This is a genomic window from Comamonas antarctica, assembly GCF_013363755.1.
Taxonomy (GTDB): domain Bacteria; phylum Pseudomonadota; class Gammaproteobacteria; order Burkholderiales; family Burkholderiaceae_C; genus Comamonas; species Comamonas antarctica.
Genome location: NZ_CP054840.1, coordinates 3,111,077 through 3,165,602, shown reverse-complemented (window position 1 = coordinate 3,165,602; position 54,526 = coordinate 3,111,077). Strand labels below are relative to the sequence as shown.

General features: G+C 66.2%; 57 protein-coding genes (2 of these 57 cut by a window edge). 28 read left to right on the top strand and 29 right to left on the bottom strand.

Annotation, left to right across the window (positions count from 1 at the left end; all coding sequences use genetic code 11):
• The 11 genes from HUK68_RS14670 to nagZ form a co-directional block, all read left to right on the top strand.
• A protein-coding gene (locus HUK68_RS14670; RefSeq protein ID WP_175504846.1) for a sigma-E factor negative regulatory protein crosses the window boundary here: on the top strand, positions 1-517 show its 3' portion. Its footprint begins 101 nt before the window's first position; the window shows 517 of its 618 coding nt (coding positions 102-618); its start codon lies off the left edge, out of view; it ends in the stop codon at positions 515-517.
• A 120-nt stretch (positions 518-637) separates the two neighbouring features.
• Positions 638-2,143 carry a DegQ family serine endoprotease gene (locus HUK68_RS14665; RefSeq protein WP_175504845.1) on the top strand — a complete coding sequence of 502 codons (1,506 nt, stop codon included), beginning with the start codon at positions 638-640 and terminating at the stop codon, positions 2,141-2,143.
• A gap of 349 nt (positions 2,144-2,492) precedes the next feature.
• Positions 2,493-4,301: a translation elongation factor 4 gene (gene lepA / locus HUK68_RS14660; protein ID WP_175504844.1), complete on the top strand. Its 1,809-nt coding sequence runs from the start codon at positions 2,493-2,495 to the stop codon at positions 4,299-4,301.
• On the top strand, positions 4,301-5,278 hold the full coding sequence (gene lepB, locus HUK68_RS14655; RefSeq protein WP_175504843.1) for a signal peptidase I: 978 nt from the start codon (positions 4,301-4,303) through the stop codon (positions 5,276-5,278). Before lepA ends, lepB begins: the two co-directional genes overlap by 1 nt.
• A gap of 56 nt (positions 5,279-5,334) precedes the next feature.
• Entirely contained in the window at positions 5,335-5,700 is a 366-nt protein-coding gene (locus HUK68_RS14650; protein WP_175504842.1) for a DUF4845 domain-containing protein, read from the top strand.
• Positions 5,701-6,387, top strand: a complete 687-nt coding sequence (gene rnc, locus HUK68_RS14645; protein WP_175504841.1) for a ribonuclease III — start codon at positions 5,701-5,703, stop codon at positions 6,385-6,387.
• Complete coding sequence (era, locus tag HUK68_RS14640; protein WP_175504840.1) at positions 6,380-7,384, top strand: GTPase Era; 1,005 nt, start codon at positions 6,380-6,382, stop codon at positions 7,382-7,384. Before rnc ends, era begins: the two co-directional genes overlap by 8 nt.
• Before the next feature lie 38 nt (positions 7,385-7,422).
• Positions 7,423-8,193 carry a DNA repair protein RecO gene (gene recO, locus HUK68_RS14635; protein ID WP_175504839.1) on the top strand — a complete coding sequence of 257 codons (771 nt, stop codon included), beginning with the start codon at positions 7,423-7,425 and terminating at the stop codon, positions 8,191-8,193.
• The gene (locus tag HUK68_RS14630; protein WP_175504838.1) at positions 8,190-8,951 is read left to right on the top strand and encodes a pyridoxine 5'-phosphate synthase; all 762 of its coding nucleotides are present in this window, start codon (positions 8,190-8,192) and stop codon (positions 8,949-8,951) included. The genes recO and HUK68_RS14630 overlap by 4 nt, the downstream gene beginning before the upstream one ends.
• Positions 8,948-9,349 (top strand): holo-ACP synthase, encoded by a 402-nt coding sequence (acpS, locus tag HUK68_RS14625; RefSeq protein WP_175504837.1) that lies wholly within the window; start codon positions 8,948-8,950, stop codon positions 9,347-9,349. Before HUK68_RS14630 ends, acpS begins: the two co-directional genes overlap by 4 nt.
• 25 nt (positions 9,350-9,374) lie before the next feature.
• Positions 9,375-10,466 carry a beta-N-acetylhexosaminidase gene (nagZ, locus tag HUK68_RS14620; RefSeq protein WP_175504836.1) on the top strand — a complete coding sequence of 364 codons (1,092 nt, stop codon included), beginning with the start codon at positions 9,375-9,377 and terminating at the stop codon, positions 10,464-10,466.
• Between the two features lie 15 nt (positions 10,467-10,481).
• Here nagZ and HUK68_RS14615 read toward each other — a convergent pair whose 3' ends face one another.
• The 6 genes from HUK68_RS14615 to HUK68_RS14590 form a co-directional block, all read right to left on the bottom strand.
• The gene (locus HUK68_RS14615; protein ID WP_175504835.1) at positions 10,482-11,027 is read right to left on the bottom strand and encodes a hypothetical protein; all 546 of its coding nucleotides are present in this window, start codon (positions 11,025-11,027) and stop codon (positions 10,482-10,484) included.
• A gap of 10 nt (positions 11,028-11,037) precedes the next feature.
• Positions 11,038-11,487, bottom strand: coding sequence for a type III secretion system chaperone (locus HUK68_RS14610; RefSeq protein ID WP_175504834.1), 450 nt, complete (start codon positions 11,485-11,487; stop codon positions 11,038-11,040).
• A gap of 93 nt (positions 11,488-11,580) precedes the next feature.
• Positions 11,581-12,213, bottom strand: coding sequence for a mechanosensitive ion channel family protein (locus tag HUK68_RS14605; protein ID WP_175504833.1), 633 nt, complete (start codon positions 12,211-12,213; stop codon positions 11,581-11,583).
• A gap of 123 nt (positions 12,214-12,336) precedes the next feature.
• Positions 12,337-13,359: a GGDEF domain-containing response regulator gene (locus HUK68_RS14600; RefSeq protein ID WP_244146354.1), complete on the bottom strand. Its 1,023-nt coding sequence runs from the start codon at positions 13,357-13,359 to the stop codon at positions 12,337-12,339.
• Between the two features lie 151 nt (positions 13,360-13,510).
• Entirely contained in the window at positions 13,511-15,070 is a 1,560-nt protein-coding gene (lysS, locus tag HUK68_RS14595; protein WP_175504832.1) for a lysine--tRNA ligase, read from the bottom strand.
• A gap of 273 nt (positions 15,071-15,343) precedes the next feature.
• On the bottom strand, positions 15,344-15,979 hold the full coding sequence (locus tag HUK68_RS14590) for an LON peptidase substrate-binding domain-containing protein (RefSeq protein ID WP_175504831.1): 636 nt from the start codon (positions 15,977-15,979) through the stop codon (positions 15,344-15,346).
• Positions 15,980-16,069: 90 nt separating this feature from the next.
• Between HUK68_RS14590 and HUK68_RS14585 the strand changes: the two genes are divergently transcribed.
• Entirely contained in the window at positions 16,070-16,621 is a 552-nt protein-coding gene (locus HUK68_RS14585) for a YggT family protein (protein ID WP_175504830.1), read from the top strand.
• A 401-nt stretch (positions 16,622-17,022) separates the two neighbouring features.
• Here HUK68_RS14585 and accD read toward each other — a convergent pair whose 3' ends face one another.
• The 16 genes from accD to grpE all read right to left on the bottom strand — a co-directional run bounded on the left by accD (position 17,023) and on the right by grpE (position 36,921).
• On the bottom strand, positions 17,023-17,895 hold the full coding sequence (gene accD, locus HUK68_RS14580) for an acetyl-CoA carboxylase, carboxyltransferase subunit beta (protein ID WP_175504829.1): 873 nt from the start codon (positions 17,893-17,895) through the stop codon (positions 17,023-17,025).
• A 54-nt stretch (positions 17,896-17,949) separates the two neighbouring features.
• A complete protein-coding gene (gene trpA, locus HUK68_RS14575) occupies positions 17,950-18,759 on the bottom strand; it encodes a tryptophan synthase subunit alpha (RefSeq protein ID WP_175504828.1) in 810 nt (269 codons plus the stop codon).
• Positions 18,756-20,009 (bottom strand): tryptophan synthase subunit beta, encoded by a 1,254-nt coding sequence (gene trpB / locus HUK68_RS14570; protein ID WP_175504827.1) that lies wholly within the window; start codon positions 20,007-20,009, stop codon positions 18,756-18,758. Before trpB ends, trpA begins: the two co-directional genes overlap by 4 nt.
• On the bottom strand, positions 20,009-20,725 hold the full coding sequence (locus HUK68_RS14565) for a phosphoribosylanthranilate isomerase (RefSeq protein ID WP_175504826.1): 717 nt from the start codon (positions 20,723-20,725) through the stop codon (positions 20,009-20,011). Before HUK68_RS14565 ends, trpB begins: the two co-directional genes overlap by 1 nt.
• Entirely contained in the window at positions 20,722-21,573 is an 852-nt protein-coding gene (gene truA / locus HUK68_RS14560; RefSeq protein ID WP_175504825.1) for a tRNA pseudouridine(38-40) synthase TruA, read from the bottom strand. The genes HUK68_RS14565 and truA overlap by 4 nt, the downstream gene beginning before the upstream one ends.
• 53 nt (positions 21,574-21,626) lie before the next feature.
• Positions 21,627-24,506, bottom strand: coding sequence for a FimV/HubP family polar landmark protein (locus HUK68_RS14555; RefSeq protein ID WP_175504824.1), 2,880 nt, complete (start codon positions 24,504-24,506; stop codon positions 21,627-21,629).
• Positions 24,507-24,918: 412 nt separating this feature from the next.
• Positions 24,919-26,031, bottom strand: a complete 1,113-nt coding sequence (asd, locus tag HUK68_RS14550) for an aspartate-semialdehyde dehydrogenase (protein ID WP_175504823.1) — start codon at positions 26,029-26,031, stop codon at positions 24,919-24,921.
• A 282-nt stretch (positions 26,032-26,313) separates the two neighbouring features.
• Complete coding sequence (locus HUK68_RS14545) at positions 26,314-27,543, bottom strand: hypothetical protein (protein WP_175504822.1); 1,230 nt, start codon at positions 27,541-27,543, stop codon at positions 26,314-26,316.
• Positions 27,544-27,721: 178 nt separating this feature from the next.
• Entirely contained in the window at positions 27,722-28,393 is a 672-nt protein-coding gene (locus HUK68_RS14540; RefSeq protein WP_175504821.1) for a hypothetical protein, read from the bottom strand.
• 349 nt (positions 28,394-28,742) lie between these two features.
• Positions 28,743-29,813, bottom strand: a complete 1,071-nt coding sequence (gene leuB, locus HUK68_RS14535) for a 3-isopropylmalate dehydrogenase (RefSeq protein ID WP_175504820.1) — start codon at positions 29,811-29,813, stop codon at positions 28,743-28,745.
• A 72-nt stretch (positions 29,814-29,885) separates the two neighbouring features.
• Entirely contained in the window at positions 29,886-30,539 is a 654-nt protein-coding gene (leuD, locus tag HUK68_RS14530; RefSeq protein WP_175504819.1) for a 3-isopropylmalate dehydratase small subunit, read from the bottom strand.
• Between the two features lie 37 nt (positions 30,540-30,576).
• On the bottom strand, positions 30,577-31,998 hold the full coding sequence (gene leuC / locus HUK68_RS14525; RefSeq protein ID WP_175504818.1) for a 3-isopropylmalate dehydratase large subunit: 1,422 nt from the start codon (positions 31,996-31,998) through the stop codon (positions 30,577-30,579).
• Between the two features lie 41 nt (positions 31,999-32,039).
• Entirely contained in the window at positions 32,040-32,954 is a 915-nt protein-coding gene (locus HUK68_RS14520; protein WP_175504817.1) for a LysR family transcriptional regulator, read from the bottom strand.
• A gap of 157 nt (positions 32,955-33,111) precedes the next feature.
• Positions 33,112-34,239: a molecular chaperone DnaJ gene (dnaJ, locus tag HUK68_RS14515; RefSeq protein WP_175504816.1), complete on the bottom strand. Its 1,128-nt coding sequence runs from the start codon at positions 34,237-34,239 to the stop codon at positions 33,112-33,114.
• Between the two features lie 88 nt (positions 34,240-34,327).
• The gene (gene dnaK / locus HUK68_RS14510) at positions 34,328-36,271 is read right to left on the bottom strand and encodes a molecular chaperone DnaK (RefSeq protein WP_175504815.1); all 1,944 of its coding nucleotides are present in this window, start codon (positions 36,269-36,271) and stop codon (positions 34,328-34,330) included.
• Positions 36,272-36,366: 95 nt separating this feature from the next.
• Entirely contained in the window at positions 36,367-36,921 is a 555-nt protein-coding gene (gene grpE, locus HUK68_RS14505) for a nucleotide exchange factor GrpE (RefSeq protein ID WP_175504814.1), read from the bottom strand.
• A gap of 214 nt (positions 36,922-37,135) precedes the next feature.
• Between grpE and rpsF the strand changes: the two genes are divergently transcribed.
• The 5 genes from rpsF (at position 37,136) to dnaB (ending at position 40,168) form a co-directional block, all read left to right on the top strand.
• Positions 37,136-37,498 carry a 30S ribosomal protein S6 gene (gene rpsF, locus HUK68_RS14500; protein WP_175504813.1) on the top strand — a complete coding sequence of 121 codons (363 nt, stop codon included), beginning with the start codon at positions 37,136-37,138 and terminating at the stop codon, positions 37,496-37,498.
• A 26-nt stretch (positions 37,499-37,524) separates the two neighbouring features.
• Complete coding sequence (priB, locus tag HUK68_RS14495) at positions 37,525-37,815, top strand: primosomal replication protein N (protein WP_175504812.1); 291 nt, start codon at positions 37,525-37,527, stop codon at positions 37,813-37,815.
• 18 nt (positions 37,816-37,833) lie between these two features.
• A complete protein-coding gene (rpsR, locus tag HUK68_RS14490; RefSeq protein ID WP_012207026.1) occupies positions 37,834-38,115 on the top strand; it encodes a 30S ribosomal protein S18 in 282 nt (93 codons plus the stop codon).
• Positions 38,116-38,127: 12 nt separating this feature from the next.
• On the top strand, positions 38,128-38,580 hold the full coding sequence (rplI, locus tag HUK68_RS14485; protein ID WP_175504811.1) for a 50S ribosomal protein L9: 453 nt from the start codon (positions 38,128-38,130) through the stop codon (positions 38,578-38,580).
• Positions 38,581-38,752: 172 nt separating this feature from the next.
• On the top strand, positions 38,753-40,168 hold the full coding sequence (gene dnaB, locus HUK68_RS14480) for a replicative DNA helicase (RefSeq protein ID WP_175504810.1): 1,416 nt from the start codon (positions 38,753-38,755) through the stop codon (positions 40,166-40,168).
• Between the two features lie 595 nt (positions 40,169-40,763).
• Here dnaB and HUK68_RS14475 read toward each other — a convergent pair.
• Positions 40,764-41,012: a hypothetical protein gene (locus HUK68_RS14475; protein ID WP_175504809.1), complete on the bottom strand. Its 249-nt coding sequence runs from the start codon at positions 41,010-41,012 to the stop codon at positions 40,764-40,766.
• On the opposite strand from HUK68_RS14475, the gene HUK68_RS14470 reads away from it, so the two are divergent.
• The gene (locus HUK68_RS14470) at positions 41,011-41,226 is read left to right on the top strand and encodes an alpha/beta hydrolase (protein WP_175504808.1); all 216 of its coding nucleotides are present in this window, start codon (positions 41,011-41,013) and stop codon (positions 41,224-41,226) included. The genes HUK68_RS14475 and HUK68_RS14470 overlap by 2 nt on opposite strands.
• A gap of 198 nt (positions 41,227-41,424) precedes the next feature.
• Here the strand turns inward: HUK68_RS14470 and HUK68_RS14465 are convergent, their stop codons facing one another.
• The 4 genes from HUK68_RS14465 to HUK68_RS14450 form a co-directional block, all read right to left on the bottom strand.
• The gene (locus HUK68_RS14465; protein ID WP_175504807.1) at positions 41,425-41,832 is read right to left on the bottom strand and encodes a hypothetical protein; all 408 of its coding nucleotides are present in this window, start codon (positions 41,830-41,832) and stop codon (positions 41,425-41,427) included.
• Positions 41,833-41,835: 3 nt separating this feature from the next.
• On the bottom strand, positions 41,836-43,665 hold the full coding sequence (locus HUK68_RS14460; protein WP_175504806.1) for a PhoH family protein: 1,830 nt from the start codon (positions 43,663-43,665) through the stop codon (positions 41,836-41,838).
• 166 nt (positions 43,666-43,831) lie between these two features.
• Entirely contained in the window at positions 43,832-44,320 is a 489-nt protein-coding gene (locus HUK68_RS14455) for a peroxiredoxin (RefSeq protein WP_175504805.1), read from the bottom strand.
• A gap of 128 nt (positions 44,321-44,448) precedes the next feature.
• Complete coding sequence (locus HUK68_RS14450) at positions 44,449-44,817, bottom strand: Mth938-like domain-containing protein (RefSeq protein ID WP_175504804.1); 369 nt, start codon at positions 44,815-44,817, stop codon at positions 44,449-44,451.
• Positions 44,818-44,980: 163 nt separating this feature from the next.
• Here HUK68_RS14450 and HUK68_RS14445 point away from each other — a divergent pair, with 163 nt between their 5' ends.
• The 7 genes from HUK68_RS14445 to HUK68_RS14415 are packed head-to-tail and all read left to right on the top strand — an operon-like array spanning position 44,981 to position 51,411.
• Positions 44,981-46,210, top strand: coding sequence for a pyridoxal phosphate-dependent aminotransferase (locus HUK68_RS14445; RefSeq protein ID WP_175504803.1), 1,230 nt, complete (start codon positions 44,981-44,983; stop codon positions 46,208-46,210).
• A gap of 55 nt (positions 46,211-46,265) precedes the next feature.
• Positions 46,266-47,600, top strand: a complete 1,335-nt coding sequence (locus HUK68_RS14440; RefSeq protein ID WP_175504802.1) for a homoserine dehydrogenase — start codon at positions 46,266-46,268, stop codon at positions 47,598-47,600.
• A 9-nt stretch (positions 47,601-47,609) separates the two neighbouring features.
• A complete protein-coding gene (gene thrC, locus HUK68_RS14435) occupies positions 47,610-49,040 on the top strand; it encodes a threonine synthase (protein ID WP_175504801.1) in 1,431 nt (476 codons plus the stop codon).
• 25 nt (positions 49,041-49,065) lie between these two features.
• On the top strand, positions 49,066-49,605 hold the full coding sequence (gene mobB, locus HUK68_RS14430; RefSeq protein WP_175504800.1) for a molybdopterin-guanine dinucleotide biosynthesis protein B: 540 nt from the start codon (positions 49,066-49,068) through the stop codon (positions 49,603-49,605).
• An 8-nt stretch (positions 49,606-49,613) separates the two neighbouring features.
• Positions 49,614-50,834, top strand: a complete 1,221-nt coding sequence (locus HUK68_RS14425) for a molybdopterin molybdotransferase MoeA (RefSeq protein ID WP_175504799.1) — start codon at positions 49,614-49,616, stop codon at positions 50,832-50,834.
• Positions 50,831-51,094 carry a molybdopterin converting factor subunit 1 gene (moaD, locus tag HUK68_RS14420; protein ID WP_175504798.1) on the top strand — a complete coding sequence of 88 codons (264 nt, stop codon included), beginning with the start codon at positions 50,831-50,833 and terminating at the stop codon, positions 51,092-51,094. The genes HUK68_RS14425 and moaD overlap by 4 nt, the downstream gene beginning before the upstream one ends.
• A 2-nt stretch (positions 51,095-51,096) precedes the next feature.
• Complete coding sequence (locus HUK68_RS14415) at positions 51,097-51,411, top strand: recombinase family protein (RefSeq protein WP_175504797.1); 315 nt, start codon at positions 51,097-51,099, stop codon at positions 51,409-51,411.
• A gap of 15 nt (positions 51,412-51,426) precedes the next feature.
• On the opposite strand, the gene HUK68_RS14410 is transcribed toward HUK68_RS14415, so the two are convergent.
• Positions 51,427-51,762, bottom strand: coding sequence for a hypothetical protein (locus HUK68_RS14410; RefSeq protein WP_175504796.1), 336 nt, complete (start codon positions 51,760-51,762; stop codon positions 51,427-51,429).
• 4 nt (positions 51,763-51,766) lie between these two features.
• Positions 51,767-52,021 (bottom strand): hypothetical protein, encoded by a 255-nt coding sequence (locus HUK68_RS14405; RefSeq protein ID WP_175504795.1) that lies wholly within the window; start codon positions 52,019-52,021, stop codon positions 51,767-51,769.
• Between the two features lie 69 nt (positions 52,022-52,090).
• Here HUK68_RS14405 and HUK68_RS14400 point away from each other — a divergent pair, with 69 nt between their 5' ends.
• The 3 genes from HUK68_RS14400 to clpB all read left to right on the top strand — a co-directional run.
• Positions 52,091-52,321 carry a hypothetical protein gene (locus HUK68_RS14400; protein WP_175504794.1) on the top strand — a complete coding sequence of 77 codons (231 nt, stop codon included), beginning with the start codon at positions 52,091-52,093 and terminating at the stop codon, positions 52,319-52,321.
• Positions 52,318-52,788, top strand: a complete 471-nt coding sequence (locus tag HUK68_RS14395) for a molybdenum cofactor biosynthesis protein MoaE (RefSeq protein WP_434082441.1) — start codon at positions 52,318-52,320, stop codon at positions 52,786-52,788. The genes HUK68_RS14400 and HUK68_RS14395 overlap by 4 nt, the downstream gene beginning before the upstream one ends.
• A 102-nt stretch (positions 52,789-52,890) precedes the next feature.
• On the top strand, positions 52,891-54,526 hold the 5' portion of the coding sequence (gene clpB, locus HUK68_RS14390; RefSeq protein WP_175504793.1) for an ATP-dependent chaperone ClpB. 971 nt of this gene lie beyond the right edge of the window; 1,636 of the gene's 2,607 nt are visible here — the first part of the coding sequence; its start codon is at positions 52,891-52,893; its stop codon lies beyond the right edge, outside the window.

The window sequence follows — 54,526 nt, the reverse complement described above, 5'->3', positions numbered from 1 at the left end:
CAGCGATGAGGGCCGCCAGACCTGGCAGCTGTACCAGTTGGTCGGCGACGTATTGCGCTCGCCCGAACTGGCGCACCACGCCCAGCACGATGTGCTGTCCGGCGTGCGCGCGCAGCTGGCGCGCGAGCCCAGGCCGCAGCTGCAGCCGATGGCACTGCAAGCGATTACTGCTGCGCAGGGCGTGGACCGGGCCGCCAATGGCTCGGTGTTCCGCTGGAAGGTGGCGGCCGGCGTGGCGTCGGTCGCGGCCGTGGCGGCGCTGGGCTGGAGTTCGATGCTCGGCAGCGGCAGCGCGCCCGCAGGCATCGAGCTGGTGCAAAACGGCGCGCCCCAGCAGTCGGTGCCCACCGAGATTGTCGCCATGCAGTCGGGCCCCGGCGCGCCGGTCATGCTGCGCGATCCGCGCCTGGACGAACTGCTGGCCGCGCACCGCCAGTACAGCAGCGTCGCGGCGCTGCAGATGCCGGCCAACTTCCTGCGCAACGCGGGTTTCTCGGACACTTCCGTTCGCCGCTGAGCGCGCCCGCCGCGGCGCGTGCATCATGGCCGGGTGCGCGCCGCGCCCGGCGGCCGGGGAACCATTTCCCCAAAGTGCCTTCCAAACCGTGTTTGCTTCGAGTATTGTGAAAGGATGAGAATGTCCAATACCCCCTGGAGATCGGCGCGTTCCTGCGTGCTGGCATCGGTCATGGCTGCCGTGTCGACGGGCGCGCTGCTGCCCGCTTCGGCGTTCGCCCAGGCGCCCGCGCCGGCGGCGCTGCCGTCGGCTGCCGCGGCCGCGGTGCGCGGCCTGCCCGACTTCACCGACCTGGTGGAGCAGGTCGGGCCTTCGGTGGTCAACATCCGCACCTCGGAAAAGGTCGCGAGCCGCGGCAATGCCAGCGGCATGGACGAAGACATGCTGGAGTTCTTCCGGCGCTTCGGCGTGCCCATTCCCAACCTGCCGCAGCGCCCGCAGCGTCCGCAGCAGCCGCAGGCCGAGGAAGATCAGCCGCGCGGCGTGGGCTCGGGCTTCATCCTGACGCAGGACGGTTACGTGATGACCAACGCCCATGTGGTCGAAGGCGCGTCCGAAGTCATCGTGACGCTCACCGACAAGCGTGAATTCAAGGCCAAGATCATCGGCTCGGACAAGCGCACCGACGTCGCCGTGGTGAAGATTGACGCCAAGGGCCTGCCCGCCGTGAAGGTGGGCGACGTGAACCGCCTCAAGGTCGGCGAGTGGGTCATGGCCATCGGCTCGCCGTTCGGCCTCGAAAACAGCGTCACGGCGGGCATCGTCAGCGCCAAGCAGCGCGATACCGGCGAATACATTCCCTTCATCCAGACCGACGTCGCCATCAATCCCGGCAACTCGGGCGGCCCGCTGATCAACCTGCGCGGCGAGGTGGTCGGCATCAACAGCCAGATCTACTCGCGCTCGGGCGGCTTCATGGGCATCTCGTTCGCGATCCCCATGGATGAAGCCATCCGCGTCAGCGACCAGCTGCGCACCACGGGCAAGGTCACGCGTGGGCGCATCGGCGTGCAGATCGGCGCCGTGACCAAGGACGTGGCCGAATCCATCGGCCTGGGCAAGCCCCAGGGCGCGCTGGTCAGCGCCGTCGAGGCCGGCTCGCCCGCCGAGAAGGCCGGCATCGAGGCCGGCGACGTGATCACGCGCTATGAAGGCAAGCCGATCGAGAAGTTCGGCGACCTGCCGCGCATGGTCGGCAACACCAAGCCCGGCACCAAGAGCGCGATCACCGTGTTCCGCCGCGGCAGCCAGCGCGACCTGAGCATCACCATTGCCGAGGTCGAACCCGACGAGAAGGCAGCGGCAGCCGCACCCGCGAGCGAGGAAAAGGCGCCCAAGGCATCGGCCGCGGCGCAGCAACTGGGCCTGGCGGTGGCGGAGTTGACCGAAGCGCAGAAAAAAGAGCTCAAGATCAAGGGCGGCGTGCGCGTGGCGTCGGCCGACGGCGCGGCCGCGCGTGCCGGGCTGCGCGAAGGCGATGTGCTGCTGGCCGTGGCCAACACCGAGATCACCAACATGAAGAGCTTCGAGGCAGCGCTGGCCAAGGCCGACAAGAGCAAGCCGATCAACCTGCTGGTGCGCCGCGGCGAGTGGGCGCAGTACGTGCTGATCCGTCCTGCACGCTGAGCGCAGCGCCGGCTTCGGCGCATTGGGTAGAATTGCCGGTTGCGGCCAGGACCGGCGGCAAACATGGGCTTGCAGGGACGCCGCGCCGGCCAGCCGGCCATGCAGGCCGGGGGAGCGCGACGCGGGGCATTGCCCCGCAGGCATGACCCTGTCGCCAACTGGCAAATCCCCTCGGGGGGCGGTGGTGCGCGGCTTTTGTTGGCGGGCTTTTTGCCTACAATGAAGCCCCAACCATCGCAGTTGCCCTAGATTGTTGGTTCAGGGCGCGTCTTCAGTCGACGCGCCCTTTTTTCTTGCACGCGTCCGCGGCACGCCTTTTTCGTTTTTTCTTACCAGACGCCTTTCGTTGATGAAGCACATCAGAAATTTCTCCATCATTGCGCATATCGACCATGGCAAGTCGACTCTTGCGGACCGCCTGATCCAACGCTGCGGCGGTCTCTCCGAGCGCCAAATGGAAGCGCAGGTGCTGGACTCGATGGACATCGAGAAAGAGCGCGGCATCACCATCAAGGCCCAGACCGCAGCGCTGCAGTACAAGGCCAAGGACGGCCAGGTCTACAACCTGAACCTGATCGACACGCCCGGCCACGTCGACTTCTCGTATGAAGTCAGCCGCTCGCTGTCGGCCTGCGAGGGCGCGCTGCTGGTGGTCGATGCCTCGCAGGGCGTCGAGGCCCAGACCGTGGCCAACTGCTACACCGCGCTGGACCTGGGCGTGGAAGTGGTCTCGGTGCTCAACAAGATGGATCTGCCCAATGCCGATCCCGACAATGCCAAGGCCGAGATCGAGGATGTGATCGGCATCGACGCCACCGACGCGATTCCCTGCTCGGCCAAGAGCGGCATGGGCATCGACGAGATCCTCGAAGCCATCGTGGCGAAGATTCCCCATCCCAAGGGCGAGCCCGAGGCGCCGCTGCGCGCGATGATCATCGACAGCTGGTTCGACCCCTATGTCGGCGTCGTGATGCTGGTGCGCGTGGTCGACGGCCAGCTGCGCAAGAACGAGCGCATCAAGCTGATGGCCACGGGCGCGGTCTATGAAGCCGGCTCGCTGGGCGTGTTCACGCCGGCCAACGAGGCGCGCGAGGCGCTGCGCGCGGGCGAGGTCGGCTATGTGATCTGCGGCATCAAGGAATTGAAGGCCGCCAAGGTCGGCGACACCATCACGCTTGAAAAGAAGCTGCCCAACAACATGGGTCCGGCCGAGCAGGCGCTGCCCGGCTTCAAGGAAATCCAGCCGCAGGTGTTTGCCGGCCTGTACCCTACCGAAGCCAGCGAGTACGACTCGCTGCGCGACGCGCTCGAGAAGCTGCAACTCAACGATGCCTCGCTGCAATACGAGCCTGAAGTCTCGCAGGCGCTGGGCTTCGGCTTCCGCTGCGGCTTCCTGGGCCTGCTGCACATGGAAATCGTGCAGGAGCGCCTGGAGCGCGAGTTCGACCAGGATCTGATCACCACCGCGCCCAGCGTGGTCTACGAAGTGGTCAAGGCCGATGGCGAAGTGATCATGGTCGAGAACCCGTCCAAGATGCCCGACCAGGGCCGGATGGAAGAGATCCGCGAGCCCATCGTCACCGTCCACCTCTACATGCCGCAGGAATATGTCGGCCCGGTCATGACGCTGGCCAACCAGAAGCGCGGCGTGCAGATGAACATGGCCTACCACGGCCGCCAGGTCATGCTGACCTACGAAATGCCGCTGGGCGAGATCGTGCTGGACTTCTTCGACAAGCTCAAGAGCGTCTCGCGCGGCTATGCCTCGATGGACTACGAGTTCAAGGAGTACCGTGCCTCCGACGTGGTCAAGGTCGACATCCTGCTCAACGGCGAGAAGGTCGACGCGCTGTCCATCATCGTGCACCGCTCGCAGTCGACCTACCGCGGCCGCGCCGTGGTGGCGAAGATGCGCGAGATCATCAGCCGCCAGATGTTCGACGTCGCCATCCAGGCAGCCATCGGCGCCAACATCATCGCGCGCGAAACCGTCAAGGCGCTGCGCAAGAACGTGCTGGCCAAGTGCTACGGCGGCGACATCAGCCGCAAGCGCAAGCTGCTCGAAAAGCAGAAGGCCGGCAAGAAGCGCATGAAGCAAATCGGCGCGGTGGAAGTGCCGCAGGAAGCCTTTCTGGCGATTTTGCAAGTGGAGGATTGATGCGAGCAATGCAATGGATCACGGCGGCCATCCTGGCTGCTTTCGTGGGTTACATCGGTGCCTGGTACCTGGGCATCCTGCAGGGCAACTTTTCGCTGCTGCTGTTCCTGGCCAGCGTGGTGACCGGCATCTACTGGGTTGCCGAGCGCCTGTATTTCTGGCCGCGCCGGCGCAAGGCCGCGGCGGCGCTGGAAGAGGCCGCGGTGGCGCGGCGCGCCGAGCTGGACCGCAAGGGCATTGCCAAGGTCGACATCGAGGTCAGCCCCGAAGCGCGCGGCCGCGTGCTGATGCAGCCGTGGTGGCTGGACTGGACCGCCGGCCTGTTCCCGGTGATCGCCATCGTGTTCGTGCTGCGCTCCTTCCTGTTCGAGCCGTTCAAGATCCCTTCGGGCTCGATGATCCCGACGCTGTTGGTCGGCGACCTGATCCTGGTCAACAAGTTCACCTATGGCGTGCGCCTGCCGGTGCTCAACAAGAAGATCATCGAGACCTCGAATCCCGAGCGCGGCGATGTGATGGTGTTCCGCTATCCGCCCCAGCCGAACCTCGACTACATCAAGCGCGTGGTCGGCGTGCCCGGCGACGAGGTGGCCTACCTGAACAAGCGCCTGACGATCAACGGCCAGCCCGTGGAAACCAGCAACCTTCCCGATTTCTTCGAGAAGGACACCATGCGCTACTTCAAGCAGTTCGAGGAAAAGCTCGGCGGCAAGCCGCATCGCCTGCTCAACGACCCCAGCACGCCGGCCTTCATCCAGGGCGCGAGCAATTTTGCCTACCGCGAGAACTGCCGCTACAGTGTCGAAGGCGTGAGCTGCAAGGTGCCTGAAGGACACTACTTCGTGATGGGCGACAATCGCGACAATTCGCTGGATTCGCGCTACTGGGGGTTCGTGCCTGACGAGAACATCGTCGGCAAGGCCTTCTTTGTCTGGATGAACTTCGGCGACATCAAGCGCATCGGCAGCTTCCACTGAACGCTGGCGCACATACAGGCCTGGGCCGAGGGGGCCCGCGACGAGGAGACGGGAACATGAGAATGCACAGCAGCGGCCGCCGCGCGCGCCAGCACGGGCTGTCCTTCCTGGGTTTGGTGTTTATCGCAGTGGTGGCCGTCTCGGCTGTCGCAATTGGCGGAAAATCCGTTCCGATCTTCATCGAATACCAGGCGGTCACCAAGGCCGCCAACAAGGCGGCCCGCGAGGGCACCACGGTGGCCGAAGTGCGCGCCATCTTCGACCGCGCGGCCACCATCGACAGCATCACTTCCATCCAGGGCTCCGACCTGGAGGTCACCAAGCACAACGAACGGGTGCAGGTGGCCTTCAGCTATTCCCGCGAGATTGCGCTCGTCGGGCCGGCCTATCTCGTTTACCGTTTCAACAAGCAGACCCCCTAGGTGCAAACCGGACTCAACGCATTGCAGCAGCGCCTGCAGTACACATTCAAGGATCCTGCCCTGCTGCAGCGTGCGCTGACGCACCGCAGCTTCTCGGCAGACCACAACGAACGCCTGGAATTCCTCGGCGACTCGGTGCTCAGCCTGGCGATTTCCAGCCTGCTGTTCCAGCGCCTGCGCTCGTTGCCCGAAGGCGACCTCTCGCGCGTGCGCGCCAACCTCGTCAAGCAAGACACGCTGCACCGCATTGCCGTGCGCCTGCAACTGCCTGACGTGCTGCGCCTGGGCGAGGGCGAATTCAAGTCGGGCGGCAAGCAGCGCCCATCCATCCTTGCCGATGCGGTCGAGGCGATCATCGGCGCGGTCTATCTCGACGCCGGCTATGCGCCCGCCGAGGTGTTGGTGCACCACCTGTTCGAGAAGGTCGAGATCAATCCGCAGATGGATGCTGCGGCCAAGGATGCAAAGACCGCACTCCAGGAATGGCTGCAGGGCCGCAAGAGGAAGCTGCCGCAGTACCGTGTGGTCGCAACCACCGGCGCGGCGCACCGCCAGCAGTTTGAAATCGAATGCGCCATCGCCGAGATGGGCCTGGTCGAGCGCGGCACGGGCGGCTCCCGCCGTGCCGGCGAACAGTCCGCGGCCGAGGCCATGTTGACCACATTGAAAGCAAAGAACCATGAATGACGCTACCCACGACGTAGCCGGCGACGCAGGCGACGAGAACCCTGCGCAGCATGACCCGATCGGCGCGATGCTGGCGGCGGCCGGCGCGCCGCTGCATGTCGAAGGCCAGCGCTGCGGCCTGATTGCGATTGTCGGCAAGCCCAACGTCGGCAAGTCGACGCTGATGAACGCGCTGGTCGGCCAGAAGATCAGCATCACCTCGCGCAAGGCCCAGACCACGCGCCACCGCATCACCGGCATCGCCACGCGCGAAGCCACGCAGTTCGTGTTTGTCGACACCCCGGGCTTCCAGACGCACCATTCGACCGCGCTCAACAAGTCGCTGAACAAGACCGTCATGGGCGCGATCAGCGATGTCGACCTGATCCTGTTCGTCGTCGAGGCCGGCAACTTCACGCTGGCCGATGCCAAGGTGCTGAGCCTGTTCAAGCCTGGCATTCCGACACTGCTCATCGCCAACAAGCTCGACCAGGTGCACCGCCGCGGCGATATCGCGCCCTGGCTCAAGAGCATGCAGGAACGCCACCCGTTCGCTGAATTCGTGCCGATGTCGGCCAAGAAGCGCGACGACATCCAGCGCCTGTTCGGCATCTGCGAGAAGTACCTGCCCGAGCAGCCCTGGTTCTACGGCCCGGACGAGCTCACCGACCGCAGCGAGAAGTTCCTGGTCACCGAGACCGTGCGCGAGAAGCTGTTTCGCTTCACCGGCGACGAGCTGCCCTATACCTCGACGGTCGTGCTCGACAAGTTCACCGAGGAAAAGAGCAAGCTGCACAAGCGCTTCGTGCGCACCGCGGTGACCATCGTCGTCGAGCGCGAAGGCCACAAGGCCATGGTCATCGGCGACAAGGGCGAGCGCCTCAAGCGCATCAGCACCGAGGCGCGCCAGGAGCTCGAGCGCCTGCTCGACGGCAAGGTGTTCCTCGAAGTCTGGGTCAAGGTGCGCTCGGGCTGGGCCGACGACGAAGCGCGCGTGCGCTCCTTCGGTTACGAATAAGCTCGGGAACATGTCCATGGACATGTTCTGAGGCCCGCATGGCCGCCAAGCGCGTCTCCGACGAACCCGCCTTTGTGCTCCACCGCTATGACTGGAGCGAATCCAGCCTGATCCTGGAGGTCTTCACACGCCACCGCGGCCGGGTCGCGCTGGCGGCGCGCGGCGCGAAGAAGCCGACCTCCAACTTCCGCCCGGTGCTGCTGCCGCTGCAGCCGCTGCGCGTGACCTACACCTTGGGCGCCGAGGGCAACGCCGAGATCCACACCCTCAAGGGCGCGGAGTGGGCCGGCGGCCATGTGATGCCGATGGCCGATGCACTGCTCTCGGGGCTGTACCTCAACGAACTGCTGCTGCGCCTGCTGGCGCGCGACGACCCGTATGCGGCGCTGTTTGACGTCTATGCGGGCGTCGTGCGGGTGCTGGCCGGCACCCAGGGCGAGACGCTGGAGCCGGTGCTGCGCGCCTTCGAGCTGATACTGCTGCGCGAGCTGGGTCTGCTGCCCAGCCTGGCCGAGGAAACCATGACGCTTTCGGCGCTGTCGGCGCGCAGCCGCTACATGCTGGTGCCCGAAGGCGGCCTGCGCCAGGCCGCGGCCGGCGAGCGCGCGGCGTTGACCGGCGCGCAGTGGCAGGCGCTGGAGCAGGCCCTGGGCGCGGGCCACGCGCCACAGGCGTATACCGCGGCGCTGCGCGCGGCCGCGCCGGTGGCGCTGGCCCTCAAATCCCAACTGCGCACGCTGCTGCAATACCATTGCGGCAACCCGCTGCTGCGCACCCGCCAGCTGATGATGGACCTGCAAAACCTATGACCACTTCCGCCTCTTCCCGAACTGCGCTGTCCGTTAATGTCAACAAGGTCGCGCTGGTGCGCAACACGCGCCACCTGGGCATTCCCAGCGTCACGCGCGCCGCGCAGCTGTGCCTCGAGGCCGGCGCGCAGGGCATCACCGTGCATCCGCGGCCCGACGAGCGCCACATCCGCGCCAGCGATGTGGCCGAGCTGCACGAACTGCTGAAACAGTGGCCCGAAGCGGAATACAACATCGAGGGCAATCCGTTCCACAACCTGATGGACTTCGTCCGCGCATACCGGCCGCAGCAGGCCACCTTCGTGCCTGACGGCCAGGACCAGTTCACCAGCGACCATGGCTGGAGCTTCCCACAGGACGCCGAGCGCCTCGCGCCGCTGATTGCCGAATGCCGGGCGCTGGGCGTGCGCGTGAGCCTGTTCATGGACCCGGTCCCCGAGCAGATGGCCGCCGCCAAGGCCGTGGGCGCCGACCGCGTCGAGCTCTACACCGAGCCCTATGCCGCGGCCTGGGGCACGCCCGCGCAGGCGCAGCAGCTCGAAGCCTACCGCGCCGCGGCCCAGGCCGCGCTCGATGCCGGCCTGGGCGTCAATGCGGGCCATGACCTGAGCCTCGACAACCTCGGCGCATTTGCCGCCGGCGTGCCCGGCCTGCTCGAGGTCTCCATCGGCCATGCGCTGATCGGCGGCGCGCTCGAGCGCGGCTATGCGGGCGCGGTACAGGCCTATCTGCAATGCATTGCCTCGGCCCAGCCATGATCTACGGCATAGGCACCGATATCTGCGACGTGCGGCGCATCCGCTCCAGCCTGGAGCGCCTGGGCGACCGCTTTGCCGAAAAGGTCCTGGCCGAAGGCGAGCTGGCGACCTGGCGTGCGCGCAGCGCGCGCTGGCCCGACCGCGGCGTGCGCTACGTGGCCACGCGCTTTTCGGCGAAGGAATCGTTCAGCAAGGCCATCGGCCTGGGCATGCGCATGCCCATGACCTGGCGCCACTGCGAGATCGTCAACCTGCCCAGCGGCCAGCCCAGCATCGTGCTGCACGGCGCGCTCAAGCAATGGTTCGAGGAACGCGGCCTGCAGGTGCATCTGAGCGTGACCGATGAAAGCGACTACGCCGCGAGCTTCTGCGTGGTCGAGAAAAAGCCTGCGAATTGATTTTTCCCTCCAAGGATTGCCCTGAATGACCGAGCACGCACCCCTGATCATCGACATCGCCGGCACCGAACTCACGCCTGCCGACCGCGCGCGCCTGGCGCACCCGCTGGTCGGCGGCATGATCCTGTTTGCGCGCAACTGGCAGGACCGCGCGCAGTTGCTGGCGCTCACGGCCGAGATCAAGGCGGTGCGCGACGACCTGCTGATCTGCGTCGACCACGAAGGCGGGCGCGTGCAGCGCTTTCGCACCGACGGCTTCACGCATCTGCCACCGATGCGTGCTTTTGGCGCCATGTGGATGGATGACGGCCAGGGCGCGAAGCGCCGCGAAGGCAGCGGCGCGCTGCGCGCCATGGATGCAGCCACGGCGGTCGGCTATGTGCTGGGCAGCGAGCTGCGCGCCTGCGGCGTCGATTTCTCCTTCACGCCGGTGCTGGACCTCGACTGGGGCGAGAGCGGCGTCATTGGCGACCGCGCCTTCCACTCGGATGCGCGCGTGGTGGCAGCGCTCGCCAAGAGCCTGATGCACGGCCTGCTGCAGGCCGGCATGGCCAACTGCGGCAAGCATTTTCCCGGCCATGGCTTCGTCAAGGCAGATTCGCACACCGACATTCCCGTGGACCGGCGCAGCCTCTCGGCCATCCTGGCTGACGATGCCGCGCCCTATCCCTGGCTGTCGTCGGTGTTGACCAGCGTCATGCCGGCGCATGTGATCTACAGCAAGGTCGACAAGCGTCCCGCGGGTTTCTCGGCCAGGTGGCTGCAGGAGATCCTGCGCCACCGCCTGCGCTTCGATGGCGCGGTCTTCAGCGACGACCTGAGCATGGAGGCCGCGCGCCGGCTGGACAGCCAGACGCTGGATTTCACCCAGGCCGCGACGCAAGCGCTGAATGCGGGCTGCGACCTCGCACTGCTGTGCAACCAGAGCCTGGGCGATGGCGCTGCGGTCGACGATTGGCTGCACGGCATGCAGGCGGCGCGCGACGCGGGCCGCTGGACGCCCAGCGCCGACAGCGAGGCGCGCCGGCTTGCGCTGCTGCCCGAGACGCTGCCGCAGAGCTGGGATGAACTCATGCTGCAGCCGGCCTACCGCAACGCGCTGGACCTGTTGCCGTGAGGGTTGCGGGCCGGATCAGCGGTCCTTGAAGAAGTCCTTCACGTCTTTGAACAAGGCCTTGCCTTCGCTCTTGAGGTCCGTGATCGCATCGCCCGCCGCGCGGTCCAGCGCGTGCAGCGAGGAGCTGGGAGGGCTCACGGAATCCCGGAGATCGCGAAAGACGCCCTTGGTCGCCGCATTGGAGTTGAGGAATTGCTGCACGCTGGCCGCGCCACCGTCCACGCCGCGCGCGACCTTGTCCATGGCTTTCCTGGGCTGGAGACCGGACTGGGGATTGCTCGGACCGAAAACATAGGACGAAATCGATTTCGCCAGGCGCTTGGCGCCATGCAGCAGGCCCATGAAGCCGTTGGACAGGGAGGCAAGCATGCCTTTGATGGCGGAGCCCGCGGACTGCGCCTTCTCCCGGTTGTCTCCTGCCCCCACGCGGACGCTTGAGTGGGTCAGCGCCGCGCGCGCCCCTGTGGCCGCGGCCTTGTTGCCGGCATTGAGTGACTGTGCCTTTTCCAGGAAGGCCTGGCTGCTTGGCATCAGCGACCGTGGCTGTATCTTGTTTGGCATCGAATTCCTCTTAGACGCGCACGCCTACGTCGGCACTGGAAAATGCGGGAAGGTCGGCGGCGCCTATGCCCAGCGTGATGAAATCCTGCCATGCGAGGCCGATATCGGCCGTCTTCGCCAGCAAAATGGCCAGTTTCTCGCTGTCGAGGTCGCGCAGCAGCCGGCGCACATTCAGGCTCACGGTGTTGTCTGAGGGAATCATCCCCAGTGTTGCGCCGCCGGTAGCGGTCCAGAGGTGGTTGGCATGCAGCAGCGTGCGCGCCACATCCTCCCAGCGGTCGGGGCTGGGCGCCGCAAGCAGGCTGCAAAGCCAGACCTCCGCTTCGTCGCCTTCGCCTTCGAGCTGCAGCCCGATGGGCAGCTCGTCAATGACGATTTCTTCGGTGGCGGCAAGGGCTTCGGGGTCGAGGCCGATCTCCTCGGCAAGCTGTTTCAAGAGGGTCTGGTACGCCTGGGACATGGATTCTTCCTGTTGAGAAGGATGGAGTCCGTTGAGTAACCAGGCCGACCATTGTGTTCCGCCGCGATGCCGCGATGCGGTGGTGTCCTACGCTCAGCTGCGGCTGGTCAATGCCTGCGCGGCGGCTTCTTCTGCGACCGACGAGGGCGCGTCGTCGGGAATGCTGGCATGGATGCCGCCTTTCCAGCGCCGCACGACGCGCTGGAAGATCAGCGCATTCGGAATCTGCAGCAGCGCGCCTTCGCGGTGCGTCACATCCTCGAGCGTCGTGTAGAGCAGGTTGATGTCGACCACCCGGCCCTTGGCTCCCGGCTTTTCCGCAGTGTCCAGCAGCTCGATGTAGTCCCCCAGGCGGAACGGGCCGACCGTGACGATCAGCAGTGCGCAGAACAGGTTCGACAGCACGCTCCAGGCCGCAAAGAAGGCCACGGCGCCCACGGTCGCGAACCCGGTGAACGCGGTCCACAGCACGGTGGCCGATACGCCCATGCGCTCGAGGATCAGCAGCACCGTGGCGGCAATGATCAGCCAGCGGATCACGCCGCGCACCGGCACCAGCAGTTCGCGCGGCAGCGCGTAGTGCGCGCCGGCACGGTAGATCACGCGTTTGAAGAACAGGTTGATCAGCCAGGCGGCAACCAGGATCAGCAGGATTTGCGCGGCCGGAATCAGCACTTCCAGCCAATCCTGCAGCCACGGGGGCAGGTGAATTGAAAGACGACGCATAGCTCCAATGGGTCAACAAGAAGAAAAAGCCGGACCTGCCGATGGCAGCGACCGGCCCGCCTGCAAGCCTATCAGCTATCGTCGTCCGGACTGTCCTGGATGTGCCTCATGGCACGCAGCGCGCTAGTTTCCGCGCTGCTCGATGGTATCCATCTGCATCTCGAAGCTGAAAAAGCGGTCCCGGCCCTGGGCCTTGGCCGCGTACAGCGCCTGGTCCGCGCGCATCACCATGCTTTCGGCACTGGTGCTTTCATCCGGGATGCAGGTGGTGATGCCGCCCGAGAGCGTGAGCACCTCGCCCAGCGGGGAGTCGGGGTGGGGCAGGGCGCGCACGCGCAGCATCTTGCCCAGCGCGCGCGCAAAGGTCATCGCGCCCGAACGCGGCGTCTTGGGCAGGATCATGGCGAACTCCTCGCCGCCATAGCGCGAGGCCACGTCGCGCGGGCGCATGCAGACCTCGCGCAACAGCTTGCCGATGGCGCGCAGGCATTCGTCGCCCTTCACGTGGCCGCAGCTGTCGTTGTAGCGCTTGAAGTGGTCGAGGTCGCAAAGCATCAGCGTCAGCGGCGTGCCGTCGCGGCGCGCGGCAATGATCTCGGCATGCAGGATGCGGTCGAAGCCGCGGCGGTTGACCAGGCCCGTGAGCGCATCCATCTCCACCATCTCGTTGAGCCGCTGGTTGGCCAGGTGCAGTTCGGCGGACATCGAGATCAGCCGGCGGCGCATGTCCAGCAGGCGGCGCATGGCGCGCAGCTTGGCCACCAGCACGATGGGTTTGACCGGCTTGACCAGGTAGTCGTCGCCGCCGGACTCGATGCCGCGCCAGACGTCCAGGTCGGTATCGAGGCCGGAGAGGAAAATGATCGGGGTCCAGTCGCCGGGTTCGGATTCGCGCATCTGGTGCGCGACGCCGTAGCCATCGAGGCCGGGCAGGCGGATGTCGAGCAGCACCAGGTCAGGGCGGCGCAGCTTGAACAGTTGCAGCGCCACCTGGCCGTCCGCGGCCTCCATGACTTCGGTCACGCCCGCGTGCTGCAGCTCCTTGACCAGCGAGGCGCGCATCGACGCCTGGTCTTCCACGACCAGCACCGAAAACGGCGCGTTTTCCGCATGGGACGAGGTGAAACGGGCCGCGGTGGGTTCGATGGCGGAGGGCGGTGGCGTCGGGATCACTGCGGTTTCCTTCAGGAGTACCAGCGACTCCGGAGCAAAGTACGCCTGCGCGCAAGGGGGCGGCAGGAGATACAAGTGTAAACGCCGACCGCGGTATCCTGGCTATCCCGACCGCCGCCAGGGCTCAATGCTCGCGGCGCAGTGCCGGGAACAGGATCACGTCGCGGATGCTGGTGCTGTCGGTGAGCAGCATCATCAGCCGGTCGAGGCCGACGCCGCAGCCGCCCGTGGGCGGCATGCCGTATTCGAGCGCGCGCACGAAGTCGTGGTCGAAGAACATGGCTTCGTCATCGCCGCTGTCCTTGGCTTCGACCTGGGCGTTGAAGCGCGCGGCCTGGTCTTCGGCATCGTTCAATTCGCTGAAGCCGTTGCCGAATTCACGGCCGGTGATGTAGAGCTCGAAGCGCTCGGTGACCTCGGGACGCTCGTCGTTGGCGCGCGCCAGCGGCGAGATCTCGGTCGGGTGCTCCATGATGAAGGTCGGGTTCCAGAGCTTTTCCTCGACCAGTTCCTCGAAGTACAGCACCTGCAGGCTGGCCAGCGTGCGGCCCGACAGCTTGTCCTTTTCCTCGCTCAAGCCGAGCTTGCGCAGCGCGGGAATCAGCCAGTCGCGCTGGTCGACGTTGTCGCCGGCTTCGGTGTACTTGACGATGGCTTCGCGGATGGTCAGGCGCTCGAACGGCTGTGCCAGGTCGACGGGCTTGCCGCCATAGCTCAGCTGCAGGCTGCCGACGGCCTTCTGCGCGGTGTCGCGGATCAGCTTCTCGGTGAAATCCATCAGGTCGCGGTAGTTCCAGAACGCGGCATAGAACTCCATCATGGTGAATTCGGGGTTGTGCCGGACCGAGATGCCTTCGTTGCGGAAGCTGCGGTTGATCTCGAACACGCGCTCGAAGCCGCCGACGATCAGGCGCTTGAGGTAGAGCTCGGGGGCGATGCGCAGGTACATTTCCTGGTCCAGCGCATTGTGGTGCGTGACGAAGGGCTTGGCGTTCGCGCCCCCCGGGATCGGGTGCAGCATCGGCGTCTCGACTTCAAGGAAGTTGTGCGCGACCATGAACTCGCGCACGCCGCTGATCGCGCGCGAGCGCGCGGTGAAGCGCTGGCGCGCGCCTTCGTCCATCATCAGGTCGACGTAGCGCTGGCGGTACTTCTGCTCCTGATCGGCCATGCCGTGGAACTTGTCGGGCATGGGGCGCAGGCTCTTGGTGAGCAGGCGCAGCGAGCTGACCTTGATCGACAGCTCGCCGGTCTTGGTCTTCATCAGCGTGCCGCCGGCACCGATGATGTCGCCCAGGTCCCAGCGCTTGAACTGCGCATACAGCTCCTCGCCCACGGCATCGCGCGTGATGTAGAGCTGGATGCGGCCGCCGGTCGCGCCCAGCGAGCCGTCCTGCACGGTCGCAAAGCTGGCCTTGCCCATGACGCGCTTGAGCATCATGCGGCCGCCGACGCTCACCTGCACTGCCGCGGCTTCGAGCGCCTCGGCATCCTGCTCGGCATATTCCGCCTGGATCGCGGCCGCATGGTGCGTGGGCTGGAAGTCGTTGGGGAATGCCACACCACCGCCCTGGGCCTGGACTTCGCGCAGCGCTTTGAGTTTTTCGCGGCGCTCGGCGATCAGTTGGTTTTCGTCCTGCGGGGCGGCGGTATCGGCTGCGGAAGTGGTGTTGGTGTCAGACATGAAAGGAGCGCCAGCGCGCAAACGCCGGTGGAACTGGGCCAAAACGCTAATGCCAGTCAGGAAGGAAAAACGCCCGTTCGTCCTGAGCCTGTCGAAGGATGAACAGGCATTTTTCCGTTTCCGGAATGCCGTCCATGGTTCGACAGGCGCAGCACGAATGGCTTGCCTGACTGGTAATAGGCCAAAACCCTTGATTTTAGGTTTTTTGCGCGGCTTCGGGCGAGCGCGCATGCAATGGCCGTGGGGCCATCTGGATTCCGTGGGCGGCGTGCCTCAAAAACCGATGCCCGTGCGTTCCAGCACATCGGCCACCAGCTCCAGCCGCAGCAGCGGATTTTCCAGCTCCATCAGCTGCTGGCGCAGCGTGGTCGGCAGCGGCAGCAGTTCGCACCAGCGGTTGGCCACCCAGCCGCAGTCCTGCAGGTGCAGGCTGTCGGGCAGGGCCAGGCCCGGGTCGTCGGCGTGCTGGGTGCGCAGCGTCTGCAGCAGCTTGGCCAGCGCCCGGGCCGCGGCTTGCAGGTCTTCGGGCACCTCGACGGGCATGTCCTGGTCGATGAGCTCGACATCGGCCACCCACAGCCCGTGCGGCAGGCAGCGGCGCTCGCGCACGCGAAAACGCTGCGTGCCCTGGCACAGCAAGTGCATCAACCCGGTCTGCGGGTACTGCAGCTGCGCGATCGTCGCCAGCGTGCCGACGGCATGGAACTGCTCCGGCGGCGCGCCGGCCTGGCGCACCTCCTGTCCTTCGCTCAACGCCACCACGCCAAACGGCGCGCCCGCACGCGCGCACTTGCGCACCATGTCCAGGTAGCGCACCTCGAACACGCGCAGCGGCAGGCGGCCACCGGGAAACAGCACGCTGCCCAATGGAAACAGCGGCAGGGAAGTGAGGGTCAGGGGTAATGTCATGGTGGTCCGGGCGTGCCCACTATCATCCCATGCTGTACCCGCCGCTGTCTTGCAGTCCCAGGCGACTGTCTTCGTTGCTTCAATTCCTACATGCTGTTCCAGATCATCTCCTTCCTGCTCGATGTCGCCGTGGGCTTGCTCACCGGCCTGTGCCTGTTGCGCCTCTACATGCAGGCCCAGCGCATTCCCTTTTCCAACCCCGTGGGCCGGCTGGTGTTCGCGCTGACCGACTGGATCGTGCTGCCGCTGCGGCGCATCGTGCCGGCCTCGGGCCGCTGGGATGCGTCCAGCCTGATTGCCGCCTACCTGCTGCAGATGCTGCAATACCTGCTGCTGTGGCTGATGCTGGGCGCGGGCGGTTCGCAAGCCCTGTGGCTGCCCTGGCTGGCGCTGTGCGGCGTGGCGCGCATAGCCATCACGGGCTGCATCGGCATCGTGCTGGTCTACGCCATCATGTCCTGGATCCAGGCCCGCTCGCCCGTGGCCGCGGTCATCGAACGCCTTGCCGAACCGCTGCTGCGCCCGGTGCGCCGCGTGATCCCGCTGGTCGGCGGCATCGACCTGTCGCCGCTGGTGCTGCTGGTGCTGCTGCAGATCGCGCTGATGGTGCTGGCTTATGTGCAGGCAGGGGTGTTGAGGTAGGTCGGCAAGGCTTGCGTATCTCCAATACCCAAAGAAGCTATCCCGTTCCCGCTCCCCGCCCTTGTGGCTGCGCCTGCCGCGCGCAGGGCCCGGGCTGGCAGGTGTGCCGAAGGACACACCTGCTTCGTAAACTGACTCACCGCAGTTGTTTGAGCGGAGCGGCGAGGCCGCGAAGCGAGTTCTGCGGTGCAGCCCGGGACCGAGCACGGCAGGTTGCCCGGAGCGTAGCGCAGGGTCGCAGACAGCAGGGCCGCATTCTTTTGCTTACTTTTCTTGTGCGAGCAAGAAAAGTGAGTCGGCTGCCGGGCCGAAACCCGGCTCCTGTCCCTGGCAAAGGCATGCCGAAAAAAAAGCGGTCAACGCATTTCTGCATTGACCGCTTAGACTGAGCTGGAACGCTGTTAAGAGACCGCGTCCGCAGGCAGGCGTTGCAGCATTGCCAGGCTGTTGGCAACCGTGTCGCGCAGCTGGCGGCGGTCGACGATCATGTCGACGGCGCCTTTTTCCTGCAGGAACTCGGCGCGCTGGAAGCCTGGCGGCAGCTTGACGCGCACCGTGGTCTCGATCACGCGCGGGCCGGCGAAGCCGATCAGCGCCTTGGGTTCGGCAATGACGATGTCGCCGACGAACGCAAAGCCCGCCGACACGCCGCCCATGGTCGGGTCGGTCAGCACGCTGATGTAGGGAAGGCCTTTCTTCGCCAGGCGCGTGAGCGCGGCATTGGTCTTGGCCATCTGCATCAGGCTCAGCAGGCCTTCCTGCATGCGCGCACCACCGGTGGCGGTGAAGCAGATGAACGGCACCTTCTGCTCGATGGCGGTTTCGACGCCGCGCACGAAGCGCTCGCCGACCACGGAACCCATGGAGCCGCCCATGAAGTCGAACTCGAAGCAGGCCACGACGACGTTGACGCTCTTGACGGCGCCGCCCATCACGATCAGCGCATCGGTCTCGCCGGTGTTCTCCAGCGCTTCCTTGAGACGCTCGGGGTACTTGCGGCTGTCCTTGAACTTCAGCGGGTCGACGGGCACGACTTCCTGGCCGATTTCATAACGCCCTTCGGCATCGAGGAAATGGTTCAGGCGCGCGCGCGCGCCGATGCGGTGGTGGTGGCCGCAGGTCGGGCAGACGTTCTGGTTCTTTTCCAGGTCGGCCTGGTACAGCACGGTCTCGCAGGACGGGCACTTGATCCACAGGCCTTCAGGGATCTGGTGGCGCTCCGTCGGGTCGGTGTGCTGGATTTTGGCAGGCAGCAGTTTTTCAAGCCAAGACATAGTATTTCCTCTTTGCGCGCCTGCGCCCCCAAAGGGCGCGGCGCAAGGGCAGCATTATGCGTCGAGTGCCTTGCGCACGCCGCGCAGGAAGTCAATGGTCAGCGGTACGACTTTCTCGTGCGGCTGGTCGTTGAGCATCTCGATGATGCGGCTGCCGATCACGACGGCATCGGAAAATTCGCCGATGGCCTGGGCGGTCTGGGCATCGCGGATGCCAAAACCCACGCCCACGGGAATCTGCACATGCTTGCGGATGCGCGGCAGCATGGCCTCGACGGCCGCCGGGTCCAGCGCGGAAGAACCGGTCACGCCCTTGAGCGAGACATAGTAGACATAGCCGCTGGCCACGCGCGCCACCTGGGCAATGCGCTCGTCGGTGCTGGTCGGCGCGAGCAGGAAGATCAGGTCCATGCCGCGCGCGCGCAGCGCGGCGGCAAATGCCTCGCATTCCTCGGGCGGGTAGTCGACGATCAGCATGCCGTCGACGCCGGCATTGGCGGCATCGTTGACGAACGCGCCTTCGCCATGGATCTGGTCGTAGCGTTCGACCGGGTTCGCGTAGCCCATCAGCACCACCGGCGTGGTGTCGTTCTTCTGGCGGAACTCGCGCACATAGGCCAGCACCTGCACCAGGCCCACGCCCAGCGCCAGCGCCTTGTCGCCGGCCTTCTGGATGGTCGGGCCGTCGGCCATGGGATCGGAAAACGGAATGCCCAGCTCGATCACGTCGGAGCCGGCCTCGACCATGCCGTGCATCAGCGCCGGCGTGATCGCGGCAAACGGGAATCCGGCCGTGACATAGGGAATCAGGGCCGTGCGGCCTTCGGATCGGAGTTTTTCAAATGTGGCGGCAATGCGGCTCATGCGGCAGGCCCTCCCTTGACAGTCAGACCGCGCATCGAGGGGCGGTCATAGAAATCTGCGCCCGACAGGTCGGCCACCGTGCCGATGTCCTTGTCGCCGCGGCCCGAAAGATTCACCAGGATCGACTGGTCGGGGCGCATCTGCTTGGCCAGCTTCATGGCGTAGGCCACGGCGTGGCTCGACTCGAGCGCCGGAATGATGCCTTCGGCGCGGCACAGGTAATGGAACGCCTCGAGCGCTTCGGTGTCGGTGATGCCGACATACTCGGCGCGCTTGATCTCCTGCAGCCAGGCATGCTCGGGGCCCACGCCGGGGTAGTCGAGCCCGGCGCTGATGCTGTGCGTCTCGATGATCTGGCCGTCTTCGTCCTGCAGGATGAAGGTGCGGTTGCCATGCAGCACGCCGGCGCTGCCGCGCTGCAGCGAGGCCGAATGCTTGCCCGAGTCCAGGCCCTGGCCCGCGGCCTCGACGCCGATCAGGCGCGTTTTCTCGTACGGGATATAGGGGTGGAAGATGCCGATGGCATTGCTGCCGCCGCCCACGCAGGCGACGACCGCATCGGGCTGGCCGCCGTTCAGGAATTCGGGCATCTGCGTCAGGCATTCGGTGCCGATCACGCTCTGGAAGTCGCGCACCATCATCGGATAGGGGTGCGGGCCCGCGGCCGTGCCGATGATGTAGAAGGTGCTGTCGACGTTGGCGACCCAGTCGCGCATGGCTTCGTTGAGCGCGTCCTTGAGCGTCTTGCTGCCCGATTCCACGGGCACGACGGTCGCGCCCAGCAGCTTCATGCGGTAGACGTTGGGGCTCTGGCGGCGGATGTCCTCGGCGCCCATGTAGATGATGCACTCGAGGCCGTAGCGCGCGCAGATGGTGGCCGTGGCCACGCCATGCTGGCCGGCGCCGGTCTCGGCAATGATGCGCTTCTTGCCCATGCGCTTGGCCAGCATCGCCTGGCCGATCACGTTGTTGATCTTGTGCGCGCCGGTATGGTTCAGGTCTTCGCGCTTCAGATAGATCTGCGCGCCGCCCATCTCGCGACTCATGCGGTCGGCGTGGTAGACCGGCGAGGGACGGCCCACGTAGTGGTTGAGCTCCGACTCGAATTCGGCGATGAATTCGGGGTCGTGCTGGTAACGCGCATAGGCGTCGCGCAGTTCGGTCAGCGCGTGGGTCAGGGTTTCACTGGCGAAGCTGCCGCCATAGCGGCCGAAATGCCCGGATGCATCGGGGTGCTGATAGTCAAACATTACGAATTCTGCCTGGGGTTGGCATCGGCCGCACGCACGGCGGCAACGAAGCGGTGGATCTTGTCGGCGTCCTTGACGCCCTTGAGGGCCTGGCCGTCGGGGCCGGTGGCCTCGACGCCGGAGCTGATGTCAACGGCCAGCGTCTTGCAGCGCGGCCGCACCAGCCGAATGCCATCGGTCACGTTTGCAGGCGTGAGTCCACCAGACAAAACGAGGTGACAGTCGACGCTTGGAGGAAGGAGTGACCAATTGAATGCCTTGCCGCCGCCGCCATAGCCGTCGACATGGGCGTCGAGCAGGATGGCTTGGGCGAGAGAGTAACGCTGCGCATATTCTACGAGGTCGAAGCCCGCGGCAGCTTCTCCTAGGGGAATCCGCGCCGCGCGCAGGAACGGCCGCAGGCCGCCGCTGGCCGCCAGGCACTGCTCGGGCGACTCGTCGCCGTGGAACTGCAGGCAGGCGCCGGGAATCTCCAGCAGCGCCTGCTGCACGCGCTCCGGCGTTTCGTTGACGAACAGCAGCACCGGCGTGACGAAGGGCGGCAGCCGGCGCGCGAGCTGCGCCGCGCGCGCGATGCTGACCGCGCGCGGGCTGGGCGCGTAGAGCACGAAGCCGACCGCGTCGGCGCCCGCGGCAACGGCCACGTCAACATCTTCTTCGCGCGTCAGGCCGCAGATCTTGATGCGCGTGCGCAGGGGGGCGAGGTTTTGGTTCATGGCAGCCAATCGAATGCCGCGGCGCGCGTCGGCAGGCCCCAGGCCGGGTCGTAGACCGGACCGAGGAAGTACAGCCCGTCGGGCGAGAAGGTGGGAGCGGCGGCATCGCGCGAGCGTGCCGCGAGCACCGCCTGCATCCAGTCCACGGGCTGCTTGCCCTGGCCGATGGCAATCAGGCAGCCCATGATGTTGCGCACCATATGGTGCAGGAAGGCATTGCCTTCGAACTCGAAATGCCAGTAGCAGGTCTGCATCGGCGGCTCGCCGGGCCGGCCCAGGCCGTGCAGCCGGCTCAGTGCATCGCCCGGCGGCGCCGCGCGGCGCGAGATCGCGAGGCGGCTCAGGGTCTTGACGGGGCTCTTGGCCTGGCAGGTCGAGGCGCGGAACGAGGAGAAGTCGTGCTCGCCCAGCAGCTGCGCGGCCGCGGCCTGCATGGCCTGGCCGTCGAGTTCATGGAACACCCAGCCGACGCGGCCGGCCTCGACGCTGGGGCGCACCGGCGACTGCAGCAGCACGTAGGCATAGCGGCGCGCGGTGGCGCTGAAGCGCGCGTGGAAATCATCGGGCACGGGCGACACCCATTGCACCGCGATGTCCGCGGGCAGGAAGGTGTTGGTGCCGCGCACCCAGGAATAGGGCGTGCGCGTGAGTTCGGTATCGAAATGCGCGACCTGCATGATGCCGTGCACGCCGGCGTCGGTGCGGCCCGCGCAGATGGTGGGCACGGGCAGCGTGGCGAATTGCGCCAGCGCCGCTTCGAGCCGGTCCTGCACCGTGTTACCCGAGGGCTGGCTCTGCCAGCCGTTGTAGCGTTGGCCGTTGTAACCCACTCCCAGGGCTATGCGCATGGCAAGTCCTTGCCGCGGCCGTGGTGCGCCGCGCTGTTCAGCAGAAAAGACATTCAATCGATTTCGGAAAGCAGGCGCCTTGCGCGCTCCTTGAGTTCACCCTCGGCTTCGTCGATGACCTCTTCGATCAGCGTGCGCGCGCCTTCGCTGTCGCCGATGGCCGCAAATTCCTGGGCCAGCGCGAGCTTGGTGGCCAGCGGGTCTTCGGCGGCCGCCTGGCTGCTTTGCGACAGCGCCTCGGCCGGAGCGTTGCTGCCCAGGTCCAGCGACAGATTGCCCAGGTCGAACTCGAGGAAGTCGAACACGGGCGCAGCGGCAGGCGCAGCAGCGGGCGCAGCGGCAGGCACAGCAGCGGGCGCAGGCGGGGTCTGCGCGGCCGGCGCAGGCTCGGTTTCAGGTTCTGGATCAAGCTCGGGTTCAGCAGCCGGCGCGGCTTCTTGCGGCGCGGCGATCGCCGGCAGTTCGGCCTCGGACCCTTCGCCCTCTGGCGGTGCCAGCGGCGCAATCTCGAAGCGCGGCGCATCGTCCTCGAAGGCCGGCTCCGGCGCCTCGGCTTCTCGCGCATCGGCCTCGCTGTCCAGCGTGAACTCCAGGTCGGGCAGCGCATCGCTGGCGGCGGCCTCGACGGCCGGTGCGGCATCGGTCGGCACCGTTGGCAGATCGGCAAGCGGATCGTCGGTATTGTCTGCGGCCGAGGGCGCTGTGGCAGGCTGTTTCCAGATCGGCTCTATCGGCTCGAAGTCGATGCTTCCGGGCGGCTGCAGGCGCGGCTCGGCAGGCACTGCGTCCGTGGCGGGCGCGGGTGGCTCGTCAAGAATGGAGTCGAGCTCCAGGTCGAAATCCGGATCCGCGGCCGGGGTGGGCACGGGGTCGCTGTTGGCATCGAAATCGGGTTCGGCATCGCGTTCGGTTTCGGCCGCCGAAGCCGCGGCCAGTCCGCCCAGCGCACCTGCCAGCGAGGCCTTTGCCAGCGCGCCTGCGTCGACGGGCGGCGCGGCGCGGTCGGCCGTGCTGCCCGGCAGTGCATCGCCGTCGGATTGGTACAGCGCATTGGCTGGATCGAGTGCGCGGCCCTGTTCGGCCAGCTGCTGCCATTCGGCGCCCTTGCCCTGGGTCAATGCAAAGACGGTCTGTGCCAAGGCCTCGAACGCCTTGCGGTCCTGGCGCTTGGCGTAGATGTCGGCCAGCTTCAGGTGCAGCGCCAGGCGCTCGGGCTGGGTGCGCAGTGCTTCCTTGAGGATTTCCTCGGCCTGCAGGTCGCGGCCATAGGCCAGGTAGACATCGGCTTCTGCCACCGGGTCGACTTCGCCCCCGGTATCGAGCTGGCTGTGCGAATAGGCGGCCGAGCTGCCGAACTGGGTCTGCGCGGTATCGACCTGCTGGCCCTGGCCCGCGGCAAAGAAGGAATCGTTTTGCAGCAGGCTGTCGGGCGCGGCATTGCGCGCGCGGCGGCGCTGCAGCCGACGGTAGCCGAGCAGGCCCAGCAGCAGCGCCAGCAGGCCTGCTCCAGCGATCGGCAATACCGGGTCTTCGCCCAGGGTGTCGAGCAAGCCCGGGGCGGCCGGTGCTTCGGCCGGCGCAGGGGCTGCAGCCGGCGCCGGCGGCGTGGTCGGCGCCGGGGTTGCGGCGGGAGGAGCCGGCGCGGTCTCGGGCGCCGGAGCCGGCGTGCCATCGCCGGCAGGCGCCGGGGTTTCGGCCGCAGTCGGCGCCGCCGCCGGGGCTTCGGTGGACGGGGTAGCGGGCGCCGCCGCGCCGGGCGTCGTCACGCCGGGCGTCGTCACGCCGGGCGCCGTCGCGCCGGGCGCCGTCACCGCGGGAACGGGTATGCCTGCTGCGGGTGCGGATGCGGTTGCCGCAGTGCCTGCAGTCGCCGTGGTCCCGGCGACGTTCTGCAGTTCATTGAGGTTGCGCGAAAGCTCGGCCAGGCGCTCGGACTGGCTCTGCGCCTGCTTTTCGCGTGCCAGGCGGTCATCGGCCGCCATCGCCCCCTTGGACAGCGTGAGCTTGTCGGGTGCGGCCGTGGTCGGCTTGCGGTCCTCGACCTGGGCCTCGACATTGCCGCTCGCGCTGCGCTGGGCACCGGCCACGGCCGCCTGGGGCGCGGCTGCCGCAAGCTGGCGCCGGTAGCGGTTGAAATCCTGGCTTTGCGCGGCGACGATCTGCCGGGCTTCGGGAATGGAGATGGCCTGGGCGGCGGCGCGGTCGGGCATTTCCAGCACAGCGCCGGCACGCATCCGGTTCACGTTGCCGCTGATGAACGCATGGGGATTGGCGCGCAGCATGGCGACCAGCATCTGGTCCAGCGACACGCCGGACGGACGCTGGGCCTGCGCAATCCGGCCAGCGGTGTCGCCGGCGCGCACCGTCTGCGCGGCAGGCTGGACCGGTGCCGGTGCGGTTGCGGCGGGAGCCGGCGCGCGCGCGGGCGCCGGGGTGCTGCGCACCGGGGCCGTCGCCTGCGCAGCCGGCTGGACCGGCGCAGGTGCGCCGACCTGGGGGGCGGTAGCGGCCGGCGCGGGCTGGCGCGCCACCGGCGGGTCGAGCAGCAGCGTATAGCTGCGCACCACATGCCCGGCGCTCCAGGAAGCATCGATGACCAGATCGACAAACGGCTCGGTCACCGGTTGCGTGCTGCTCAGGCGCAGCACTGCGGAGCCATCGGGGCGGCGTTGCAGCTGGACCCGGAACTGGCCCGCGGCGGCCGTGTACTCCATGCCCTGGGCGCGGAACACCGCGGGCGCGGCAATGCGCGCCTGCAGGCTGTCAGCCTCGGCCGCGGTGACCTGCGGCAGTTCCACTTCCGCGCGCAGCGGTTCGCCCAGGGAGGACTGGATGCTGAGGCGGCCGAGCGCCAGGGCCCAGGCGTTGGTGGCAGTCAGGCTGACGGAGACGAGGGCCGCGGCGGCCAGCGCGGAGAGTTTCCAACGATGCATGGTGGCGTCAACTTTTATGGTTGTGCGGCCCGGGCGAGCGGCATAGTTGTTCTCATGGATGAGCGCGCCATCGGCACAGCGGGCGCGTCAAAGTGAAAAATACCTTAGCAGCAATGCATGGCAGTGACAACCAAGGAGGCAGGGGGCATTGTCCAACACCTGGCGCGGCGCGCAGGCTTGCGCGCCCGGGGATGTTGTCCCGTGGCAACGAGAAACCGCCCGCAAAGCCATTTTCATGGCCCGGCGGGCGGTCATCAAAAAAACTCAAAAGAGGGGCTTTCGTGCAAAGGCACTTGTTCGCAGCCTCTGATACTGGCGTGATCTAGCAAGGGGGCAGCGAGGAAGGGCCGCCCCGCACCGAGGCTGCCGTCCCCCTCCACCGAAGGTTGAGAGGGGGAAGCGCCGAAGGCGCTCAGGGGGTGGTCAACAATATCCGCAGCATGCGGCGCAGCGGTTCGGCCGCGCCCCACAGCAGCTGGTCGCCGATCACGAAGGCCGACAGGTATTCAGGACCCATGTTGAGCTTGCGCACGCGGCCCACGGCCACTTCGAGGCCGCCGGTGACGGCTGCGGGCGTCAGTTCCTTCACGGTGAGCGCACGGTCGTTGGCGACGAACTTGACCCAGGGGTTGCCCGACTGGATCAAGGTCTCGATCTCGGCCAGCGGCAGGTCATGCTTGAGCTTAAGCGTCAGGGCCAGCGAGTGGCAGCGCATCGCGCCGATGCGCACGCACAGGCCGTCGACAGGGATGGTGGCGCTGGTGCCGAGGATCTTGTTGACCTCTGCCTGGCCCTTCCATTCTTCCTTGGACTGGCCATTGGGCAGTTGCACGTCGATCCAGGGGATCAGGCCGCCGGCCAGCGGTGCGCCGAAGTACTCGGTGGGCACGTCGTTGCGGATGGTCTGTGCCACCTGCCGATCGATGTCGAGAATCGCCGAAGCCGGCGTGGCCAGCGCGTCGGACACTGCGGCATGCACCACGCCCATGCCCTTGAGCAGTTCGCGCATATGGTTGGCGCCGCCGCCCGAGGCCGCCTGGTAGGTCATCGAGCTGACCCATTCCACGAGGCCGGCCTTGAACAGTCCGGACAGGCCCATCAGCAGGATGGAGTTGGTGCAGTTGCCGCCAATCCAGTTCTTGCCGCCCGCCGCCAGCTTGGCCTGGATCAGGTCGTCATTGACCGGGTCGAGCACGATGACGGCATCGTCTTCCATGCGCAGCGACGAGGCCGCGTCGATCCAGTGGCCCTGCCAGCCCGAAGCGCGCAGCGGACCGTAGACGGCCTTGGTGTAGTCGCCGCCCTGGGCGGTGATGATGATGTCGCAGCGCGCCAGTGCGGAGATGTCGTTGGCATCCTGCAGCGTGGTGTGGGTGCGCGCCTGCGCGGGCGCCTTGCCGCCGGCGTTCGAGGTGGAGAAGAAAATCGGCTCGATCAGATCGAAGTCGCCTTCGGCCTGCATGCGGTCCATCAACACCGAGCCGACCATGCCGCGCCAGCCCACCAAACCTACCAACTTGCTCATTTTCAACGCCCCTGTGGTTTAAGAAACAATGTTCGACCAGACTGGGGCCCGGCTCGTCTGGCCGGGAGAGGGCGCGCGACGAACCGGGCTGGGTCAGCCTTTAATCGTCGTAATGGTGATTGCGCGCGCAGCCACGGCGGCCGCAGCCACGGCTGCGCAAGCAGGTGTCTGAGGAGCGTTGCGGGTGAAGGCGGCAAACATAGCGGGGCATTGTAATGGATTCTTGCGCAGGTCGCCCAGCGCGTGGTCCTTCGTTGCGTGGGGTCGGAAAGCGGGCGGCTTTCAGCCTGCGGGCGGTCCCGCGGCGTCGGCAACGCCGACCAGCGTGGCGCTGGCCTGCGGCAGCGGATCGGGGTCGCGGGGCACCTGGATCCCGGGGTCGGGCAGCAGCATGGATGCCAGCTGCTGGGCGCCCTCCATGGCCAGCCAGGATTTCTCGCTCAGAAAATCGCCCAGCGGCAGCGCGGATCTGCCGGCCAGATCGATCAGCACGCTGGCTGCGCCTGACTTGAGCATGGCGAACGCCAGGCCTTCGCAGTCGACCAGCCTGGGCAGCCAGTGGATGCCGGCCGCGGCGACGGGAATGGCAACGGCCACCGCCGTCAGCAACTCCTTGAGGAAATCGGCGGCGCCATGCTTCGAGAGAAATCCCTCCGACGGCAATGCCAGCGCCAGTGCGGCCCGCAGCGGCGCGGGCAGCGCCTGCTGGAGGCTTTTGCCGGCCGCCGCCAGCGTACCGTGCAGCTCCTGCAGCGCGGGCGAGTCGTGGAACATGGCTTCGAGCACCTGCTCCCTGGTCTCGATCAGGTACTGCGCGATGGCATGGGAGTGCCGGCCGGCAGCGAGCATCATGCCTTCGTGCGCCACCGTTGCCAGGTAGGACTGGGTGGCAGGGTGTGAGGATGCCGCGCAGGTCCCGAGCAGATGGAACAGCGCAAAGGTCAGGCCGTCCTGCACGCCGTTGGCCCATGCTTGAGCCGCAGTATCGGGCAGTTGCTGCGCAGCGAGAAAGCTGCTGCTGACATGGGGGAGCAAGCCTGAAAGCGCTTGATCGAGCAGTGCCGAGTGGTGGCCGGCAATCCCCATTTCGAGGCTGGATTTCAAACACGACAAATAGGCTCCCGGCAGCGCATGCAACTGCGGGAGTGCAGGGGAGGCGAGGGCACTGGCGACGGCCTGGGCGGCTTGCAGCCCGTGGAAGGCAGCGCCCTGGGCGGCCAGTGCCGCCGCCTGCGCCGGGGCAGCGTCGAAAACCAGGGTCAGCAGCGGCTGCGCGGTGTTGTCCACCAACTGCATCTCCCAGGTCTCGGCGACCACGCTGGCCAGGGCTGCCAAAGGCGTGTTCGATTCGCTGGCTGCTTGCTCATGGGCGGATATCGCCGGTCCGGTGACCAGATGCAGCAGCGAATAGGCGAGCCACTGGCTGGCCAGGCGGGAAGGCCGGTTCCAGTCGGTCGTATCGCGGGTGTCAGGGCAATCGGCTTCGCAGCGAAGTGGCGCAGTCGCATTCATGGGGCAGCAGGTATCGTGTCAGGTGCGGATGGCCATTCTTGCGCAGGAATGAAAATGATTTTCATTCCCCAGATCGTCGGCTGGGTTAGTCTTGTCTTTTGTTTGAATTTGACTATTATGTTTTCTTTTTGATAGCTTGAATTTTGGTTTTAGACGGGGTTGCGTGGCGAAATGGGGTTCATGGAATCCACGCCGGTGCAGTGCTTTCGCCTCCCGCCACGAGGCATACGCCGCAGGGATCGGCGTACCACGCCACCGCCTCGTCCCACACGGCAGGCGGCGGCCATGGCGTCGGACTGTCCGCGGTGCAACCGGGGGCTGCTGACGCGGTTTCGCATGCGGGGCCAGTCACGGCCTGCGCCGGCTCCAGCGCGGGCAATGCATCGGCGGCGTCGAGTGCCGCATGCCCTGCGGCCTCGCCATACCAGGCATCGTGCAGGCTCTCCAGCAAGGCTTTTGCCAGGACCTGCAACTGTTGGAGCAAGGACTCGCAGAACGTCCGGCTGGCAGGCATCATTGCCACCGCCGCCAGCTGCAGCGACTTGTCGAGCAGGGACATCGGCTGCTGCGGATCGGCCAGCCTTGCCGACATGCTTTGCAAGGCGCCGTCTGTGAGTGCGATGCAGTAGTGCGTGGCCTGACTCAGCAGGACGGCCTGGGAATGCGCCACGAGATAGGCGGCCAGTGCCGCGGCCGCGTCCGATAGCTGCTGCCATGCCGGCAGCGCAGGTGCATGAACCGGCGCCTGCAGCGCGCCCGGGCCGGGCCCGCCCGTGGGCACCAGCACGCTGGCCACCGCAGCGCCCGAAGGCGGACGGTCGGAGAGGGCAAAGGGCAGGGCGGAGGGCATTGCAGGTGACGGCATGCGAGGACCTCGACAAGTGGGAGTGGTGTCTCGATGCTATTGATTGTTGTCCTGGTTTGATGAGACTTAAGCTATTTCCTCTTGCCGACCTACAGCGAAACGTTGCGCATTGTGGATGCCCGGCAGCCTTGGCGCGATACCTGGGGATGCCGGCGGTGGCCACGTGCTTCCGGGCAGGGACCTGCCCAGCGGGACCGTCTTCGAGCGGCGTGCCAAGGCCCGCATGGCTTGCGGGCGCTTCGGCAAGCTTGCGAGACATCGAAGGCGCAAAAAAAGCAGCCATGAAGGCTGCTTCGAGATCAAGGGCAGCCATGGCTGCCCGAAATGCGCGGATTCAGCGCAGCGCGGCCACCACCGCATCGCCCATCTCGGCGGTGCCGACGCGGGTCGTGCCTTCGCTCCAGATATCGGGCGTGCGCAGGCCCTGGGCCAGCACGGCTTGCACGGCGTCCTCGATGCGCTGGGCCGCGGCTTCCTGGTTCAGGCTGAAGCGCAGCATCATGGCCGCCGACAGGATGGTGGCCAGCGGGTTGGCCACGTTCTTGCCGGCAATGTCGGGCGCGCTGCCGTGGCTGGGCTCGTACAGGCCCTGGCCCTTGGCGTTCAGGCTGGCCGAAGGCAGCATGCCGATCGAGCCGGTGAGCATCGAGGCTTCATCCGAGAGGATGTCGCCGAACATGTTGCCCGTGACCACGACGTCGAAGCGCTTGGGTTCCTTGACCAGCTGCATGGCGGCGTTGTCGACATACATGTGGTCCAGCTGCACGTCCGGGTATTGCTTGCCGACCTCGGTCACGACATCCTTCCAGAACTGGAAGGTTTCCAGCACGTTGGCCTTGTCGACGCTGGTCACGCGCTTGCTGCGCTTTTGCGCGGCCTGGAAGGCGACATGCGCGATGCGCTCGATCTCGGGACGCGAGTAGCGCATGGTGTCGAAGGCTTCCTCGGCGCCGGGGAAGTGGCCGTCGGTGGCCACGCGGCGGCCGCGCGGCTGGCCGAAATAGATATCGCCCGTGAGTTCGCGGATGATCAGGATGTCCAGGCCCGCGACCAACTCGGGCTTGAGGCTCGAAGCGTGGGTCAGTTCCTTGTAGCAGATGGCCGGGCGGAAGTTGGCGAACAGGCCCATGTGCTTGCGCAGACCCAGGATCGCCTGCTCGGGGCGCAGCGGGCGGTCGAGCGTGTCGTACTTCCAGTCGCCGACCGCGCCGAACAGCACCGCGTCGGCCTCCATGGCCAGCTTGAGCGTGGCTTCGGGCAGCGGGTGGCCGGTGAGCGCATAGGCCGCACCGCCGACCGGCGCCGATTCCATCTCGAAGTCCAGTTCGAGGGCGTTCAGCACCTTGACGGCTTCTGCGACGATTTCCGGACCGATGCCGTCACCGGGCAAGACTGCGATTTTCATGGGGATTCCCTGTAAACGTAAAACAACAAAGCTGCAGGCCGCCGCTTGCGGCGCCTGCAGCGCAAAAGGGCTTCAGCCCTGCACCAGCGTGTGCGCCAGCCAGGGCTTGGTGGCCAGGCGCTCGGCTTCGTAGGCCTTGATCTTGTCCGACTGGCGCAGCGTGAGGCCGATGTCATCGAAGCCGTTGAGCAGGCAGTACTTGCGGAACGCGATCACGTCGAACGGGATCTCCGCGCCCTGCGGGCGCACGATGACCTGGCGCTCGAGGTCGATGGTCAACTGGTAGCCGGGAAAAGCCGCGACCTCGTCGAACAGCTCGGCCACCGTGGCCTCGGGCAGCACGATGGGCAGCAGGCCGTTCTTGAAGCAGTTGTTGAAGAAGATGTCGGCAAAGCTCGGCGCGATGACGGCGCGGAAGCCGAACTGGTCGAGTGCCCAGGGCGCATGCTCGCGGCTCGAGCCGCAGCCGAAGTTCTTGCGCGCCAGCAGGATCGACGCGCCCTGGTAGCGCGGCAGGTTCAGCACGAAGTCGGGGTTGGGCTTGCGGCTCGCGGGATCCTGGCCGGGCTCGCCATGGTCCAGGTAGCGCCACTCGTCGAACAGGTTCACGCCGAAGCCGGTCTTCTTGATCGACTTCAGGAACTGCTTGGGAATGATGGCGTCGGTGTCGACGTTCTCGCGGTCCATCGGGGCCACGAGGCCTTGGTGTACGGTGAATTTCTGCATGGAAGGTGTTCCTCGAGGGGGTCTTGGCGGTGGCCGCTCAGGCGAAGCGGCGCACGTCGACGAAATGGCCGTGCACCGCGGCGGCCGCGGCCATGGCCGGGCTCACCAGGTGGGTGCGTCCGCCCGCGCCCTGGCGGCCTTCGAAGTTGCGGTTCGAGGTCGAGGCGCAGCGCTCGCCGGGCTCGAGCCGGTCGGCGTTCATGGCCAGGCACATCGAGCAGCCGGGCTCGCGCCATTCGAAGCCCGCAGCCTTGAAGATCTGGTCCAGGCCTTCGCGCTCGGCCTGTTCCTTGACCAGGCCCGAGCCCGGCACGACCATCGCCAGCTTGACGTTCTTCGCGACCTTGCGGCCCAGGCGCTGGACCATGGCCGCGGCTTCGCGCATGTCCTCGATGCGGCTGTTGGTGCACGAGCCGATGAACACCTTGTCGATGCTGATGTCGTCGATCGCCTTGCCGGGTTCGAGGTCCATGTAGACCAGCGCGCGCTCGATCGCGCCGCGCTTGTTGCTGTCCTTTTCCTTGTCCGGATCGGGCACGCGCGCATCGACGCCCAGCACCATCTCGGGCGAGGTGCCCCAGGTGACCTGCGGCACGATCTGCGCCGCATCCAGCACGACCACCGCATCGAACTGCGCATCGGCGTCCGAGTGCAGCGTCTGCCAGTAGGCCACGGCCTGGTCCCATTCGACGCCCGTGGGCGCGAGCGGCCGGCCCTTGATGTAGCGGATGGTCTTGTCGTCCACAGCGACCAGGCCGGCGCGCGCGCCGGCTTCGATGGCCATGTTGCACACCGTCATGCGGCCTTCCATGGACAGGTCGCGGATCGCCTGGCCCGCGAACTCGATGGTGTAGCCCGTGCCGCCGGCCGTGCCGATCCTGCCGATGATGGCCAGCACGATGTCCTTGGCGGTGACGCCGGGCGCGGCCTTGCCGTCCACGCGCACCAGCAGGTTCTTGGCCTTCTTGGCCAGCAGCGTCTGCGTGGCCATCACATGCTCGACTTCGGATGTGCCGATGCCATGCGCCAGCGCGCCGAACGCACCGTGCGTGGAGGTGTGGCTGTCGCCGCAGACCACGGTCATGCCGGGCAGCGTCGCGCCCTGCTCGGGGCCCATCACATGGACGATGCCCTGGCCCTTGTCCATGAACGGGAAGAAGGCCGCCGCGCCGAACTCGCCGATGTTGTCGTTGAGCGTGGTGATCTGCTCCTTGCTGATCGGATCGGCAATGCCTTCGTAGCCCAGTTCCCAGCCCGTGGTCGGCGTGTTGTGGTCGGCCGTCGCCACGACGGAGCTGATGCGCCACAGCTTGCGGCCTGCGACGCGCAGCCCTTCGAACGCCTGCGGGCTGGTGACCTCGTGCACCAGGTGGCGGTCGATGTAGAGGATGGACGTGCCATCTTCTTCGGTATGGACGACGTGCTCGTCCCAGATCTTGTCGTACAGGGTGCGTCCCATGGCGTTCTCTCGGCTTGTGGTTTCAGGTGGGGGTGGTAATTCTAGGCGGCGGCCAGGTGCTCGACCAGCAGCCGCGAAGTCATTGGCAGGGTCTCGAAGTCGCGCGCCACGAGCAGCACTTCGCGTGCTGCCCAGTCGTCGCTCAGGCTCACCGCGCGCAGGTGGCCGACGCCATGCATCAGCGCGAATGCGCGGTCGGGCAGCAGCCCCAGGCCCAGGCCGTTGTCGATCATGCGGCACATCGCGTCGAGGCTCGTGACCTGAATGCGCTGGCGCAGCGGCTTGCCCGCATGCGCGGCCGCGGCCTGCATCGCCAGGCTGATGCTGGAGTCGGCCTTGAGGCCGACGATGTCCCAGTCCAGCACCTGCGCGAAGGCCACGCTCTGCGCGGACGCGAGCGGATGGGCTTCGGGCACGACCACCACCAGGCGGTCGCTGCGATAGGGCCTGGCCTGCAGCTCGCCCGCGCCGTTCGGCCCCAGCGTGCAGATGCCGATATCGGCCGTGCCTTCCTGCACCGCGTGCAGCACCTCGGCGCTCAGCCGCTCCTGCAGGTCGATCTTGATCTGGCTGTGGGTGCGCGCAAAGCGTCCCAGGTCCTCGGGCAGGAACTGCAGGATGGCCGACATGTTGGCGTGCATGCGCACATGGCCGCGCACGCCTTCGGCGTATTCGCTCAGTTCGCCCTGCATGCGCTCGAGTCCGTAGAGCACGGTGCGCGCATGGTGCAGCAGGCTTTCGCCGGCCGGCGTGAGCGTCACGCCGCGGCTGTGGCGGTAGAGCAGGGCGGTATCGACCGCGGCTTCGAGATCGGACAGGCGCTTGCTCACGGCCGAAGCCGCGATGAACTCGCGCTCGGCCGCGCGCCCGATGCTGCCCAGCTCGCAGACGGCCACGAACAACTGCAGGGAAGTGAGATCGATGCGGCGCGCAAAACTGCGCTCGGAATTCTTCATGGGTCTTATATGCTTCTCGAAATGAGAAGTTGGAGGTATTTTCTCCGATTATTTTGCTTCAGTCATCGTAAAAAGAGATGGCTAAGGTATTTTTGGGCGAACCTGGCCTACACCGCAGGCGAAAAAAATCCCCGCGCGGGGCGGGGATGGGGGGTGATCAGCTGAAGATCTTTTTCAGCTTGTCGGTCCAGCTTTCGCCGCTGGGGGAATGGCGGCCGCCGCCCTTTTGCAGCGATTCCTCGAGTTCGCGCAGCAGCTTGCGCTGGTACTCGGTGAGCTTGACCGGCGTTTCCACCACGATGTGGCAGTAAAGGTCGCCCGGGTAGCTGGCGCGGATGCCCTTGATGCCCTTGCCGCGCAGGCGGAACTGCTTGCCCGCCTGGGTGCCTTCGGGGATGTCGATGGCCGCCTTGCCGGCCAGCGTCGGCACCTCGATCTCGCCGCCGAGTGCGGCGGTGATGAAGCTCACCGGCACCTGGCAGTGCAGATCGTCGCCTTCGCGCTCGAAGATGTCGTGCTTCTTGATGCGGATCTCGATGTAGAGATCGCCTGGCGGGCCGCCATTGGTGCCGGGCTCGCCGTTGCCGGTCGAGCGGATGCGCATGCCGTCGTCGATGCCCGCGGGAATCTTGACTTCGAGCGTCTTCTGCTGCTTGACCTTGCCCTGGCCGTGGCAGGTGGTGCAGGGCTCGGGAATGATCTTGCCCGTGCCGCGGCAGTTCGGGCAGGTCTGCTGCACGCTGAAGAAGCCCTGGCGCATCTGCACCGAGCCCTGGCCCGCGCAGGTCGTGCAGGTCTTGGCGCTGGTGCCGGGCTTGGCGCCCGAGCCGTGGCAGGTGTCGCAGTTGTCCCAGGACGGGATGCGGATCTGCGCATCCTTGCCCTTGGCCGCTTCCTCGAGCGTGATCTCCATCGCATAGCTCAGGTCGTTGCCGCGATAGACCTGGCGGCCGCCGCCGCGCCCGCCCCGGCCCTGGCTGAACATGTCGCCAAAGATGTCGCCGAAGGCTTCGGCAAAGCCGCCATAGCCTTCGCCGCCCATGCCGCGGTTCGGGTCCACGCCCGCATGGCCGTACTGGTCATAGGCGGCGCGCTTCTGGCTGTCGGAGAGCATTTCGTAGGCTTCCTTGGCCTCCTTGAAATTCTCCTCGGCCTTCGCCGCCGCCTCGCCCTGGTTGCGGTCGGGGTGGTGCTTCATCGCCAGCTTGCGATAAGCCTTCTTGATTTCATCGTCCGAAGCGTTCTTGGCAACGCCAAGGACTTCGTAATAGTCGCGTTTGGACATGTTGTTTTCTGGAGCCTATGGGAACAGGAACGCCGCGTCCCCCTTGCGGGGCGACGCGGCGGCGGTTGGTCACGCAGGACCTGCCGCGTCAGTCCTTCTTGACTTCCTTGACTTCGGCGTCGACGACATTGTCATCCTGGGCTGCCGAGGCGCCCGGGGCGGCGCCGGCGGCACCTGCAGCAGCCGCGGCGTCGGCACCGCCTGCGGCTTGCGCGTCGGCGTACATCTTCTCGCCGAGCTTCTGGCTGACGGTCATCAGTGCCGTGGTCTTGGCATCGATGGCGTCCTTGTCGTCGGCCTTCAGGGCTTCCTCGACTTCCTTCACGGCAGCTTCAATGGCCGACTTCTCGGCGGCGTCGAGCTTGTCGCCGTGCTCGGCGAGGCTCTTGTTGACGCTGTGCACCGCGGCTTCGCCCTGGTTCTTCGACTGCACGAGTTCCAGCTTCTTCTTGTCGTCGGCCGCGTTCAGTTCCGCGTCCTTGACCATCTTCTGGATCTCGTCTTCCGACAGGCCCGAGTTCGCCTTGATGGTGATCTTGTTTTCCTTGCCCGAAGCCTTGTCCTTGGCGGAAACGTTCAGGATGCCGTTGGCGTCGATGTCGAAGGTCACCTCGATCTGCGGCACGCCGCGGCCTGCCGGCGGAATGCCTTCGAGGTTGAACTCGCCGAGCATCTTGTTGCCCGAAGCAATCTCGCGCTCGCCCTGGAACACCTTGATGGTCACCGCGGGCTGGTTGTCGTCGGCCGTCGAGAAGGTCTGCGCGAACTTCGTGGGGATGGTCGTGTTCTTGCTGATCATCTTGGTCATGACACCGCCCAGGGTCTCGATGCCCAGCGACAGCGGCGTCACGTCCAGCAGCAGCACGTCCTTGCGGTCGCCGGACAGCACCTGGCCCTGCACGGCAGCGCCGACCGCCACGGCTTCGTCAGGGTTCACGTCCTTGCGCGGTTCCTTGCCGAAGAATTCCTTGACCTTTTCCTGCACCTTGGGCATGCGGGTCATGCCGCCGACCAGGATCACGTCATCGATGTCGGACACGGAGATGCCGGCGTCCTTGATGGCCGTGCGGCACGGAGCGATGGTGCGCTCGATCAGGTCGTCGACCAGGCTTTCGAGCTTGGCGCGCGTCAGCTTGATGTTCAGGTGCTTGGGACCCGAGGCGTCGGCCGTCACGTAGGGCAGGTTGATGTCGGTCTGCGCGGAGTTCGACAGCTCGATCTTGGCCTTCTCGGCGGCTTCCTTCAGGCGCTGCAGTGCGAGCACGTCCTTGGACAGGTCCACGCCCTGTTCCTTCTTGAACTCGCTGATGATGTAGTCGATGATGCGCTGGTCGAAATCCTCGCCGCCCAGGAAGGTGTCGCCATTGGTCGACAGCACTTCGAACTGCTTTTCGCCGTCCACGTCGGCGATCTCGATGATCGAGACGTCGAACGTACCGCCGCCCAGGTCATACACGGCGATCTTGCGGTCGCCCTTGTCTTGCTTGTCCAGGCCGAACGCCAGGGCCGCGGCCGTGGGTTCGTTGATGATGCGCTTGACATCGAGGCCGGCAATGCGGCCGGCATCCTTGGTGGCCTGGCGCTGGGCGTCGTTGAAGTACGCGGGAACCGTGATCACGGCTTCGGTCACGGGCTCGCCCAGGAAGTCCTCGGCGGTCTTCTTCATCTTGCGCAGCACTTCCGCGCTGATCTGCGGCGGTGCCAGCTTCTGGCCGCGCACTTCGATCCAGGCGTCGCCGTTGTCGGCCTTGGTGATGGTGTAGGGCATCAGGTCGATGTCCTTTTGCACTTCCTTCTCGTCGAACTTGCGGCCGATCAGGCGCTTGGAAGCGTAGATCGTGTTGCGCGGGTTGGTCACCGCCTGGCGCTTGGCCGAGGCGCCGACGAGGATCTCGCCGTCTTCCTGGTAGGCGATGATCGACGGCGTGGTGCGCGCACCTTCGCTGTTTTCAATCACGCGCGTGGTGTTGCCTTCCATCACAGCGACGCAGCTGTTGGTGGTGCCCAGATCGATACCGATGATTTTTCCCATGTTCTTCTCCGTAATACTGAATTGTTGAATGGCAGGTAGCTTGTGGCGGCTGTCGCCGCTTCAAGCCGTACCGGCGAAATTTTTCATCGTGGACTTCAGCTGGCGGCAGTGACCGTCACCAGCGCCGGACGCAGGATGCGGTCGGCGATCACATAGCCCTTTTGCAGCACGGCCACCACGGTATTGGGCGCCTGATCGGCGGGAACCACACTGATGGCCTGGTGCAGGTTTGGGTCGAACTTCTCGCCGGCCGCGGGGTCGATGGGCTTGACCTTGTTGCGCTCGAGCGCCGAAACCAGCTGGCGGCGCGTCGCGTCGGCGCCTTCGCGCAGCTGCTCGGGCGTGGCCGACTGGATGGACAGCGCCGCATCGAGGCTGTCGCAGATCGGCAGCAGGCTCTCGGCAAAGCTTTCGATGCCGAACTTGCGCGCCTTGGCGACTTCGTCCTCGGCGCGGCGGCGGGCGTTCTCGGCTTCGGCCTTGGCGCGCAGGAACTGGTCGGCCAGCTCGGCGCTCTTGGTCTTGATCTCCGCGAGTTCGGCCTGCAGGCGGGCGATTTCGTCCGCGCTGTGGACGGCCATGGCGGCTTCCACTTCTTCAGGCGAGGCATCTGCCGGGGCGGCGTGGGCTGGAGGATTCTGTTCAGACATGGGTTGAGACCTCAAGGTTGGAGGAAAAAACGACTGCGTCGTAGATGGGGCCCGGACCAAAGTACTTCAAGTCCCGGGTAAGCCACCATAGGTACAAGGGGCACTTTTGCGCAGCGGAGTGTACAAGCGGAATGCAGCAGAGCTATAATTGCCTGCTTTGCCTTGCCACACCGCTTGCGACGCAGCGGGGGGCCTAACCCAAAAGGGAGTTTACATGCGTCATTACGAAATCATTTTGTTGATCCACCCGGATCAAAGCGAGCAAGTTCCAGCCATGCTGGAGCGCTACAAGGGCATGATTACCGCCGGCGGCGGTAAGGTGCACCGCGAAGAAGACTGGGGCCGTCGTCAACTGGCGTACCTGATCAACAAGCTTGCCAAGGCCCACTACCTGTGCCTGAACATCGAAGCTGACCAGGCCGTGATGGCTGAACTGGAACACGCGTTCAAGTTCAACGACGCCGTGCTGCGCCACCTGACCGTGCAAAAGAAGAAGGCTGACACTGCACCTTCCTCGATGATGAAGACCGTCGAGCGCGAAGAGGCCCGCAAGGCCAACCAAGCCGAACAGGCCTGAGCCCCGCGTCACATCAAGCCCACGGAGTGGAAAACCACGTTGTCCTGACTGCCTGTATCGCTGAGGTTCAACCCCTGCGCTACACGCCCGCCGGACTGCCAGCGCTGGATCTGCGCCTCGAACACGAGTCGCAACAGCAGGAGGCAGGCAAACCGCGGAATGTCACGGCAGCTGTCAAGGCGGTGGCCTTCGGGGCACTGGCAGAGCGTCTGGCTCGTCAGGCCCCCGGCAGCAGCTGGAAGTTTCAAGGCTTCCTCGCTACCCCGCGCAACAGCAAGACAGTGGTGATGCACATCCAGGATATTCAACAAAATTAATTTTCAAGAGGTCCAGCAATGGCCACGTTCAAGAAATTCAACAAAGACAAGCGCCCCAAGCGCAACACCCAGTCGCTGCTGTTCAAGCGCAAGCGCTTCTGCCGCTTCACCGTGGCTGGCGTTGAAGAAATCGACTACAAGGATGTCGACACGCTGCGCGATTTCATCGGCGAAAACGGCAAGATCGTGCCCGCACGTCTGACCGGCACCCGCGCCATCTATCAGCGCCAGCTGAACACCGCCATCAAGCGCGCGCGCTTCCTGGCCCTGGTCCCTTACAGCGACCAGCACAAGATCTAAGGAGCACGAAACATGCAAATCATTCTGCTCGAAAAGGTTGTCAACCTGGGTAACCTCGGCGAAATCGTCAAGGTCAAGGACGGCTACGCCCGCAACTTCCTGATCCCCTCCGGCGCCGCCCGCCGCGCGACCGAAGCCAACAAGGCCGAGTTCGAAGCCAAGCGCGTCGAGCTGGAAAAGGCTGCCGCTGAAAAGCTGGCTGCTGCCCAAGCCGAAGGCGAAAAGCTCTCCGGCGGCAACGTCAAGCTGTCGCAGAAGGCCGGCGTCGACGGCCGTCTGTTCGGCTCGGTGACCAACCACGACATCGCAGCCGAGCTGAACAAGCAAGGCTACAAGGTCGTGAAGTCGCAAGTGCGCCTGCCCAACGGTCCCATCAAGACCATTGGCGACACCACCGTGAGCGTGTCCCTGCACACCGACGTGGTGGTCGACGTGACCGTTTCGGTCTACGGCGAAGCTGCCTAAATCAGCGCTCCGGCCCTGAACGAAAGCCGCCTCCGGGCGGCTTTTGTGTTTTCAACTCCGTTTCTTGCCGCCAGCGCAAGCCATGGCCCATCCGGCATGCGTACAACACGCGCGGTGGGTGACGGCAAGCCCCGCTGCGGCTAGGATGGAGAGCTTGCCCCCAAGGAAATCCATGTCCTCTGTTATGCCTGCGCTCGAACTCGATGATGCCTTTTCTCCGCCGGACCGCCAGGTCGCGCAGCTGCGCGTGCCGCCGCATTCGATGGAGTCCGAATCAAGCGTGCTGGGCGGCCTGCTGCTGGACAACAACGCCTGGGACCGCGTCGGCGACCTGCTGTCGGACAGCGATTTCTACCGCCATGAGCACCAGCTGATCTACGAGGCGATCGGCAAGCTGATCAACGCCAGCAAGCCCGCCGACGTGATCACCGTCTACGAGCACCTGCAGACCATGGGCAAGGCCGAGGAGATCGGCGGCCTGCTGTACCTGAACCAGCTGGCGCAGTACGTGCCCAGCGCGACCAACATCCGCCGCTACGCGGAGATCGTGCGCGACCGCTCGATCCTGCGCAAGCTGATCACGGCCAGCGACGACATCGCCACCAATGCCTTCAACCCCCAGGGCAAGACCGTCGAGCGCGTGCTGGACGAGGCCGAGTCGAAGATCTTCGCCATCGGCGAGGAGGGCGCGCGCAACAAGCAGGGTTTCCAGTCCATGGACACGCTGGTCGTCGACCTGCTGGACCGGGTCCAGGAAATGGCCGACAACCCGATGGACGTCACGGGCGTGCCCACGGGCTTTGCCGACCTCGACCGCATGACCTCGGGCCTGCAGGCCGGCGACCTGGTGGTGCTGGCCGCGCGTCCCTCGATGGGCAAGACCTCGTTCGCGGTGAACATTGCCGAGCATGTGGCGCTCAACGAAGGCCTGCCGGTCGCGATCTTCTCGATGGAAATGGGCGCGGCCCAGCTGGCGGTGCGTATCGTCGGCTCGATCGGCCGCGTGAACCAGGGCAATCTGCGCACCGGCAAGCTCAACGACGACGAATGGCCGCGCCTCACCGAAGCCATCGAGCGGCTGCGCACGGTGTCGCTGCACATCGATGAAAGCCCGGGTCTGTCGCCGGGCGAGTTGCGCGCCAACTCGCGGCGCCTGGCGCGCCAGTGCGGCAAGCTGGGCCTGATCGTGGTCGACTACCTGCAGCTGATGAGCGGCTCGGGCTCGGCGGCGAGCTCCGACAACCGCGCCACCGAACTCGGCGAGATCTCGCGCGGCCTGAAGATGCTGGCCAAGGAGCTGCAATGCCCGGTCATCGCGCTGTCGCAGCTCAACCGATCGGTCGAGCAGCGCACCGACAAGCGGCCGATGATGTCCGACCTGCGCGAATCGGGCGCCATCGAGCAGGATGCCGACATCATCATGTTCATCTACCGCGACGACTACTACAACAAGGACTCCAAGGAGCCCAACATCGCCGAAGTCATCATCGGCAAGCAGCGTAACGGGCCGACGGGCACGGTGAAGCTGTTCTTCCAGAAGAACCAGACGCGGTTCGAGAACCTGGCGATGGGTGCCGACGACTTCTGAGGCATGGGCGCGCGGGCGCCCTCCGGCCGCCAGCGCCGGCCAAGGCCCGTGGCGGACATCCCTTCCTGGCCGGCTCCCTTCCCCCTCGTCATAGGACACCGGCAGTCCTTGGCGTGCATGGTTCCCGCAGGTCTGCCGGTTTCCATATTGTTTTAATGACTATTGATATATCAATAGAATAAAACTATCATGCGTGTGATGGTTCCGATTTCCCATCAGCGTGGCGGGAGGCGGGGCTTTCATTGCCGCACCGCGTCAGGTCGATGCACCTGTCCGAGCCTGTCCCACGCGTTCAATAGGCGTTCCCGGGAGGGAATGCCGCCATCCGGTCCCGTGCCGGGGGCTGCCGGCGTTCGCGCAGTGCATTTTCCACATTGCTTGCCGCAGTAAACCGAGCGACGGTCTGCCGCCTGAGGATCTCCATGATCTCCAACGCGGCAGGCGGGTCCTCCTCGCGGTATTTCCGTGACAGTTTCGTGTTCCCTGATCCGGTGTCTTGTTTCTCCCATCGGTCTCGCGCTGTGCGCTGTCATGCTCACCGCATGCGGCGGGGGCGATGCGCCGCAACCGCCGTCCAATGATCGATTGGCAGCGTTCACGCAGCAGACGCTGCAATGGCAGTCCTGTGATCCCGAGGCGTTGAAAATCGCGCCTGCGCACCCGCGAGATGCTTGCCGGCGCACAATGTGCGCTTCTGCGCGTGCTCCAGGATCACGACCATGCCGCCGACGGCGAACTGCAGATCGAGTTGATGCGCGTGGAGGCGCGGCATCCGCGGCGGCGCCTGGGTGCGATCGTGTTCAACCCTGGCAGCACCCGCGGGCGAGGGCGCGCCTTTGCTCATGCTGCAAAGCCGCTACGACGGACAGACGCCGGTCGTGGGCGCGATGCAATCCTGGCTGGCGCTGTCGCAGGCGCGCATGATCGTGGTCGAGGATGAGTACCGGCATGCGCTGTTTCCCTATGGCACGGACTGTGTCGACAACCAGGTGGCTGACTATTTCCTGCAGGGCACGCTGCCGCATCGCCTGGGCAGCTGCGCGGCCCGTCAGCAGTAATAGCTAGCGGGCAGTGCGCCTGGCGCGAGATTGGCGTCTCATGGGCGCAGGCCGTTCGTGCTTCGACCGGGCCGCGCAGGCGGGGTCGCCTAGACCGGGCCGCGCAGCCGGGCTCACCACCAACGGTTTGGCCGTCTGTACATGAACGGAGCGAAAAAAAACGGCCCGAGGGCCGTTTTCCATCGAAGATGGCGCGCGTCAGTGCATGCGCAGCAGCGCAATCACCAGGCCGACCACTGCCACTCCCAGCACGCCGCAGGCCCAGGCCAGGCGCTGGGCGCCGGTGCGCAGCAGATCGACGGTGCGCACCACCTGGGCGTTCTGCTCGGCCAGCTGCTGGATCAGTTCGGCCGACTGCTGCTGGCCCTGTTCGAGCTGGCGGATGCGGCCTTCCAGCGTCTGGATCAGCTGCAGGGCCTGCTCGCCGGCATTGTGCGGAGCGTACAGCCGCGCGTCGTCGGCCGCAGCCGGGGCTGCGGTTTCCTGCGCTGCGGCGCCTTCCCTCTTGCGCAGCAGGCCCTTGGCGGCCTTGACCACCTGGGGCGTGGCCTCGATCACGTCGCCCCAGGGCACGAGCTTCAATGCGGTGATCCAGCTGATGGCCATCGCTTACAGCACCTCGCTGGCAAAGTCGGCCAGGCGCGAGCGTTCGCCGCGGGCCAGCGTGATGTGGCCGCTGTGCGGCCAGCCCTTGAAGCGGTCGACCGCATAGGTCAGCCCCGACGAGCCTTCGGTGAGGTAGGGCGTATCGATCTGCGCCAGGTTGCCCATGCAGACGATCTTCGTGCCCGGGCCCGCGCGCGTGATCAGCGTCTTCATCTGCTTGGGCGTGAGGTTCTGCGCCTCGTCCAGGATCAGGTACTTGTTGAGGAAGGTGCGGCCGCGCATGAAGTTCATGCTCTTGATCTTGATGCGGCTGCGGATCAGCTCATTGGTCGCGGCGCGGCCCCACTCGCCGGCATTGCCGCCGTCGCCCTTGGCGAGGAACTCGAGGTTGTCGTCGAGCGCACCCATCCATGGGCCCATCTTTTCCTCCTCGGTGCCGGGCAGGAAGCCGATGTCCTCGCCCACGCTCACCGTGGCGCGGGTCATGATGATCTCGGTATAGCGGCGCTCGTCCAGCACCTGGGTCAGGCCCGCAGCCAGCGCCATCAGCGTCTTGCCGGTGCCGGCCGTGCCGGTCAGCGTCACGAGGTCGATCTCCGGGTCCATCAGCAGGTTCATGGCAAAGTTCTGCTCGCGGTTGCGTGTGGTCACGCCCCAGATCGCGTTCTTCGCGTGGCCGTAGTCGCGCAGCGTCTTGAGCACTGCGGTGCGGTCGCGGATCTCGGCCACGCGCAGGAACACGCTGGGTTCGCCCGGTGCTTCGTAGTAGACGAACTGGTTGATCATGAACTGGCTCACGATCGCGCCCGTGACCCGGTAGCAGGTGTAGGGGCCTTCGTTCCAGCTTTCCATGCCCTTGCCGGCCTTGGCCCAGAAGTCCTGGGGCAGCGCCATCAGGCCCGAATACAGCAGGTCGCCGTCTTCGAGCACCTTGTCGTTCTGGTAGTCCTCGGCGGCCAGGCCCAGCGCGCGCGCTTTGACGCGCATGTTGATGTCCTTGGACACCAGCACCACGTCGCGGCCCTGGCGCTGCTGGCGCAGCGCTTCGACCACGCCCAGGATCTGGTTGTCGGCCTTGCCCTGGGGCAGGCTGGTGGGCAGCGTGAAGTCCAGCGTCTCGGTCTGGAAGAACAGTTGGCCGGTGGCGCTGCGGTGGCCCGAGGCGGCAAGGCGCAGGCCCTTGTCCAGGCCGGCTTCGCCCTGGGCGGCAACCAGTGCATCGAGGCTGCGGCTGACCTGGCGGCCGTTGCGCGCGACTTCGGTCATGCCCTTCTTGTGCGCATCGAGCTCTTCCAGCACCACCATCGGCAGGAAGATGTCGTGCTCCTCGAAACGGAACAGGCTGGTCGGATCGTGCAGCAGCACGTTGGTGTCGAGCACGAACAGCGTCGTGGCGCCGCTGCGCGACTTGCGCTTGCTCGCGGGGCGTGCCGCCGGCGTGGCGGCTGCGGGCGCGGCTGGCGCCACGCTGCCGTTGCCCTTGGCGGAAACCGGCGCGGCCGCAGTGGCGGCGACCGGCTTGGCGGCCGCTTCGATGGCAGGTGCCGGCGTGGCGGCGGCGCGGCGTGGCTTGGGCTGTGCTGCCGGCTTGGCCTTGGGGGCTGGTGCCGGCTGGCTTTCGGCGGTGGCGGCCACCGCAGGGGCGCGGCGGCGGCGCGGCGCGGGGGCCGGGGTGGGGGCGGTTGCGGAGACGGCGGGGGAGGGCGCGGCTTGCGCTACATCGAAGTCGTCGTCGGCAACGGCTGTCTGGGTATTCTTGCGCTGTGCGACCACGCTGAAGGCTTCAGCAGGGAGACTGGCCGCACGGCGGCTGGGAGCGGGAGGCAGTGGCATATTCGGCAGACCCAATCAAAAAACAGCGGAACAAAAAGCACAAAGCCGCCACGGAGACCGGGGCGGCTTGGGATTGGAGATACAGCGTGAAGCGAAGCTCAGGAGCATCGTTCCATTATGCATACCTCCATGGCGAACAGAGGCATTCGGGGCCGAAGGCGGGCAATCAGGCGGCTTCCTTCTTCAGCGCCTTGAGCGACTTGACGGCCTTGAGCACTTCCTCGACATGGCCCGGCACCTTGAGGCCGCGCCATTCCTGGTGCAGCACGCCGTCGGCGTCGATCAGGAAGGTGCTGCGCTCGATGCCCTTGACCTTCTTGCCGTACATGATCTTGTTCTTGACCACGCCGAACATGTGGCACATCTTCTCTTCGGTGTCGGCGATCAGTTCGAAGGGCAGCTCGAGCTTTTCCTTGAAGTCGTCGTGGGATTTCATGTTGTCGCGCGACACGCCAAAGACCGCGGCGCCGGCTTTCACAAAATCCTTGTATTTATCCCGAAACTGCATCGCTTCGGTGGTACAACCGGGCGTATTGTCTTTAGGATAGAAGTAGAGAATCACAATCTGGCCGTTGTGGGAGGTGTTCGACACCTTGATCCCGCCGGTTGCATTGGCTTCGAATTCAGGGAGTGGTTTGTTGACAACGATCGCCATGCGCTTCTATCTCTCGGGTGTAGTCGTTGAATAGTTGAGGGCAAAGGTCTGTTATTGCTTTGGTGCAACCCCCAACCGCAGCCGTGTATTTTACCCTGAATTGATTTCTCGCACTTGTTTTGGCTGGATTACTCCAGCAGCAAGGCCGCGACCACGTTGCGGCCTTCGCCCGCGAGGATGTTGTAGGTGCGGCACGCGGCCTGCGTGTCCATGGTCTCGAGGCCAATCCCCTTTTCCATCAAAGGCCTCAGCCAGGCGGGCGAGACGAAGCGGTTGCGCGCGCCGCTGCCGAACAGCACCAGCTCCGCGGGGATTTCGGCCAGCGCCGCGAAATGCGCGGGTGTGAGGTCCTCGAAACGCTGGCAGTTCCAGTCCTGCAGCAGGCCCTGGGAACTGATGATCAGGCTGTGGGTGTACTTTTCCTGTTCGATGGCGATCCAGCCGGGGCCATAGCCGCGGATGGTCTGGGCCTCGGAGCGGTCGGGTTGGAATTTCATGCTGCGCTCGGTTGCGGCGGCCGCATCGGCCGCCTGAGGAAAAAATGGAACTGCGGCCATGCCCATGGGCGCGGTGGTGCAGCGCGGAACTGTGGTCAAATTATAGGTTTCACCAAGGGGTCGATGCCCTTTGGCGTGTTCTGCAGTAACCACTCACAGCCGCATGAAGACCGTCCAAAAATCCGCCAAACTTGCCAACGTCTGCTACGACATCCGCGGGCCCATCATGGACGCGGCGAAGCAGATGGAGGAAGACGGGCACAAGATCATCAAGCTCAATATCGGCAATCTGGCGGTGTTCGGCTTCGATGCGCCCGAGGAAATCCAGCAGGACATGATCCGCAACCTGCCGAATTCGGCCGGCTACTCGGACAGCAAGGGCATCTTCGCGGCGCGCAAGGCGGTCATGCACGAGACCCAGCACCAGGGCATCCAGGGCGTGACGCTCGATGACATCTACCTGGGCAATGGCGCTTCCGAGCTGATCGTCATGGCCACCAACGCGCTGCTCGACAACGGCGACGAACTGCTGCTGCCTGCGCCCGATTATCCGCTGTGGACGGCCGCGGCCAGCCTCTCGGGCGGCACGCCGGTGCACTACATCTGCGACGAGTCCGACGGCTGGATGCCCGACCTCGACGACATCCGCGCCAAGGTCACGCCGCGCACCAAGGGCATCGTGGTCATCAACCCGAACAACCCCACGGGCGCGCTGTATTCGAAGGAACTGCTGCTGGGCATCGTGGCCATCGCCCGCGAGCACGGCCTGGTGATCTTCGCCGACGAGGTCTATGACAAGGTGCTCTACGACGACGCCCAGCATGTGCCGCTGGCCAGCCTGTCGACCGATGTGCTGACGCTGACCTTCAATTCGCTGTCCAAGGCCTACCGCTCCTGCGGCTACCGCGCGGGCTGGCTGGTGGTGTCGGGCGACAAGAAGCCCGCACGCGACTATATCGAGGGCCTGAACATGCTCTCGAACATGCGCCTGTGCGCCAACGTGCCCGGCCAGTGGGCGGTGCAGACCGCGCTGGGCGGCCACCAGAGCATCGACGACCTGGTGCGCGAAGGCGGGCGGCTGCGCGTCCAGCGCGACCTGGCGCACGAGCTGATCACGGCGATCCCGGGCGTGAGCTGCGTCAAGCCGCAGGCCGCGCTGTACATGTTCCCCCGCCTCGATCCCGCGGTCTATCCGATCAAGGACGACCAGCAGTTCTTCCTCGAGATGCTGCAGGAGACCAAGGTCATGCTGGTGCAGGGCACGGGCTTCAACTGGCCCCAACCCGACCATTTCCGCATTGTCTTCCTGCCGCACGAGGCCGACCTGCGCGAAGCCATCCGCCGCGTGGCCGTGTTCCTCGAAAAGGCGCGCGTGCGCTTCGGCACGAACTGATTCACTGCTTTCCCCTTGCTGCACAGCGCAGCGTTTTTTGACTGGCAATTTGCATATGAAACCGATCCAAGTAGGCCTTCTGGGCATTGGCACCGTGGGCAGCGGCACCTTCAACGTGCTGCAGCGCAATCAGGGCGAGATTCGCCGCCGCGCAGGCCGCGGGATTGAAATTACCATGGTTGCCGACTTGGACACCGAGCGGGCGAAGAGCGTGGTCGGCGACGCCGTGCGCGTGGTCGGCGATGCGCGCGAAGTCATTGCCAACCCGGACATCGACGTCGTGGTCGAGCTGATCGGCGGCTATGGCATCGCCAAGTCGCTGGTGCTCGAAGCGATTGCCGCGGGCAAGCATGTGGTCACCGCCAACAAGGCGCTGCTGGCCGTGCACGGCACGGAAATCTTCCAGGCCGCGGCCGACAAGGGCGTGATGGTGGCCTATGAAGCCGCAGTGGCCGGCGGCATTCCCATCATCAAGGCGCTGCGCGAAGGCCTGACGGCCAACTCCATCCAGTGGCTGGCCGGCATCATCAACGGCACGACCAACTTCATCCTGTCCGAGATGCGCGACAAGGGCCTGGACTTCGACGTCGTGCTTAAGGAGGCCCAGCGCCTGGGTTACGCCGAAGCCGACCCTACCTTCGACATCGAAGGCGTGGACGCGGCGCACAAGGTCACGCTGATGAGCGCGATCGCGTTCGGCATCCCGGTGCAGTTCGACAAGGCCTATGTCGAAGGCATCACCGGCCTGGCCGCGGCTGACATCCGCTACGCCGAGCAGTTGGGCTACCGCATCAAGCTGCTGGGCATCACCAAGCGCACCGACAAGGGCGTGGAGCTGCGCGTGCACCCCTCGCTGGTGCCGGCCAAGCGCCTGATCGCCAATGTCGAAGGCGCGATGAACGCCGTGGTCGTGCATGGCGATGCCGTGGGCACGACGCTGTACTACGGCAAGGGCGCGGGCTCCGAGCCCACGGCCAGCGCCGTGGTCGCCGATCTGGTGGACATCGCGCGCCTGGCCGATGCCGACGCCGCGCACCGCGTGCCGCCGCTGGCCTTCCAGTCGCATACGCTCGAAGGCGCGATGAGCAGCCTGCCGGTGCTGCCGATGAGCGAGGTCGTGACCAGCTACTACCTGCGCCTGCGCGTGGCCGACGAGGCCGGCGTGCTGGCCAAGGTCACGGGCATCCTGGCCGGCGCGGGCATCAGCATCGACGCCGTGCTGCAGCGCGAAGCCGATGAAGTCGGCGGCGAAGGCTCGACGCAGACCGACCTGATCATCCTCACGCACGAGACGCGCGAAGGCAACATGGATGAAGCCCTGGCCCAGATCCAGGCGCTGCCCACCGTGCTGGCTCCCATCAACCGCATCCGCAAGGAAGAGCTGAACTAAAGGCCCGCCATGCTGTACCTTTCCACCCGCGGCTATCCCGAGCGCAAGCGTTTTTGCGACATCCTGCTCGAAGGCCTGGCGCCCGATGGCGGCCTGTACCTGCCCGAGCGCTACCCGCAGATCGACAGTGCGCAACTGGGCGAACTGCGCCGCGTGTACCACGAGCAGGGCTATGCCGAGCTCGCGTTCCGCATCCTCTCGCTGTACATCGACGACATTCCGGCCGACGACCTGCGCGCGCTGTGCGCCAAGACCTATACGGCCGAGGTCTTCGGCACGGGCGAGATCGTGCCGCTGCGCCATGTCGAAGACGGCCTGTGGCTCGAAGCCCTGTCCAACGGCCCGACGCTGGCCTTCAAGGACATGGCCATGCAGCTGCTGGGCAACCTGTTCGAGTACGAACTGGGCCGCCGCGGCGAAACGCTCAACATCCTGGGCGCGACCAGCGGCGACACCGGCAGCGCGGCCGAGTACGCGATGCGCGGCAAGCAGGGCGTGCGCGTGTTCATGACCAGCCCGCATGGCCGCATGAGCGCCTTCCAGCAGGCGCAGATGTTCAGCCTGCAGGACGAGAACATCCACAACATCGCCATCGACGGCGTGTTCGACGACTGCCAGGACATCGTCAAGGCGGTCTCGGGCGACCATGCGTTCAAGGCGCGCTACAAGATCGGCACCGTGAATTCGATCAACTGGGCGCGCCTGCTGGCCCAGGTGGTCTACTACTTCGCCGGTTACCTGCAGGCCACGCAGAGCAACGACCAGAAGGTCAGCTTCAGCGTGCCCAGCGGCAACTTCGGCAACGTCTGCGCGGGCCACGTGGCGCGCCAGATGGGGCTGCCGATCGCCAAGCTGGTGGTCGCGACCAACGAGAACGACGTGCTCGACGAGTTCTTCCGCACCGGCATCTACCGCGTGCGCGGCAGCGCCAACACCTATGAGACCTCGAGCCCGTCGATGGACATCAGCAAGGCCAGCAATTTCGAGCGCTTCGTGTTCGACCTGCTGGGCCGCGACGCCGAGCGCACGCGCCAGCTGTTTGCCGAAGGCGTGGCGCGCGACGGTTTCTTCGACCTGAGCGCCGATCCGCTGTTCGCGCAGGCCGCTTCGCGCTATGGCTTCGTCAGCGGCAAGAGCACGCATGCCGACCGCCTGGCGACGATCCGCGATGTCGCCGAGCGCTTCGGCATGGTGATCGACACCCATACCGCCGATGGCGTCAAGGTGGCGCGCGAATACATGGGCGCCGAGCCGATGATCGTGCTCGAGACCGCGCTGCCGATCAAGTTTGCCGAGACCATCCAGGAAGCGCTGGGCCGCCTGCCCGAGCGTCCGGCGAAGTTCATCGGCATCGAAGACCTGCCCAAGCGCGTGCAGCGCATGCCCGCCGACGTCGAGCAGGTCAAGGCCTATATCGCCCGGCACTGCGACGCCGCCTGATGCCCACGCGCGATCGGAGCCAGCCATGAAAGTGGCCGGCTTTGCCGGTTATTCGGGCGCGGGCAAGACCACGCTGGTCGAGGCGGTCATTGCCGAGCTGCGCGCGCGCGGCCTGCGCGTGTCGGTGGTCAAGCATGCGCACCACCGCTTCGACATCGACCAGCCGGGCAAGGACAGCTGGCGCCACCGGCAGGCGGGCGCGTTCGAGGTGCTCGTGGTGTCGGACCAGCGGCTGGCGCTGATGCGCGAGTTCGAGCGCCCGGGCGCGCCCGACATCCATGCGATGCTGGCCGAACTCGATGCCGGCGTCGACTGGGTGCTGGTCGAAGGCTTCAAGCACGGGGACCTGCCGAAGATCGAGGTCTGGCGCGCTCCCGCGGCGGGCGAGGCCGAGCGGCCGCTGCGCTGCACCGAGGACGCTGGCGTGCTGGCGCTGGCCACCGATGAACCTGGCCGCTTGCCGGCGGCCGTGCCGGTGCCGCTGCTGGACCTGAACCAGCCCCGCGCCGTGACCGACTGGTTGATCGGGCAAGGCGCCCGTTTCGAATACCGGTCCCCTGAATGAAAGCTGATATGCGCGACTCCCTGACTTCCCTTGATTCCGCGCTGGCCAGCCTGCTGGCCCAGGCGCGCCTGCCGGCAGGCAGCGAGCAGGTCAGCACCTTCGACGCCGACGGCCGCGTGCTGCTGGCGCAGGCGGTGTCGCCGCTGCAGGTGCCGCCGCACGACAACAGCGCCATGGACGGCTATGCCGTGCGCAGCGGCGATGTGCATGCCGCGGGCACGCTGCTGCCGGTGTCCCAGCGCATCGCTGCGGGCCAGATGGGCGAGCCGCTCGTGCCGGGCACGGCGGCGCGCATCTTCACCGGTGCGCCGCTGCCCGCGGGCGCCGACGCGGTGGTGATGCAGGAGGACTGCGAGCTGCTCGCCGATGGCAGCGTGCGCGTGAACGCGGTTCCCAAGGCCGGCCAATGGGTGCGGCGCGCGGGTGACGACATCGTGCGCGGCGCCGTGGTGCTCGAAGCCGGCACGCGCCTCACGCCGGCCGAGCTGGGCCTGGCGGCCAGCATCGGCCTGGCGCAGCTCGAGGTCGCGCGCCGCCCGCGCGTGGCGCTGTTTTCCACCGGCGACGAGCTGGTCATGCCGGGCAGCGTGCGCCCCGAGGAAATGCCGCCGGGCGCGATCTACAACAGCAACCGCTTCTTCCTGCGCGCGATGCTGCAGCGCCTGGGCTGCGAGGTCACCGACCTGGGCATCGTGCCCGACCAGCGCGAGGCCACGGTCGCGGCGCTGCGCGACGCGGCCGGCGCGCATGACCTGATCCTCACCAGCGGCGGCGTGTCGGTGGGCGAGGAAGACCATATCAAGCCCGCGGTCGAGCAGCTGGGCCAGCTCGATCTGTGGAAGATAGCAATCAAGCCCGGCAAGCCGTTTGCCTATGGCCGGCTGGGCGAGACCCATTTCATGGGCCTGCCGGGCAACCCGGTGTCGAGCTTCGTGACCTTCGTGCTGCTGGTGCGGCCGTTCGTGCTGCGCCTGCAGGGCGTGGCCGATGTCGCGCCGCGCGGCATCGCGGCGCGCGCCGACTTCGACTGGCCGCGCGGCGACCGCCGGCGCGAGTTCCTGCGCGTGCGCTACAACGACAGCGGCGGCCTGGAGTTGTTCCGCAACCAGACCTCGAACCTGCTGACGTCCGCGGCCTGGGGCGACGGCGTGGTCGACAACGCGCCCGGCAACGCGATTGCGCGCGGCGACACGGTGCGTTTCCTGTCCTTTGCGGAGCTGCTGGCATGAGCAAGCCCATCACCGTCACCATCCGCTATTTCGCCTCGATCCGCGAGGCGCTTGGCACGGGCAGCGAGCGCTGCGCCACCACCGCCGCCACGCTGGGCGCCTTGCGCGACGAATTGATCGCGCGCGGCGGCCCGTGCGCCCAGGCGCTGGCGCGCGGCAAGGCGGTGCGCATGGCGCACAACCAGATCCTCAGCGACGAGTCGGCGGCGCTGGCCGAAGGCGATGAAGTCGCGTTCTTTCCGCCCGTGACCGGAGGTTGAGCATGGCCAAGGACACTTCTGCCACGCCCAGCGTCAGCGAACGCACGCGCGCCGCTTTGGCCGAAGCCAAGGCGCGCGGCGTGGTGCTGGGCAGCGCGGGCGCGCGCAACCTGCAGGCGACGCTGGAAAAACGCACCGCCACGGCCGATGCGTTCGCACGCGAAATGCAGCCGCTGTTTGCCGAATTTCAGGCCCAGGGCCTGACGCACCGCGCGATCGCCGCCGAGCTCAACCGCCGCGGGATTGCCGCGGCGCGCGGCGGGGAATGGACGCATGGGCAGGTGCAGCGCATGTTGAACAGGCTTGGCACGCCCTGAGCCGGGTTGGGTTTTCTATTCCTGCGCCGGCTCGCCGTCTTCGGGGCCGGGCAGCGCCGGACATTTCCATTCGAGCAGTTCGGCCAGGCGTTGCACCACCCAGCCGGCTTCGGGCGCGCTGAGCACGCCGCCGTCGCGCAGCGCCGCATGCATGCCCAGCAGCACGCCGGCTTCGGACGGGGCTTCGCGGTGATAGAGGATCTGCGCCTGTTCCACCAGGTGGCTGGCCAGGTCCTCGCAGAGTTCATAGCGCGCCAGCACTTCGGCCGCGGGCGTGCGCAGGCGTCCGCTGCGGTCGGCGTGGAGCGCCGCAAAGCTCGGCGCCACGGTCAGTTGGTTGCCTTCGGACATGGGCTCAATCGGGCGTGAAGTTTTTCTCGAAGTGGATGGCGTCATCGACCAGTTCGAAAGTCACGAGCTGGCCCATCTTCATGTCCTTGAGCCGGCAGGCGGCAAACAGCGCGTGCTTGCCCTTCAGGTCGAAGCTCGGCAGGTCGATCAGCGCGTAGGGGTAGGGCACGAAGACTTCGTACTCGAACACCACGCGATGCTGGTTGCGCGGCGACGGGAAAAGCTTGTAGTGGCTGGTGGTGATTGCAAGAGTGGCCATGGCAGGGGGGTACAGTACGCGCCAATGCTAACGAAAAACGTTTTGGCGTTTTGACTATGAGAGGGCGCAATGGCGCAAAACAAGAACGAATGGGCCAACAAGGTGTTCGGCCTGATCCGCGCCGGCAATGCCGGCGCGGCAACCGCCCAGATCAAGGTGGCGCCCACGGTCGGCGACCTGCAGCGCCTGCAGGTCCTGGTCAAGGGACTGCCGGACAGCAAGCAAAACCGCCAGCTCGCCACCGTGGTCGAGGAGGAACTGGCGCTATTGTCGGCCCCGCGGCTGCACCGTGCGCCATGAAGGGCATGCAGTATGTCGCGGTGCAGGCCGCAGACTTCGATGCCAGCGCCGAACTGGCGGCGCTGCGCGCCGCCGATGCGCGCGTGGGCGCGGTCTGCTGCTTCGTCGGCTGCGTGCGCGACCGCAATGACGGCGACAGCGTGGCATCGCTGGAACTCGAGCACTATCCTGGCATGACCGAAGCCTCGATCTCGGCTATCGTCGACCAGGCCATCGCGCGCTTCGGCATCTACGGCGCGCGCGTGATCCACCGCGTGGGGCTGCTGCAGCCGCTCGACCAGATCGTGCTGGTGGCCGTGAGCGCGGCCCACCGCGGCGCCTCGTTCGAGGCCTGCGAGTTCATCATGGACTATCTCAAGACCCAGGCACCGTTCTGGAAGAAGGAGCAGACCCCCCAGGGCGCACGCTGGGTCGACGCGCGCGTCTCCGATGATGCGGCGCTGGCGCGCTGGCAGGATGGGCCCTAAGGGAAATTGCTTGCGCCTTTCCACGCCAGTACGATGCGCTGGATCCGCTTGAAATAGGGGGCAGTCCGCCCCACTTGAAGAGCAATTCGGAGGATTTCACCCATGCGTATCGACAAACTGACGACAAAGTTCCAGGAAGCCCTGTCCGAAGCCCAGACCCTTGCGCTGGGCAACGACAACTCCAACATCGAGCCGCTGCACCTGCTGCAGGCGCTGCTCCAGCAGGACGACGGCCCGCGCTCGCTGCTGCAGCGCGCCGGCGCCAATGTCGGCGCGCTGCAGGCCGCAGTGCAAAAGGCCGTGCATGACCTGCCCAAGGTGCAGGTGCAAGACCAGGTGCAGGTCGGCTCCGACCTCGGCCGGCTGCTGCAGGCCACCGAGAAGGAAGCCATCAAGCGCGGCGACCAGTTCATTGCCAGCGAGCTGTTCCTGCTCGCGCTCACCGACAGCAGCACCCGCGCGGGCCAGCTGCTCAAGGAAAACGGCGTGACGCGCAAGAGCCTCGAAGCGGCGATCGAAGTCGTGCGCGGCGGCCAGGGCGTGGACAACGCCGAGGCCGAGGGCCAGCGCGAAGCGCTCAAGAAATACACGCTGGATCTGACCGAGCGCGCGCGCAGCGGCAAGCTCGACCCGGTCATCGGCCGCGACGACGAGATCCGCCGCGCCATCCAGGTGCTGCAACGCCGCAGCAAGAACAACCCGGTGCTGATCGGCGAGCCCGGCGTGGGCAAGACCGCCATCGTCGAGGGCCTGGCCCAGCGCATCCTGGCCGGCGAGGTGCCCGAGAGCCTGAAGAACAAGCGCGTGCTGTCGCTCGACATGGCGGGGCTGCTCGCGGGCGCCAAGTACCGCGGCGACTTCGAGGAGCGGCTCAAGGCCGTGCTCAAGGAGGTCGGGCAGGAGGAAGGCCGCATCATCCTGTTCATCGACGAGATCCACACCATGGTCGGCGCCGGCAAGGCCGATGGCGCCATGGACGCGGGCAACATGCTCAAGCCGGCGCTGGCGCGCGGCGAGCTGCATTGCATTGGCGCGACCACGCTCGATGAATACCGCAAGTACATCGAGAAGGACGCTGCGCTCGAGCGGCGCTTCCAGAAGGTCATGGTCGACGAGCCCAGCGTCGAGGACACGATTGCCATCCTGCGCGGGCTGCAGGTCAAGTACGAAGCCCACCACGGCGTCGACATCACCGACCCGGCCATCGTGGCCGCGGCCGAGCTGAGCCACCGCTACATCACCGACCGTTTCCTGCCCGACAAGGCCATCGACCTGATCGACGAGGCCGCGGCCAAGATCAAGATCGAGATCGACTCCAAGCCCGAGGTGCTGGACCGGCTGGACCGGCGCATGATCCAGCTGAAGATCGAGCGCGAGGCGGTCAAGAAGGAAAAGGACGAAGCCTCGCAAAAGCGCCTGGCGCTGATCGAAGAAGACCTCGAAAAGCTCGAGCGCGAGTATGCCGACCTCGAGGAGGTCTGGAAGAGCGAGAAGGCCAGCGCGCTCGGTTCGGAGCAGATCCGCAAGGATATCGACCAGATCAATATCCAGATCGAGGAATTCAAGCGCAAGGGCGATTTCAACAAGGTCGCCGAGCTGCAGTACGGCAAGCTGCCGGCGCTTGAAAAGCAGTTGCGCGAGGTGCAGGACAACGAAGCCGGCGCGGGCAGCGATGCGCCCGCGCACCGGCTGCTGCGCACGCAGGTCGGCGCCGAGGAGATCGCCGAGGTCGTGAGCC

What these genes read in the sequence shown, in the direction of transcription:
- HUK68_RS14665 (WP_175504845.1), top strand. Translation starts at nt 638, where the DNA reads ATGTCCAATACCCCCTGGAGATCGGCGCGTTCCTGCGTGCTGGCATCG.
- lepA (WP_175504844.1), top strand. Translation starts at nt 2,493, where the DNA reads ATGAAGCACATCAGAAATTTCTCCATCATTGCGCATATCGACCATGGC.
- lepB (WP_175504843.1), top strand. Translation starts at nt 4,301, where the DNA reads ATGCGAGCAATGCAATGGATCACGGCGGCCATCCTGGCTGCTTTCGTG.
- HUK68_RS14650 (WP_175504842.1), top strand. Translation starts at nt 5,335, where the DNA reads ATGAGAATGCACAGCAGCGGCCGCCGCGCGCGCCAGCACGGGCTGTCC.
- era (WP_175504840.1), top strand. Translation starts at nt 6,380, where the DNA reads ATGAATGACGCTACCCACGACGTAGCCGGCGACGCAGGCGACGAGAAC.
- recO (WP_175504839.1), top strand. Translation starts at nt 7,423, where the DNA reads ATGGCCGCCAAGCGCGTCTCCGACGAACCCGCCTTTGTGCTCCACCGC.
- HUK68_RS14630 (WP_175504838.1), top strand. Translation starts at nt 8,190, where the DNA reads ATGACCACTTCCGCCTCTTCCCGAACTGCGCTGTCCGTTAATGTCAAC.
- acpS (WP_175504837.1), top strand. Translation starts at nt 8,948, where the DNA reads ATGATCTACGGCATAGGCACCGATATCTGCGACGTGCGGCGCATCCGC.
- nagZ (WP_175504836.1), top strand. Translation starts at nt 9,375, where the DNA reads ATGACCGAGCACGCACCCCTGATCATCGACATCGCCGGCACCGAACTC.
- HUK68_RS14615 (WP_175504835.1), bottom strand. Translation starts at nt 11,027, where the DNA reads ATGCCAAACAAGATACAGCCACGGTCGCTGATGCCAAGCAGCCAGGCC.
- HUK68_RS14610 (WP_175504834.1), bottom strand. Translation starts at nt 11,487, where the DNA reads ATGTCCCAGGCGTACCAGACCCTCTTGAAACAGCTTGCCGAGGAGATC.
- HUK68_RS14605 (WP_175504833.1), bottom strand. Translation starts at nt 12,213, where the DNA reads ATGCGTCGTCTTTCAATTCACCTGCCCCCGTGGCTGCAGGATTGGCTG.
- lysS (WP_175504832.1), bottom strand. Translation starts at nt 15,070, where the DNA reads ATGTCTGACACCAACACCACTTCCGCAGCCGATACCGCCGCCCCGCAG.
- HUK68_RS14590 (WP_175504831.1), bottom strand. Translation starts at nt 15,979, where the DNA reads ATGACATTACCCCTGACCCTCACTTCCCTGCCGCTGTTTCCATTGGGC.
- HUK68_RS14585 (WP_175504830.1), top strand. Translation starts at nt 16,070, where the DNA reads ATGCTGTTCCAGATCATCTCCTTCCTGCTCGATGTCGCCGTGGGCTTG.
- accD (WP_175504829.1), bottom strand. Translation starts at nt 17,895, where the DNA reads ATGTCTTGGCTTGAAAAACTGCTGCCTGCCAAAATCCAGCACACCGAC.
- trpA (WP_175504828.1), bottom strand. Translation starts at nt 18,759, where the DNA reads ATGAGCCGCATTGCCGCCACATTTGAAAAACTCCGATCCGAAGGCCGC.
- trpB (WP_175504827.1), bottom strand. Translation starts at nt 20,009, where the DNA reads ATGTTTGACTATCAGCACCCCGATGCATCCGGGCATTTCGGCCGCTAT.
- HUK68_RS14565 (WP_175504826.1), bottom strand. Translation starts at nt 20,725, where the DNA reads ATGAACCAAAACCTCGCCCCCCTGCGCACGCGCATCAAGATCTGCGGC.
- truA (WP_175504825.1), bottom strand. Translation starts at nt 21,573, where the DNA reads ATGCGCATAGCCCTGGGAGTGGGTTACAACGGCCAACGCTACAACGGC.
- HUK68_RS14555 (WP_175504824.1), bottom strand. Translation starts at nt 24,506, where the DNA reads ATGCATCGTTGGAAACTCTCCGCGCTGGCCGCCGCGGCCCTCGTCTCC.
- asd (WP_175504823.1), bottom strand. Translation starts at nt 26,031, where the DNA reads ATGAGCAAGTTGGTAGGTTTGGTGGGCTGGCGCGGCATGGTCGGCTCG.
- HUK68_RS14545 (WP_175504822.1), bottom strand. Translation starts at nt 27,543, where the DNA reads ATGAATGCGACTGCGCCACTTCGCTGCGAAGCCGATTGCCCTGACACC.
- HUK68_RS14540 (WP_175504821.1), bottom strand. Translation starts at nt 28,393, where the DNA reads ATGCCCTCCGCCCTGCCCTTTGCCCTCTCCGACCGTCCGCCTTCGGGC.
- leuB (WP_175504820.1), bottom strand. Translation starts at nt 29,813, where the DNA reads ATGAAAATCGCAGTCTTGCCCGGTGACGGCATCGGTCCGGAAATCGTC.
- leuD (WP_175504819.1), bottom strand. Translation starts at nt 30,539, where the DNA reads ATGCAGAAATTCACCGTACACCAAGGCCTCGTGGCCCCGATGGACCGC.
- leuC (WP_175504818.1), bottom strand. Translation starts at nt 31,998, where the DNA reads ATGGGACGCACCCTGTACGACAAGATCTGGGACGAGCACGTCGTCCAT.
- HUK68_RS14520 (WP_175504817.1), bottom strand. Translation starts at nt 32,954, where the DNA reads ATGAAGAATTCCGAGCGCAGTTTTGCGCGCCGCATCGATCTCACTTCC.
- dnaJ (WP_175504816.1), bottom strand. Translation starts at nt 34,239, where the DNA reads ATGTCCAAACGCGACTATTACGAAGTCCTTGGCGTTGCCAAGAACGCT.
- dnaK (WP_175504815.1), bottom strand. Translation starts at nt 36,271, where the DNA reads ATGGGAAAAATCATCGGTATCGATCTGGGCACCACCAACAGCTGCGTC.
- grpE (WP_175504814.1), bottom strand. Translation starts at nt 36,921, where the DNA reads ATGTCTGAACAGAATCCTCCAGCCCACGCCGCCCCGGCAGATGCCTCG.
- rpsF (WP_175504813.1), top strand. Translation starts at nt 37,136, where the DNA reads ATGCGTCATTACGAAATCATTTTGTTGATCCACCCGGATCAAAGCGAG.
- rpsR (WP_012207026.1), top strand. Translation starts at nt 37,834, where the DNA reads ATGGCCACGTTCAAGAAATTCAACAAAGACAAGCGCCCCAAGCGCAAC.
- rplI (WP_175504811.1), top strand. Translation starts at nt 38,128, where the DNA reads ATGCAAATCATTCTGCTCGAAAAGGTTGTCAACCTGGGTAACCTCGGC.
- dnaB (WP_175504810.1), top strand. Translation starts at nt 38,753, where the DNA reads ATGTCCTCTGTTATGCCTGCGCTCGAACTCGATGATGCCTTTTCTCCG.
- HUK68_RS14470 (WP_175504808.1), top strand. Translation starts at nt 41,011, where the DNA reads ATGCTGCAAAGCCGCTACGACGGACAGACGCCGGTCGTGGGCGCGATG.
- HUK68_RS14475 (WP_175504809.1), bottom strand. Translation starts at nt 41,012, where the DNA reads ATGAGCAAAGGCGCGCCCTCGCCCGCGGGTGCTGCCAGGGTTGAACAC.
- HUK68_RS14465 (WP_175504807.1), bottom strand. Translation starts at nt 41,832, where the DNA reads ATGGCCATCAGCTGGATCACCGCATTGAAGCTCGTGCCCTGGGGCGAC.
- HUK68_RS14460 (WP_175504806.1), bottom strand. Translation starts at nt 43,665, where the DNA reads ATGCCACTGCCTCCCGCTCCCAGCCGCCGTGCGGCCAGTCTCCCTGCT.
- HUK68_RS14455 (WP_175504805.1), bottom strand. Translation starts at nt 44,320, where the DNA reads ATGGCGATCGTTGTCAACAAACCACTCCCTGAATTCGAAGCCAATGCA.
- HUK68_RS14450 (WP_175504804.1), bottom strand. Translation starts at nt 44,817, where the DNA reads ATGAAATTCCAACCCGACCGCTCCGAGGCCCAGACCATCCGCGGCTAT.
- HUK68_RS14445 (WP_175504803.1), top strand. Translation starts at nt 44,981, where the DNA reads ATGAAGACCGTCCAAAAATCCGCCAAACTTGCCAACGTCTGCTACGAC.
- HUK68_RS14440 (WP_175504802.1), top strand. Translation starts at nt 46,266, where the DNA reads ATGAAACCGATCCAAGTAGGCCTTCTGGGCATTGGCACCGTGGGCAGC.
- thrC (WP_175504801.1), top strand. Translation starts at nt 47,610, where the DNA reads ATGCTGTACCTTTCCACCCGCGGCTATCCCGAGCGCAAGCGTTTTTGC.
- mobB (WP_175504800.1), top strand. Translation starts at nt 49,066, where the DNA reads ATGAAAGTGGCCGGCTTTGCCGGTTATTCGGGCGCGGGCAAGACCACG.
- HUK68_RS14425 (WP_175504799.1), top strand. Translation starts at nt 49,614, where the DNA reads ATGCGCGACTCCCTGACTTCCCTTGATTCCGCGCTGGCCAGCCTGCTG.
- moaD (WP_175504798.1), top strand. Translation starts at nt 50,831, where the DNA reads ATGAGCAAGCCCATCACCGTCACCATCCGCTATTTCGCCTCGATCCGC.
- HUK68_RS14415 (WP_175504797.1), top strand. Translation starts at nt 51,097, where the DNA reads ATGGCCAAGGACACTTCTGCCACGCCCAGCGTCAGCGAACGCACGCGC.
- HUK68_RS14410 (WP_175504796.1), bottom strand. Translation starts at nt 51,762, where the DNA reads ATGTCCGAAGGCAACCAACTGACCGTGGCGCCGAGCTTTGCGGCGCTC.
- HUK68_RS14405 (WP_175504795.1), bottom strand. Translation starts at nt 52,021, where the DNA reads ATGGCCACTCTTGCAATCACCACCAGCCACTACAAGCTTTTCCCGTCG.
- HUK68_RS14400 (WP_175504794.1), top strand. Translation starts at nt 52,091, where the DNA reads ATGGCGCAAAACAAGAACGAATGGGCCAACAAGGTGTTCGGCCTGATC.
- HUK68_RS14395 (WP_434082441.1), top strand. Translation starts at nt 52,318, where the DNA reads ATGAAGGGCATGCAGTATGTCGCGGTGCAGGCCGCAGACTTCGATGCC.